This is a genomic window from Klebsiella sp. 141153, assembly GCF_032601995.1.
GTDB lineage: Bacteria > Pseudomonadota > Gammaproteobacteria > Enterobacterales > Enterobacteriaceae > Klebsiella > Klebsiella aerogenes.
The window spans coordinates 343137-398806 of the sequence record NZ_JAQIRJ010000004.1 but is presented as its reverse complement, the minus strand read 5'-3'; the positions used below and the strand labels follow the sequence as shown (position 1 = coordinate 398806).

Here is a 55670-nt window from a genome sequence, read left to right as displayed (position 1 = left end):
GCGTCGATCAGCTCGAATTTATACAGCTGGCCATTAAGCGCGCCGGGGATGAAAAGTTCCCAGATTCCGGACTCTTTACGCAGGCGCATCGGATGTCGTCGGCCATCCCAGTAGTTAAATTGCCCCACCACCGAGACCCGGCGGGCGTTTGGCGCCCAGACCGAAAAGCGCGTACCGGTGACGCCATCCATGGTGTCGGCGTGCGCGCCCAGAGTTTCGTAAGGGCGCAGGTGCGTCCCCTCGGACAACAGCCAGGCGTCAACATCCTGCAGCAGCGGGCCGAAACGGTAAGGGTCGTCAATCAGGTTTTGCTGTCCGTGCCAGGTGACGGCTAGCTGGTAGCGAAAAGCGTTTTTACGCCGCGGCAGGAGGCCGCTAAAGAATCCGCGCGAGTCGAGGCATTCGAGTTTGCCGACTTTACGCCCGGTTTTCGGTTCAATAACCCACACTTCGGTGGCATCTGGTAATAATGCGCGAACTTCCAGCCCCGCCTCGGTGCGGTGCATGCCAAGCACGGAAAAGGGATCCGCGAAATGACCTGCAATAAGCGCATTAATCACGTCTCTATCGATTCGATTCGACATGCTTTCATCCTGTTGTAAGTGTCGCCCTTTCCTGTACCCGGCGACTTTTTTTGACCTGAACGGCGCAGCACCAACGTGCATCCTCCTGCTCCGTCCCACCTTCAGGTAAGGAACTCCTTACTTAAAGCATAGCCAAGGCTGCGTTACCTCCGTGGGGAAAAATCCAACATCCGCGTTTACTCCTTGTATTACGCAAAAAAAAGGGGTGTATCCACACCCCTTATCGTTTGTCCTGCGTTTACGCCAGCTGTCGTAGCATGCGGCGCAACGGTTCGGCGGCGCCCCACAGCAGCTGGTCGCCGACGGTAAAGGCCGACAGGTACTCAGGACCCATGTTCAGTTTACGCAGGCGCCCTACCGGGGTGGTCAGGGTGCCGGTCACCGCGGCTGGGGTCAGCTCGCGCATGGTGATGTCGCGATCGTTTGGCACCACTTTGGCCCACGGGTTATGCGCGGCCAGCAGTTCCTCAACGGTCGGGATAGAAACATCTTTCTTCAGCTTGATGGTAAACGCCTGGCTGTGGCAGCGCAGCGCGCCGACGCGCACGCACAGACCATCGACCGGGATCGGCGACGCGGTGGCGAGAATTTTGTTCGTCTCCGCCTGGCCTTTCCACTCTTCGCGGCTCTGGCCGTTATCAAGCTGTTTGTCGATCCATGGGATCAGGCTGCCCGCCAGCGGCACGCCAAAGTTATCGACCGGCAGATCGCCGCTGCGGGTCAGCGACGTCACTTTGCGCTCGATATCGAGAATCGCGGACGCCGGGTTCGCCAGCTCGCTCGCCACGTGGCCATGCAGCTGGCCCATCTGGCTCAGCAGTTCGCGCATATGGCGCGCGCCGCCGCCGGAAGCCGCCTGGTAGGTCGCCACGCTGACCCACTCCACCAGGTCATGGGCAAACAGGCCGCCGAGGGACATCAGCATCAGGCTCACCGTACAGTTGCCGCCGACGAAGGTTTTAATGCCGTTATTCAGGCCAGCGGTAATCACATCCTGGTTAACCGGGTCGAGAATAATGATCGCATCGTCTTTCATGCGCAGCGAAGACGCCGCGTCAATCCAGTACCCCTGCCAGCCGCTTTCGCGCAGCTTCGGGTAAATCTCGTTGGTGTAATCGCCGCCCTGGCAGGTAACAATAATGTCCAGCGCCTTCAGCGCTTCCAGATCGAATGCATCCTGAAGCGTTTCCCCGGTACTGCCGCCGAATGACGGCGCGGGCTGACCCAGCTGAGAGGTGGAGAAGAAAACAGGGCGAATGGCGTCGAAATCACGCTCTTCCACCATGCGTTGCATGAGAACAGAGCCGACCATTCCACGCCAACCGATAAAACCAACATTTTTCATAACGTATTCCTGCGAGGTGTGTGCTGTTAGTGCCAGGCCAGTTTCCAACTGGGATGTCCTTCACATTACAAAATGCAGCTAAAGTCGCAAGTGAAATTAATCAATGATTGCGCGCCAATCAGAAAAGCAACTTATCCCGCACTCCGCCTACCGTCGCTGGTAGTCATAAAAAGCGTAAAGATTATCGGGCAAATAACCCGCGTAATGGAATATTTTCCGTCGCTATTTTATTGATCCTGATTATGGATTCAGCGCGAAAAATATCGCTTTCACGCTTGCGAAAAAAAACGGACAAAGCCTTGCGCCGCAAGGCCTGACGAGCAATACGATCATTGTCGTAGAGCTGATATTTACGGCAAAAGGAAGTGGAAAAGAGGGGAAAAAAGCGTGTTACCGAAGAGAATCCAGGGTAAGCGGTATTACCCTGGTTTTTCCCCCGGATACCGTGGTGGTGTCCGGGGAAATTATTTTTACTTAGCTCAGCAGCTGGAAAGCAATCATCCCGACAATGGCGCCGGTGGTGCCAAGGATGGTTTCCATCATCGTCCAGGTTTTCAGCGTCTGCGCTTCGCTGGCGCCGGTGAACTTACCGAACAGCCAGAAGCCGGCATCGTTGACGTGACTTACCACAATCGAACCACCCGCGATACAGATGGAGAGAGCCGCCATTTGCGCGCCGCTGTAGTTCAGTTGCTCAATGACCGGCATCACCAGGCCGACCGCCGTCAGGCACGCCACGGTCGCGGAGCCCTGAATAATACGCACGGCAGCCGCCAGCACGAAGCAGGTAATCGCAATCGGCAGACCCAGGCCAGTCAGCGCTTCGCCGAGCGCCGGGCCGACGCCGGAGTCCACCAGCACCTGCTTGAAGACGCCGCCTGCGCCAATCACCAGCAGAATAATCCCCGCCGGCTGCAGCGCCGCGCCGCAGATCTCCATCACGCGATCTTTCGCCATCCCCTGACGTACCGCCAGGCCGTAAATCGCTACCAGGCAGGCAACCAGAATCGCGGTGAATGGGTGGCCGATAAACTCGAACCATTCATAGGCGGTGGATCCCACCGGCACAAAGCGCGCGGCGATGGTTTTCAGGCCGACCAGCACCAGCGGCAGCAGGATCAGCGAGAGGCTAAAGCCGAAGGACGGCATTTTACCTTCGCCGAGATGCGGTTCGCTGATATCGTCAGGAATATGCAGCTCAACGTAGCGGCTGATGAAGTTGCCCCATAGCGGACCGGCGATAATCATCCCCGGAATAGCGGCGCAGAGGCCAATCAGAATCATCCAGCCGAAATCGGCGTGCATCTGCGAAGCCAGCAGCATCGGCGCAGGCCCCGGCAGCAGGAATGCCGCGGCGGCGGCTACGCCGGCGAACAGCGGGATCACCAGCTTCACAAGGTTAGTGCCGGTATGGCGCGCCATGGAAAACGCGACGCTAATCAGCAGCACGATCGCCACTTCGAAGAACAACGGCAGCGCGCAGATAAGGCCGGCCAGGCCAATCGCATAGTGCGCGCGGTTGTGGCCGAAGGACTTCAGCATTTTCACCGCAATCTGGTCGACCGCGCCGGTTTCATGCAAAATTTTACCGAACATCGCGCCCAGCGCGACGACTATCGCCAGGAAGCCCAGCGTGCCGCCCATCCCTTTTTCCATCGTCGCCGCGATTTTATCCAGCGGCATACCGGAAAAGAGACCTGCGCCAATAGAAACCACCATCAAAGCCACGAAGGCGTGCATACGCGCCTTCATGACTAAAAACAGCAGCAGCAATACCGAGCCGACTGCTGTCAAAACAAGCGTTAAAGTACTCACTAGTTACTGCCTTTGTTAATCACCTCAATGGTGCTGGCGACCACGCCTTCCAGTGACTGGTCGATATCGACGATAAGCACATCGCTTTCGTCGGCGCCTGGTTCCTGCAGTGTTTCAAACTGCGTCACCAACATTTGGGTTTTGAAGAAGTGCCCTTTACGCGCCTTCAGACGGCTTTCAATCACGTCGAAGTCGCCTTTCAGGTAGATAAAGGAGAGGTTCGGGTTGCCTTTGCGCAGAATGTCGCGGTAGCTTTTTTTCAGCGCCGAGCAGACGATCAGCGAAACTTTGTTGGTACGCTGCATGGCAAATGCCGCGTCATTCAACGCCTGCAGCCACGGGGTACGGTCATCGTCGTTCAGCGGCTCGCCGGAAGCCATCTTGGTGATGTTGCTGCGCGGATGCAGAAAATCGCCATCGAGAAACGCGGCTTTCAGTTGATGCGCCACTTCGCTGGCGACGGCGGATTTACCACTGCCGGAAACGCCCATCAGGACATAGACGTGGTGATCATGGTTAGTCGTGCTCAAAGCGTCCTCCCACTGGACTGGTACGCCGCGCCGGGGCTGACTGATACAGCGCGAAAGCGGCGTACTGGTTAATGATTACGGGCGAGTGTTACGGGTAACTGTTATCGGTAACATTGTCATGCCGGACCCAGGGAGAAGCAATAACCATTCGTGCCAGATGTGAATATGTGTGATCTACTTCAAACTTGTCGGTTTAAATAGATCCACCCGGTGACAATGTGAAACCTAAATCTAACATCTTAGGGGTAATCGTCTCACCGCGGATGCGCGCCAGCAGACGCTCGGCGCCGATGCGCCCCATGCGCTCACGTGGGGTCAGTACGCTGGCAAGACGCGGCTCCATCACCTGACCGATATCGTGACCGTGGAAACCGGCTATCGCCATGTCGTCCGGAATTTTCAGGCCCAGACGCTGACACTCGAACGCCGCGCCGACCGCGAGGTCATCGTTGGTACAGAAGATGCCGTCGAGCTGCGGATATTCGCGACGCGCCTGACGCATCAGCTCAATCCCCGACGAGTAGGAAGAAGATTGCTCCACCATCACGCTATAGGGCGTCATGCCGGCATCAAGCATCGCCTGCTCGTACCCCTTCTGTTTGATGATAGTACGTTCATCCAGACGCGCGCCGAGATAAGCAACGTGGCGGTGGCCGCGGGCGATAATCGCCGCCGTCATCTGCCGCGCCGCTTCGAAGTTATCGAAACCGACGGCAATGTCGAGGCACGGCGACTGGCTGTCCATCAGTTCAACCACCGGGATCCCGGCCACTTCAATCATTTTCAACGTGCGCGGCGTGTGGGTACGTTCGGTGAGGATCAGGCCGTCAATGTTCCAGGAGAGCATCGATTCGAGACGCTTCTCTTCCATCTCCGGCTTATAGCCGTAGTGCGCCAGCATGGTTTGATAACCGAAGGCGTCGGTGACGCTTTCGATGCCGCGCAGCACTTCCGAGAAGACCTGGTTGGTTAACGAGGGCAGCAGCACGCCGATGGCGCGGCTGGTGGCGTTGGAGAGAATATCAGGAGCGCGATTGGGAATATAACCCAGCTCATCGAGTGCAACGGCAATCTTGCCACGCAGGGCCTCAGAAACCTGTTCCGGGTTACGTAAATAGCGACTGACCGTCATTTTGGTCACGCCGACAAGATCGGCTACATCCTGAAGTACGGGTCTTTTCTTTTTCATCGTCCTGACTGTGATCGGCTGGGAAACATTTTCTCAGTTTATCACGGACAAAGCGCAACCTTCCCGGAGAAAAAAGGGCCAAAAGATTTATTTAGAGTTAATACGCAAAATCATTCAAGTTGCATTAAGGCGGCAACGCAACGAATCCCCGGAAGCGTACAAAGGGTACGCGACCGGGGTGAGTGAGGAGAGCCAACAAAAATGCGGCTTGAAGGATGACGCGTATCAAACCGGCGGCAGATCGAACAGCAGTATTTCGCTATCGCTGTCGGCGTGAACCGAAATCGCCTGCTCGTCCCAAATCGCCAGACCATCGCTGGTGGTGGCTTTGGTGCCGTTAATCGTCACTTCGCCTTTCACTACCTGGATCCACACGCGACGTTCCGCGGCAATCTGGTGAACCGACTGCTCATCTTTCAGCAGCGCCCAGCGATACAGCTCCATATCCTGGTACACTTTCAGCGAACCCTCGCGCGCATCTGGCGACAGCACCAGCTGTTTGCCCTGCGCGGCATCAAAGCGGCGCTGCTCGTAGCGCGGCGTAATGCCGGTTTCTTCTGGAATAATCCAGATCTGATACAAACGCAGGCGGTCGGTGCTGCTCGGGTTGTACTCAGAGTGACGCACGCCGGTACCCGCGCTCATGATCTGGAACTCGCCGGCCGGAACCTGCTCTTTGTTACCCATGCTGTCCTGGTGCTCAACCGCCCCTTCCAGCACATAAGTCAGGATTTCCATGTCTTTGTGCGGGTGGGTGCCAAACCCCTGGCCGGCGTCGATTACGTCATCGTTAATCACGCGCAGCGCGGAGAAACCCATAAAGTTCGGGTCGTAGTAGTTGGCGAAAGAGAAAGTATGCCAGGAATCCAGCCAGCCATGGTTAGCGTGGCCACGTTCGTTAGCTTTGCGTAAGTAGATCATGTTGCACCCCCGTATGTTTTCGATGGAGTAAGTGTGGACCCATTCCGCCGGCGATCATAGAGGGTGAAAATTGACTCCTCTGTTCAAAAAATATGAACAAGCGTCGAGGAGCCAGAGTTTCTTATTTCGCGAGGGTAATGGTGGCCGGAGAAGGCTGTTCAAAGCCGCGCTGCAGAATCTCCATATTGGTGAGAACTTCAGATTCCTTGACGTAATTCGGCTGGCCGTTAACGAGGGTGTCATACAGCGCGTCATACACTCGTCCGTAGTCGCCGGTTTCCAGCGGCACCTCTTCACGTACCACCACGCCCGCCTCGTTGATGTAGACCAGTTGCCCCACGCTGTCATCGGCGCCGAACCCCGCATCGCCCGGCATAATGTTGGCCTTCAGGCTGGTCTCCTGCTGGTCAATACCGTATTTCACAAACGAGCCTTTATGCCCATGAACGATAAATTTCGGGTAGTCAATCTGCACCAGGTGGCTGGTTTTGACGATCGCTTTCAGGTCGCCATAAAACAGTTGAGCTTCAAACGTGTCATCGGGATTGGCTTTATTACGTAGTGAGCGCAGATCGTAGGCAACATGATCCGGGCGACCAAACAGCGAAATGATCTGATCCATGGTATGTACGCCGAGACCGTAGAAATCGCCACTTTGCGGTCCCCCCTGGATGGTTTCCGCCACCGGTCGGTAGTTATCAAAATGACTTTCAATTTCCACCAGTTCGCCGAGCTTACCGCTTTCAATCACCTTTTTGGTGGTCAGGAAACAGGAATCGAAGCGGCGGTTCTGGTAAGGCGTCACCGTCAACCCTTTGCTTTTCGCCAGCGCGAACAGGGTCTTCGCCTCTGCAAGCGTCGGGGTGAAGGGTTTTTCAACCAGTACGTTTTTCCCGGCTTCCAGCGCCCGCTTCGCGTATTCGAAGTGGCTATCAGCATGGGTGCAGACCACTACCAGCTTGACCTGCGGGTCATTCAGCACTTCATCAAGGTCGCTGGTGAAGTGGATATGGGAATACGCCGGCGCCTGTTCTTCCGGCCTGGCGCTGCGGCGATAAATATGCGCGACGTGCCAGCGGTCTTTGCGATGCAGGACGTAAGGAAGATGGTAGCGGGTCGTGCTTTTACCAAAGCCAATAAATGCGCAGTGCAGAATCATAACGCTGTCCTTAGTTGATGTGCTGCCTTTAACCATAGCGCAAGCAGGCGGCTCACTTCATCCTCCTTTTCCTCTGAGCAGGAAAATTCACCGGCAAAATATTTCGGTTATCACTCATACGTAATTTTTAATAAGAGATTGATTAATAAGTCATTAAAACGCTATTTTTCACCAGAAAGTCTTGATTCCAATGACGAAACTGCGGATAAGTGAAGGGCAAAACCAGGACGTTGCTAAAGACTAACGGAGTAGCCAGCCGCTGCTGATGGAAAAAAAGTATCTCGCCATAAACTGCGCCATTTTTTTCTGGCTTCTCGCCCTGATCGCCTGGTTTAGCGATGAGACCGCGCTGGCGCGCCTGGCGGCCGCCTGTACCCTCTTCGCTTTCCTTACTCATACCCAACGGGAAAAAATTAACGCTATGTTTATGAAGAAAAATAAAACCGAAGCGCAGGCTGCTGAAGTCGCTGCGCCAACCGTGGCGGCAGCAGAACCGGAAACGGCAAGCGTCAAAAAACAGGAAACCACCGTGATCGCCAGCGGGGTGCATTTTGTCGGCAATATCGTCGCCTGCGGTCATGTCTATATCCATGGCCAGGTCACCGGCAACATTGAGGCCAAAGAACATCTGATTAAGGTGATGCGCGAGGGTCACGTGGAGGGCAATATCAGCTGCCGGGAGCTGATCGTCGACGGCAAGGTACACGGCCAGTGCCGTGGCGATAGCATCGCTATTGAGGAACATGGCAACCTCGACGGCACCCTTGCCTATCGCACGCTGGCGATTAAAAAGGGAGGCCTGTTTACCGGCAGCGCGGAGGTATTGGCCACCGCGGAGAGCAAAAATAAAAACAATATCGTCGGCCTGATCGCAGAAGAAGCGGTGAAATCCGCCAAATCGCAACACGCCTGAATTGACGCAAAAAAAAAGCCAGCACCCGGCTGGCTAAAGTAATACTGGAAGCAATGTGAGCAATGTCGTGCTTTCAGGCTTTCCGCACGGGTCCCCCTGAATGCAGGACAATAATAATCATTCTCATTCGCACTTGTCTACATTTTTTTTGCAAATAATGCGTGTTGACTCAAACGCCGTAGTCAGTGATGTTTAATGGGACTTTTCACCTGAATGAGGAACAAGGAATGAGTGACATCGTGATACGCCATGCTGAACCGAAAGATGTTGACGCGATTCGTCAAATTCACGCCCAGCCGGAGGTGTATCACAACACGCTACAGGTTCCTCATCCATCCGAGCATATGTGGCGGGAGCGGCTAACCGATACTCCCGGCGTGAAGCAGCTGGTGGCCTGTATCGATGGGCAAGTCGTCGGCCATTTAAGCATTGCCGTCGTCCAACGCCCCCGCCGTAACCACGTCGCCGATTTTGGTATCAGCGTAGATTCACGTTGGCATAACCGAGGCGTCGCCAGCGCGCTGATGCGCACCATGATTGATATGTGCGACAACTGGCTGCGGGTCGATCGCATCGAACTCACCGTCTTTGCCGATAACGCCCCGGCGGTCGCGGTGTATAAGAAGTACGGCTTTGAGATCGAAGGCACCGCCAAGGGTTACGCATTGCGCAACGGCGAGTATGTGGATGCGTATTATATGGCGAGAATGAAGTAGCGTGTTGCCGGGTGGCTGCTTCGCCTTACCCGGCCTACGTTCGCACAATTGTAGGCCCGGTAAGCGCAGCGCCACCGGGCAACACCTTAATACCCCGCGGTCAAATCACCGGGCGAACGCGGATCGGAAGCGCCATACAGCGTACCATCCGGCCCCACCATAATGCTCTGGGTACTGCCCATCGCCTCTTTCAGCGCGACTTTCTGCCCTTTCGCTTCCAGCAATTTCACGGTATCCGGGCTAAAACCTTTCTCCACCCGCAGCTCGTCCGGCAGCCACTGGTGGTGGAAGCGCGGCGCGTTGGTGGCTTCCGCGACGTTCATCCCGAAATCAATGGTGTTGACCACCATTTGCAGCACGGTGGTAATAATACGGCTACCGCCCGGGCTACCGGTCACCAGCCAGGTTTTCCCGTCTTTCACCACAATCGTCGGCGACATCGACGACAGAGGGCGCTTTTTCGGCCCTACCGCATTGGCGTCGCCGCCAACTAAACCATAAACGTTAGGCACGCCGGGCTTCGCCGAGAAATCATCCATCTGGTTGTTGAGTATAATTCCGGAGTCGCCGGCCACGATGCCGGTGCCAAAGGTGGTATTCAACGTATAGGTGACCGCCACCGCATTGCCGTCTTTATCGACCACCGAGAAGTGGGTGGTCTGGTTGCTTTCATACGGCGCCAGCTTGCCCGGACGGATCTGGCTGGAAGGCTTCGCCTTGTTTACGTCAATCTCGGCGGCTATCGCTTTGGCGTAAGCCTTGCTGGTCAACGCCTGCCACGGCACTTTGACGAAGTCAGGGTCGCCGAGATATTCCGAACGGTCGGCGTAGGCGTGTTTCTCCGCTTCCGCCATTACCTGCATGGCGTCGGCGCTGCCAAAGCCATATTTCTGCATATCGAAGTTTTCGAGGATATTGAGGATCTGCACGATGTGGATCCCGCCGGAGGACGGCGGCGGCATGGAGTAGACCTCATAGCCGCGATATTCACCGCTAATCGGCGTACGCTCCACGGCCTTGTAGTTGGCGAGGTCGGCTTTGGTGATAAGCCCGCCGTGTTTTTTCATCTCGCCGGCAATCTGGTCGGCGATAGCCCCTTTATAGAACGCGTCCGGGCCGTGCTCGGCAATCAGCTCCAGGCTTTTCCCCAGATTCTTTTGCACCAGCCGGTCGCCTTTTTTCAGCGGCTCGCCGTTCTTCCAGAAGATCGCTTTGCTGTTTTCATGCTGCGGGATCACTTCGCTACCATAGGTTTTTAAATCGTCAGCCAGCGCATCATTAACGATAAACCCCTCTTCCGCCAGCTTAATTGCCGGGCGGATCACTTTGTTTAGCGGCATGGTGCCGTATTTTTCCAGCGCGAGTGAGAAACCCGCGACGCTGCCTGGGGTACCGGAAGCGAGATGCGAAGTCAGCGATTTTTTACTGTCAGGATTGCCATGTTCATCGAGGAACATATCGCGGGTGGCCTGTTCCGGGGCCATCTCGCGGAAATCGATCGCCGTGGTTTTACCGTCTTTAGTTCGTAGCATCATAAACCCGCCGCCGCCGATATTACCGGCCTGCGGATGCGTCACCGCCAGCGCATAGCCAACGGCAACCGCTGCATCGACGGCGTTGCCGCCCTGACGCAGAATATCTACGCCGACGCGGGTCGCCAGCGCATCCACCGAGGCCACCATCCCCTGCTGGGCGCGCACCGGGTGAAACACATCTTCCTCAACGCCATACGAGACCGGCGGCGGGGGCGGCGGATTGGCGGCGACGGTAAAGCTGCCCCCCGCCAGTAACGCTGCGATGACCACCTGACGCCATATTGTTGTTTTTATCATTGTCTTACTCCTGAAAGGTAGGTTTTATCTCCCGGCTTAAGCCTGGTTGATAACTCCTAAAAAATCATTGTTATGGCGAATTCGAGGTACACTTAAGTGATCCCACGCACGGGAGGAGAAAACAATGAAAGCGATTTTATTCCTGGCGGCGCTGATGCCGCTCGGCGTTTTAGCACAGCCGATCAACATCGATAACAACCCTAACCAGCCGGGTTATGTGGTGCCCAGCCAGCAGCGTATGCAAAATGAGATGAAGGTGCAGCAACAGCAGCAGCAAAGCATGCTGAAGCAGAATCTGAACAACCAGACCCGCACGCAGCAGCAGCATTTGCAAAATCAGCTGCAGACCAATCAGCAGCGCGCGGCGCAGGGCGGCAATCTCAATTCGCAGCCGCAGGTACTGCCGAACAACAACGGCGGAATACTGCGGCAGACTAACCCGTAAAGATCGTCCGCCGCAAATCAGTCTTAAGGCTGGAAATTCGGCCCGATGACGTCAATAGCATCGGTGCAGATGCAATCTACGCCCCAGCGCAGCAGCTCGGCGGCGCGCTGGGGTTTATTGACCGTATACACCAGAATATGCAGGCCGGCCTGTTTCAGGCTCGCCACCCGCGCCGCATCCAGCAGCTTGTGATTGAGATGAATTGACACGCAGCCCAGCCGGGCGATCAATTCGCGCCAGTCATCGCGCCACTCATCCAGCAGCAGCCCGCGCGGCAGCTCGGGCGCGGCTTCCTGCGCCGCTTCCAGCGCATCAATTTCAAAGGATGAGAGTAGCGGCGCGGTCATATCGGCCCACAGATCGCGCGCGGCCAGCGCCACCACTTTTCCGGTCTGCGGCCCCTGCCCGGTCGTCGGCTTAATTTCGATATTCGCCATCATGCCGTGACGGCGGCAGCGCTCCGCCACCTGGGAGAGCAGCGGCAGCGGTTCGCCCTTAAACTCGCGGCTGTACCAGCTGCCGGCATCGACCTTCAGCAGATCGTCCCACGACAGCTCGCCCGCCACGCCCCAGCCGTTGCTGGTGCGTTCGAGATTATCGTCGTGCAGCAGAAAGATCTGCCCGTCCTTCGACAGCTTGGCGTCAAATTCAATCATCGTGTGCCCGTAGCGGGCGCCGACGTCGATAGCCGCCAGGGTGTTCTCCGGCGCCAGTTTACCGCCGCCGCGATGGGCGACGATGTGGGGATAAGGCCAGTTACTCATGCGCGTTGTCCTGTTTCACCATCAAAGAGGTGCAGATGTTCCAAAGGCAGATGCAGCCATAGCGTGCTGCCGCCCGCCGGGCGCTGCTGATGCGGCAATCTGACCACCAGCTTCTGCTCGCCCCAGCGCCCGTGGGCGAGGTTATCGGCACCTAAAATTTCCAGCGTATCCATCAGCAGCGGGATGCCGCCTTGCGCCTGCGAGCTTAAAATAAAATGCTCCGGGCGAATACCGAGAGTCATTTTACGCCCGGCGTAGCGCCGATGCTCGTGATTCATCGGCAGCTGTATACCGCCTCCCAGCTCAAAGCGGCCGCCGTCATCGCTCACCCGCCCCTCCAGTAGATTCATGGCCGGGCTGCCGATAAAGCTCGCCACAAAGCGGCTGGCTGGCTTTTCATACACCTCAACCGGCGTGCCAATCTGCTCGGCAATGCCTTTATTCATCACCATCACCCGCTGGGCGAGGGTCATCGCTTCGACCTGATCGTGGGTGACATACAGCGAAGTCGTTTTCAGGCGCCGATGCAGCTGCTGCAGTTCCAGACGCATCTGCACGCGCAGCTTGGCGTCGAGGTTTGACAACGGTTCGTCGAACAGGAATACCGCCGGGTCACGCACGATAGCGCGGCCCATCGCCACGCGCTGGCGCTGACCGCCGGACAGTTCCCGCGGGCGGCGCTTGAGCAGGCCATCCAGCTCAAGAATACGCGCCGCCTCCTGCACGCGCTCGGCGATCAATCCCTTACCCATGCCGCGAATCTTCAGCCCCCACGCCATGTTCTCTTCCACGCTCATATGCGGATAAAGCGCATAGTTCTGGAACACCATCGCGATGCCGCGATCCTTCGGCTCCATCTCGGTCACCCGTTTACGGTCAATCCAGATATCGCCGCTGGTCACCCGTTCAAGCCCGGCGACCATCCGCAGCAGCGTTGATTTCCCGCAGCCTGACGGGCCGACCATGACGATAAATTCTCCGTCCGCCACGTCCAGCGTCAGCGGTTGAATTACCTGGGTTTTGCCATCCCAGCTTTTGCTTACTGCCTGTAGTTTTAAACCAGCCATTTTATTTCTCACTATCGACCAGGCCGCGCACAAACGCGCGCTGCATGGCTAAAACGATGACGACCGGCGGGATCAGGGTCAGCAGCATCGCCGCCATCACCTGATTCCACTGGGTAGTACCTTCGCCGGTGGCGATCATGCCTTTAATACCGGCGACGGCGGTGCCAAGATTCACATCCTGAATAATCAGCAATGGCCACAGATACTGGTTCCAGCCGTAGATAAAGGTGATAACGAACAGCGCGGCGAGGTTGGTTTTCGACAGCGGCAGCACGATGTCGCGGAAGAAGCGCATCGGCGAAGCGCCATCGATACGCGCCGCTTCAATCAGCTCGTCCGGCAGGGTCATAAAGAACTGGCGGAACAAGAAGGTGGCGGTAGCCGAAGCCATTAACGGCAGCGTTAACCCGGCATAACTGTCGAGCATTTTGAGGTTGGCGATCACTTCCACCGTCGGAAAAATACGCACCTCGACCGGCAGCATCAGGGTGATAAAGATCATCCAGAAGAACAGGTTACGCAGCGGAAAGCGGAACCACACGATGGCGAACGCCGAAAGCATCGACACCACGATTTTGCCGACCGTAATGGCGAACGCCATGATGAAGCTGTTGAGCATCATCAGCCAGAACGGCGCGCTGTTGACGCCGACGCCGTTCACCCAGATGGTCTTCATGTTCTCCAGCAGATGCCCGCCGGGGATCAGCGTCATCGGCGTTTCAAATACCGATTTGTTATCCAGCGTCGCCGCCACGAAGGCGACGTACAGCGGGAATAAAATGACGGCAATGCCAAGAATCAGCATGGTGTGGCTGAAAATCGTCAGCCCGCGACGGTTCTCAATCATTGGTAACGCACCTTACTTTCAACGTAACGGAACTGCACCACCGTCAGGATAATGACGAGGAACATCAGCACCACCGACTGCGCGGCGGAAGCGGAAAGATCGAGCCCGGCGAAACCTTCGCGATAAATTTTGTAGATTAGGGTGGTGGTCGCCTGCACCGGGCCGCCGGCGGTGGCGGCATCGATCACCGGGAAGGTATCGAAGAAGGCGTAAACCAGGTTGACCACCAGCAGGAAGAAGCTCACCGGCGCAATCAGCGGCAGCGCCAGCTTGAAGAAGCGGCGAATCGGCCCGGCGCCGTCGATGGCGGCGGCCTCAACCAGCGAACGCGGGATCGACTGCAGCGCGGCGAAGAAGAACAGGAAGTTGTAGCTTATCTGCTTCCAGACCGAGGCGAAGACCACCAGGAACATCGCCTGGCCGCTGTTTTGCGCGTGGTTCCAGTCGTAACCCAATTCGCCAAGGAAATGCGTGATCAGCCCGCGTCCAGGATTGAAGAGGAAGATCCACAGCACCGCCGCGACAGCGGGGGCCACGGCATACGGCAGCAGCATCAGCGTTTGATAAAAACGGCTGCCGCGCACCACATAGTCGACCAGCGCGGCAAAAAACAGCGAAATAAGCAGGCCGCTGACGGTTACCAGGGTGCTGAATTTTATGGTCGTCCAGAACGAGTCCAGATAGTACGGGTCGTGGAACAGCGTGACGAAGTTATCCAGGCCGACAAACTGGCTGGAAAGGCCAAACGGATCGACGCTCTGCAGCGAGTACCACAGCGCTTCGCCCGCGGGCCAGATAAAGAAAATCAGCGTGATAATCAGCTGCGGCGCGACCAGCACATAGGGCAGCCAGCGCGAGCGGAATACCGGACGGGATGATGACATTGAGATTTGGTTCCTGAACAATGCCGGGTGGCGGCTACGCCTTACCCGGCCTACATAGGGCACATCGTAGGCCCGGTAAGCGCAGCGCCACCGGGCAAGTTACAGATTACGATTTGGTTGCTTGCTCGAAACGGCGCAGCAGTTGATTCCCGCGCTGAACGGCGGAGTCCAGCGCCTGTTGCGGGGTTTTCTTGCCGGTCCACACGCTCTCCAGCTCTTCATCGACGATGGTGCGAATTTGCGGCATGTTGCCCAGGCGCAGGCCTTTGGTGAACGGCAACGGCGGCTTATTCAGCATCTGGCGGGTGGCGATATCAGCGCCCGGGTTCTTATCATAGAAGCCCTGCTGGCGCGTCAGATCGTAGGCCGCGGTGGTAATCGGCAGATAGCCGGTTTTCTGGTGCCACTCGGCGGCGTTTTCCGGTTTGGTCAGGAAGTCGAGGAACTTCGCCACGCCGGTGTAGGTCTCTTTGTCCTTGCCCTGCATCACCCACAGGCTGGCCCCGCCGATAATGGCGTTCTGCGGCGCGCCTTTAACATCGGCGTCGTAAGGCATCATGCCGACACCGTAGTTGAATTTCGCGTACTGACGAATATCCGCCAGCGAACCAGATGACGCGGTAGTGATCGCGCAGTCGCCGTTATAGAACTTCTCGGTGGATTCATCCTTACGCCCGAAATAGCTGAAATCGCCCTTCTTGTTCATCTCTTCGAGCAGGGCGATATGTTTCACCTGCTCCGGCTTGTTGAACTCAAGCACCGCATCGGTGCCGTCAAAACCGTTATTTTTCGTGGCGACCGGCAGGCCGTGCCAGGCGCTGAAGTTTTCAATCTGGATCCAGCCCTGCCAGCCGCTGGCGTAGCCGCACTTCATCCCGGACGCTTTCAGCTTCGCGGTGTAGGCCGCCAGATCCTGCCAGGTTTTCGGCGGCTGCTCAGGGTCTAAGCCCGCTTTCTTGAAGGCGTCTTTGTTGTAGTACAGCACCGGCGTGGAGCTGTTAAACGGCTGGGAGAGCAGATGGCCGGTTTTTGAATCGGTGTAATAACCGGACACCGTCGGCACGAACTGCGATTCATCGAACTTAATACCCGCATCGCTAAAGACCTGGTATACCGGCTTAATGGCTTTTGACGCCATCATGGTGGCGGTACCAACTTCATACACCTGCAGAATCGCCGGCGCGTTGCCGGTACGGAAGGCAGCGATACCGGCGCTCAGGCTCTGTTCGTAGTTGCCTTTGTACACCGGAACAATTTTGTAATCAGGATTGGCCGCGTTGAAACGTTGCGCCAGAGAATCAACTTCTTTACCCAGCTCCCCTTCCATTGAATGCCAGAAAGGGATGGTGGTTACTGCCAGTGCCTGACCAGCAAATGCCAGGCTCAGCGCCAGTCCTAAAGCTGTATGTCGTAACGATATCATCGGTTATCTCTCTTGTTGTTCCGGATGCGCGATTTCACGCGTTTTATGTTCGCGGGGTAACATGACATGTTCGAATTACAGAAAAATAACTTTTTTATTACAAAAAAAAGATAGTAACGGGTCAGAGAGATGACAAGCCGATGAAAGGATGGGGGAAGTAAAGTGGGAGCTGAGACACGGATAATATTCGTGCCATCGGCTCCCGGGGTCGGCGCAAGCGCCTCGCCCGGGCTACAACGGCTTGGGTAGCCCGGCCAAGCGAAGCGCCGCCGGGTTGCAACGAGTTAACCGTCATTCACGCAAGCGCGCGACAATCTGTTCCAGGGTAAGTTGCCCCGCAGTCGCCTCGACGGTCATGCCGACGAAGTCTGGATTCGCCGGCAATATAATTCCATTTCGCTTTAAAAAAAGCAGGGTGATAAACAGTGCCGTACGCTTATTACCATCATTAAATATATGACCGCGAGAAATCGCCAGCAGATGCATCACAGCGAGTCGCCACACTTCTGTCACACCTTCATATTCAATTTTGTTTAGCACCCTATACATTATCGCTTCGGCACGCCCAGGATCGGGCATACCGGCAACGCCAGGCGTGACGCGGAGCAGCCTGTCGTGAAACTGTATTATCTCTTCCGCTGAGATAATCTGCAGCGTCATTTATCCGCAAGCTCCCTGATCTCATCACCATGAACCGCCATGATAGCCGCGAACTCATCATCCATTCTGGCCGCCTGGTAGCGTTCAAACTCTTCTGCACTAATGATGACTGCAGATTTATGCCCACGACGGGTAATGGTCACAGGCACACCTGTCACTGCGCTTTCCAGTACATCGGCCAGATTTTGCCGGGCTTCGCTATAGTTAACCGTTCTCATAAAAACCTCCAAAGCTGTACTCTTTTATTGTACAACATACATGTACAAAAAAAGAGCCAACAGGCTCTTTTAAATGTATTCGTGCGATCGGCTACCGGGGTCGGCGCAAGCGCCTCGCCCGGGCTACAAACCGGCGAAGCGAACAACGCCGGGTTACGATGAACTAACCGCCGAGATAGGCGCTGCGCACCGCCTCGTTGGCTAACAGCGCATCGCCGGTATCCTCAAGCACCACGTGACCGTTTTCCAGTACGTAGCCGCGATCGGCCAGCTTCAGCGCCTGGTTGGCGTTCTGCTCAACCAGGAAGATAGTCATCCCCTGTTCACGCAGCTGCTCGATGGTGTCGAAAATCTGCTGAATGATAATCGGCGCCAGCCCTAATGAAGGCTCATCAAGCAGCAGCAGGCGCGGCTGGCTCATCAGAGCGCGACCGATCGCCAGCATCTGCTGCTCGCCGCCGGACATGGTGCCGGCGCGCTGAATACGGCGTTCATGCAGACGCGGGAACAACTCATACACCCATTTGATGCGGGTATGAAACTGGTCGCGGTCGGCAAAAAAACCGCCCATCGCCAGGTTCTCTTCCACCGTCATGCGCGAAAAGACGCGTCGCCCTTCCGGCACGATCGCCACCGCTTCACGCATGATTTTCGCCGTCTGCCAGTCGGTAATATCCTTACCGTCAAAGACAATGCGCCCGCTGGAGGCCCGAGGATCGCCGCACAGCGTACCGAGCAGGGTAGTTTTCCCCGCGCCGTTAGCGCCGATAAGCGTGACGATCTCACCCTGTTTGATATGCAGGCTGACGTTGTGCAGCGCCTGAATCTTGCCGTAGTGGGCGCTGACATTGTCAAAAGTTAACATCGCTTTTTCCATCTTATGCGTCACCACCATTATGCTTCACCTAAATAGGCGCGGATCACGTCCGGGTTATTACGAATCTCTTCCGGCGTCCCGTTGGCCAGCGGCGTCCCCTGGTTCACGACGTAGATGCGATCGGAAATGCCCATCACCAGCTTCATATCATGTTCGATAAGCAGGATGGTGGTGTTGTGATGGCTACGCAGCTCGGCGATAAGCTCATCCAGCTCTTTGGTCTCTTTCGGGTTAAGCCCCGCCGCCGGTTCATCAAGCATCAGGATCTCCGGCTGCGTCACCATACAGCGGGCGATCTCCAGCCGGCGCTGGTCGCCGTAGGCCAGGTTACTGGCCTGGCGGTTGGCGTGCTCCAGCAGGCCGATACGCTCAAGCCAGGTGGCGGCCCGATCCAGCGCTTCGCTCTGCGCGCGACGGAAGGCCGGCGTTTTCAGCAGGCCGGAGAAGACGCCGGTTTTCAGCTGTTGATGCTGCGCCACCAGTAGGTTTTCAATCACCGTCATTTCGCGGAACAGACGCACGTGCTGGAAGGTTCGCACCACCCCCATTCGCGCAATCTGCTGGCCCGGCAGCCCTTCCAGGTGCTGGTCGCGCAGCATAATGGTGCCGCCGGTAGGTTTATAGAAACCGGTCAGGCAGTTAAAAACGGTGGTCTTACCCGCGCCGTTCGGGCCGATTAAGGAAACGATTTCCTGCGGACGTAGCTCAAGGGAGACGTTATTGACCGCCAGCAGGCCGCCAAAACGCATCATCAGGCCGTTCACGGATAATATTGGCTGACTCATGCCTGCTCTCCTTTCGCCTGACCGTTTTTCAGCTTCAGCTGCGGGCGCGTCATCGGCAGCAGCCCCTGCGGACGCCAGATCATCATCAGCACCATCAACCCACCGAGCATTAACATACTGTATTCGTTGAAATCACGCATCAGCTCGCGCGATACCACCAGCAGAATAGCCGCCAGGATCACCGCAAACTGCGAGCCCATCCCACCCAGCACCACGATCGCCAGCACAAAGGCCGACTCGGCGAAGGTAAAGGACTCCGGGCTCACGAAGCCCTGGCGCGCGGCGAACAGCGTGCCGGCGAAGCCGGCAAACGCGGCGCTGATAGTAAAGGCGGTCAGCTTGATGCGCGTCGGGCTCAGGCCCAGCGAACGGCAGGCGATTTCATCTTCACGCAGCGCTTCCCATGCCCGCCCGAGCGGCATCCGCAGCAGACGGTTAATAACGAACAGGCTGAGCACCACCAGCAGCAACGCTACCAGATAGAGGAAAATCACCCTATCGCTGGGATCGTACTTCAGACCGAAGAAGTTGCTGAAGGTATCCCAGCCGCCTTCACGGGCGGTACGGCTAAATTCAAGACCAAAGAAAGTCGGTTTCGGGATCTGGCTGATACCGTTCGGCCCGCCGGTGATCTCGGTATTGTTGAGCAGCAGAATGCGCACGATCTCGCCGAAGCCTAAGGTCACAATCGCCAGGTAGTCGCCGCGCAGACGCAGCACCGGGAAGCCAAGCAGGAAGCCGGCCGCCGCGGAGACCAGGCCGGCCAGCGGCAGACAGGTCCAGAAACCGAGACCGTAATAGTGGTTAAGCAGCGCAAAGGTATAGGCGCCGATGGCGTAAAACCCGCCGTAGCCCAATACCAGCAGACCGGAAAGCCCAACCACCACGTTCAACCCGAGACCAAGGATGATATAAATCATCGTCAGAGTCGCAATATCCACCGTGCCGCGCGACACCATAAACGGCCAGGCCACGGCAATCACCAGCAGGGCTATCAGGAACAGCTTCTGCTTGACCGTCGACCCGTCAATCGCCGGCATAATAAATTTCGGCCCGGAGACGTTCTTAACCGCTTTCTGGAACAGCGGGCGCAGCAGCTGGAAGAAAAAGACCACCGCAGTGCCGATGAAGATCCACTGCCAACGAATATCGGCGGCGGTGTCGACCACCAGTTTGGTGCCATTCAGCTCCAGCTGAACGCCCATAAAGACGCCCGCCAGAACAAAGAACATCGCGGCGGAAAGCAGCGCCATCGCAATTTGCATCGGTTTCATACTTTTTCTACCTCCGAGCGGCCCAGAATGCCGGTCGGCATCACTAACAGCACCAGAATCAGCAGCGCGAAGGAGACGACGTCTTTATATTCGGTGCTGAGATAGGCAGAAGAGAGCGCCTCGGCGATACCCAGAATCAGGCCGCCGATCATCGCGCCAGGGATACTACCGATACCGCCGAGCACAGCCGCGGTAAAGGCCTTCATCCCGGCCATAAAGCCGATGTAGGGGTTAATAACGCCGTAGAACTGCCCCAGCAGGACGCCAGCGACCGCCGCCATCGCCGCGCCAATGACGAAGGTCAGCGCAATAACGCGGTCGGTATTGATACCCAGCAGGCTCGCCATTTTCAGATCTTCCGCACAGGCGCGACAGGCGCGGCCCATTCGCGAATAGCGAATAAACAGCGTCAGCGCCAGCATGGCGATAAAGGTAACGACCCAGATGACCAGCTGCATGGTAGTGATAGTGGCGGAGAAATTATCGCTGTGGCCGACAATCCACTGGCCATTAAAGAGACTCGGCAGCGCGACATCGCGCGAGCCTTCGGTCAGGCTGACAAAGTTCTGCAGGAATATCGACATCCCGATGGCGGAAATCAGCGCGATCAGGCGCTTGGAGCTGCGTACCGGACGATAGGCCACGCGTTCGATACTCCAGCCGTAGGCGCTGGCGATAATGATAGCGCCAACAAAGCCTGCGGCGACCAGCAGCCAGCCGGTATCGATCCCCAGCATCATCAGGGCGGCGATAATCATGAACGAGACGTAGCTGCCGATCATGTAGACCTCGCCGTGGGCGAAGTTAATCATGCCGATAATGCCGTACACCATCGTATAGCCGATGGCGATCAGCGCATAGGTACTGCCCAGCGTGACGCCGTTAAACATCTGCTGCAGAAAATAGAGAAACTGCTCGGACATAAGGTAACCTTTTTCATGCCGCCCGCGCGGTGCGGGCGGCGGGATAACGCGTCTTACTTAGCGACGGTGGATGAACCATCCGCGTGCCACTGGAAGACACCAAATTCAAATCCCTTCAGATCGCCTTTTTCATCCCATTTCAGCGGCCCAATCACGGTCTTCGCGCCGTGAGCTTTCAAATCTTTAATTAAATCCAGCGGCTGCTGGCTGCCGGTTCTGTCCATCGCCTGCGCCAGCGACTGAACGGCGGCATAGGTGATCCAGACGTACGGGCCGCTCGGATCTTTTTTATCCGCTTTCAGCGCATCAACAATAGCGCTGTTGGCCGGATCCTGGTCATAGCGTTTTGGCATCGTCACCAGCATACCTTCCGCCGCCGCGCCGGCGATGTTGGACAGCGAGGCGTTACCGACGCCTTCCGGCCCCATAAACTGCGTTTTCAGGCCGACGGAGCGCGCCTGGCGCAGCATCTGCCCCATTTCCGGGTAGTAGCCGCCGTAGTAGACGAAGTCGATGTTCTCTTTCTTCAGGCGCGCCAGCAGCGCGGAGAAGTCTTTCTCACCGGCGGTGATGCCATCAAAGAAGACGATATTGGCGCCGGCTTTCTTCAGGTTGTCCTGCACGGAACGCGCCAGCCCTTCGCCGTACTGCTGCTTGTCATGAATAATCGCAATACGCTGCGGCTTCACGTGTTCGAGGATATATTTCGCGGCGGTCGGCCCCTGGGAAGAGTCAAGCCCGGCGGTACGCATGATGTACTGGTAGCCACGCTGGGTCAGCTCAGGGTTGGTCGCCCCGGGGGAGATCATCAGGATACCTTCGTCTTCATAGATATCCGAAGCCGGCTGGGTAGAAGAGGAACACAGGTGACCAATAACGTACTGAATGCCGTCATTGACGATTTTGTTAGCGACCGCGACCGCCTGTTTCGGGTCGCAGGCGTCGTCATACTCAACGCCAACCAGTTTGTCGCCTTTAATGCCGCCGCTGGCGTTAATGTCTTTAATCGCCTGGCGCGCGCCGTTGAATTCCATATCGCCCCACTGGGCAACCGGGCCAGACATCGCGCCGACGACGGCGACTTTAATATCCTTTGCCATCGCCGCGTGGGAAATCGCTAATGCAACGACTCCCGCGACGATCGTTTTCGCGTTCCTTTTCATGCTTCAGAACCCCGTTCGTGATGTGGTGTAAATGTTTTGTATTTTTATGGTTAAAAAGCATTCTGTGCTTTTATTAAACAACGCCATTTTTACCATGAAGTTTAATGGTTTAGCGCGGTTTTTTACCTGAATTATGATTAAAATCTCTATTTTTCAGGTGATTAAGAAAAGATAATATTCTGGTTTTAGGCGAAGATAAACAAAAAAAAGTCCAGTTTGCAGCATAAAATAACGGCATATAAGGCGGAATAAAACGCTACATATCAGGTTAAAATTCTGCTTATTTTTCGATCCATGATGTATTGCGCTACCCCCGCGCAACCAGGAAAACGAATCCCCTGATGAATGAGTTGAAAACAGCGCCCCGCCGAACGAGAAATTTGAGTACACTGGCGCATCTGTTTTGACTGGAATTGCCGCGTATGAAGCTCACCATTATCCGTTTACAGCACTTCAGCGATCAGGATCGCATTGATTTAGGCAAAATCTGGCCGTCGCAGGACCCTGCGGCGATGACGCTGGATGAAAACCATCGTATTTACGCCGCCCGCTTTAACGAACGCCTGCTCGGCGCCGTACGCGTTACCCTGCGCGGCGTTGAAGGCGAGCTCAGCGATCTGTGCGTGCGTGAAGTCACCCGCCGCCGCGGCGTTGGGCAATATTTAGTGGAAGAGACGTTAAGCGATAACCCGAATATCAATAGCTGGCGCGTTGCCGATAGCGGGGTGGAAGACCGCGGCGTGATGGCGGCATTTATGCAGGCGCTCGGTTTCAGCGCCCAGCAGAATGGTTGGGAAAAGCATTAGGCATTAGGCCGTAGCCCTAATAAACGCAGCGTGACCAAGGAAGAACCCGGCGGCGCTTCGCTTAGCCGGGCTACCTGCAAATTGTAGCCCCGGTAAGCGCAGCGCAACCGGGGTCAGACAACGCATCTGCGGCGTGAAAGGCTCCGCAGACAACGCATCCGCAGCGTGAAAGGCTCCCCCACATTTAACCCAGCATTTCGCGTTGCAGCAAGGCGTCAAGACCCGAAATCCCCGGGAGCTTACATCAGTAAGTGACCGGGGTTGAGGGCCGCAGACAACGCATCTGCGGCGTGAAAGGCGCCGGTTAAATTATTTGGCGTCGGTCGCTGTACCGTTCGCATGCCAGGTAAACACGCCAAACTCGAACCCTTTCAGGTCGCCTTTCTCATCCCACGACAGCGGCCCCATAACGGTATCCACCTTCGCCCCTTTCAGGTATTTCGCGATTTCCGCCGGATCCTCGGACTGATTTAATCCCGCCTGCAGCGACTGCAGCGCCGCATAGGTGGTCCACACGAAGGCGCCGCTCGGATCCTGTTTCTTCGCTTTGATGGCATCCACAATCGGTTTGTTCGCCGGAACCTGATCGTAGTTCTTCGGTTTGGTGACCAGCAGGCCTTCTGCCGACTCGCCGGCGATGTTAGACAGGGAAACGTTAGCCACGCCTTCCGGACCCATAAACTGGGTTTTCAGGCCGGCAGCCCGCGCCTGGCGCAGGATCTGCCCCATTTCCGGGTGATAACCGCCGTAGTAGACGAAGTCGATATTTTCTTTCTTAAGGCGCGCCACCAGGGTAGAGAAATCTTTCTCACCGGCGGTGATTCCGTCAAAGAACACCACGTTGGCGCCGCCTTTCTTCAGGTTTTCCTGAACCGAGCGCGCCAGCCCTTCGCCATATTGCTGTTTGTCATGAACGACGGCAATGCGCTGCGGCTTCACCGTGCCGAGAATATATTTCGCCGCCGTCGGCCCCTGATCGGAATCGAGACCGGTGGTGCGCAGAATCAGCTTATAGCCGCGCGCCGTCAGTTCCGGCGCGGTTGCCGCCGGGGTAATCATCAGGATGCCTTCATCTTCATAAATGTCAGACGCCGGCTGAGTGGATGAGGAACACAGGTGACCGATAACGTATTTAATGCCGTCATTCACCACTTTGTTCGCAACAGCCACCGCTTGTTTCGGGTCGCAGGCATCGTCATATTTTACGATCTGCAATTTATTGCCTTTGATACCGCCCTTGGCGTTGATATCCGCTACCGCCTGCTCCGCGCCGGTAAATTCCTGGTCGCCATACTGGGCAACCGGGCCGGACATCGCTCCCACGACGGCAATTTTAATGTCTTCCGCCAGCGCGGAACCGCTCATAATTAAAGCAATACATCCTGCCAGTAACGCTTTACCCTTCATATTCATCCTGAGGCTCCCCATTATTATGGTTTTTGCATTTGTTGTGATGTTGTTTGTTAGCGCATTATTCTGATTTTTAGTCCATACCAAGAATAGTATGACTGTATTTGGGTCTGCCGCCTGCGCTTTTGCAGCACACTATGCCAAAACATACCCCATTTTTCAGAATTTGAAACAACAATTTGCAGGAGATGTAAAAGTTATGTGACTGAAGTAAAACGTCGCGGCAATTCGCGCCGGGAGAGAAAACGGGTATGACGGGGATATAAACAAAAAGCCCCCGCTGAAACAGCAGAGGCTCAATTCACTACGGCGCTGAAAGACGAAGATTAGGCTTCGATAGCGGCGCGCAGTTTTTTCATCGCGTTCTTTTCCAGCTGACGAACACGTTCAGCCGAGACGCCATAACGATCCGCCAGCTCTTGCAGCGTGGACTTGTTGTCCTCGTCCAGCCAGCGAGCGCGGATGATGTCCTGGCTACGCTCGTCCAGGCCCTGCATCGCGTCAGTCAGTTTATTAGCAGCCTGCTCTTCCCAGTTATCGTCTTCGATGCCGTCGGCAAAGTTAGACGTTTTGTCCTGCAGATAGAGCACCGGCGCCATCGGCTGGCTGTCGGATTCGTCATCGGACGACATATCAAAGGTCATGTCCTGCGCTGCCATACGTGATTCCATCTCACGCACGTCTTTGCTCGACACACCCAGCTCGCGGGCAACCATCTCTACTTCGTCCTGGTTAAACCAGCCCAGACGCTGCTTGGTTTTACGCAGGTTGAAGAACAGCTTACGCTGCGCTTTGGTGGTTGCGACTTTAACGATACGCCAGTTACGCAGCACGTATTCGTGGATTTCCGCTTTAATCCAGTGCACGGCGAAGGAAACCAGTCGCACACCCACTTCCGGGTTGAAACGACGTACGGCTTTCATCAAACCGATGTTGCCTTCCTGAATCAGGTCCGCCTGCGGCAGGCCATAGCCCGAGTAGTTACGAGCAATATGAACAACAAAGCGCAGGTGAGACAGAATCAGCTTTTTCGCTGCTTCCAGATCGCCCTGGTAATGCAGCTTTTCAGCAAGCTCCCGCTCTTCATCAGCCGATAACATCGGCCAAGTGTTAGCGGCCCGGATGTACGATTCCAGGTTACCAACGGGGGCTAAAGCTAAAGTTTGCATTTCTTTGGTCATTCAAATCCTCTCAATCGATAGTGTCTGCCATGATCTTGTCCCCATCAGGCAACAAACATGCCAGCATTTATGAGCAACGAGAATATCACCCACAGTAGTATCAGACAGTGATTTTATCCACAAGTTCCATGCAACGTTGTGAGTAAATTACGCACAAAATGTGACATGGAGATGAAAGATTAGGGAAGAGGCGAACAGGGACTCTTTCCCTGCAGAGAGATATTCAGTGCAGGGAAAGATTATACCAGAAAATTTTTAGTCGGGGGTAAAGTGACGTAAATGTTGCACCGTCGCCAGCCAGGCTGCGACCCAGCCAATCATCGAGCAGACGATTAGCATCAGCAGACACTCATCGAAGCCTAAGCCGCTGAGTTCGAATTTGGTGCCGAACACTTTCGCCACTTCGGTCACCGCCGAGGAGAGGCGCATCACCAGAATCTCCGACAGGATCAGCGACAAAAACGCCCCGGCGAAACCCAGCAGCGCGCCGCCGTAGAGGAACGGACGCAGGATGAAACCGTCGGTAGCGCCGATCAGCTTCTGGACGTTAATGGTATCGCGACGGGCGAAGATGCTCAGGCGCACGCTGTTGCCAATCACCAGGAACACCGCGGCAATCATCAGCACGCCGATCATCGCCGACACCCGGCCAACCAGACCGGTCAGCGACGCCAGGCGCGCAAACCAGCTATCGTCCATACGCACTTCGTCGACCCCCTGAATACGGGAGACGCGATCGCGCAGGGTGTTAAGCGAATCGGTATTCTGGAAATCGAGCTTCGGCACCACAATCGCTACCGCCGGCAGCGGGTTCTCTTCCAGCATATCCAGCGCGCCGCCGAACCCGGACCAGTTGCGGAACTCGCCCAGCGCCTCATCGCGCGACAGATAATTTACCTTCTCAACGCCCTGCTCCGCCTGCAGCTGGCCAACCACCCGCGCCGCCGCATCGTCATCCAGCGTTTTTTCCAGGTAGACGGTGATCTGCGGTGACGGATAATACTGCGACGCCGCGCTATTGACGTTTTTGTAGACCATATAGCAGACGCTCGGCAGCGTCAGCGAAATGGCGATTACCATGATGGTGAGGAAGGTCGCCAGCGGCGTGCTTTTTAAATCCTGTAACGCGCCGTGCCAGGCGTAGCGCACCTGCTCGTTAAAGACGTTACTCTTCCGCGATGCCGGGTTCGGCGCCGCTTTTGGCCGTTTTGGCGCATTGCGTCCGCCGTTGCCGCCGCCCGTGGCGTTACGAAGACGATCGAACTTGCTGCCGAACTGGCGAATCTGGTTCACTGCGTCGCGCTTATTCACCCCGATGGCCTCCATGCATATGACCGTCGCTCAGCGTCAGGACGCGGTACGGACGGCTGGAAATAAGCCCCAGGTCGTGCGTCGCCATCAGTACCGTTACACCTACGCGGTTAAACTCTTCAAACAGACGTAAAATCCCTTCCGAGAGCGCCTCATCGAGGTTACCGGTCGGTTCATCCGCCAGCAGCACCGCCGGCTTGTTGACCACCGCGCGGGCAATGCCCACGCGCTGTTGCTCACCGCCGGAGAGTTGGATGGGGAAATTTTTCGCTTTGTCCAGCAGCCCGACTTTATCCAGCGCTGCGGATACGCGACGGCGAATATCATCGCCGCTGGCGCCGGCGATAATCAGCGGGATCGCCACATTATCGAACACGGTGCGATCCATCAGCAGGTGGTGGTCCTGGAAAATCATGCCGATTTGGCGGCGCAGGAACGGCACCTCGCGGCTCTTCAGGCGGCTGATATCATGGCCGCTGAACAGAATTTTCCCGGCGCTCGGCCGTTCGATACCACAGATAAGCTTCAGCAAGGTACTTTTCCCCGCGCCGGAATGGCCGGTCAGGAACGCCATCTCGCCCTGCTGCAGGTGGAACGTCACCCCCTGCAGCGCTTGTCTCCCACCGAGATAGGCTTTGCTGACTTGTTCAAAGCGAATCATTCTTAATCCTCTCGGGCAAAAAGTGCCTCAATAAAGTCGCCCGCATTAAACGGACGCAGATCTTCAATACGTTCGCCGACGCCAATATAGCGAATCGGAATACTGAACTGGTCAGCCACTGAGAAGATAACCCCGCCCTTCGCGGTTCCGTCAAGCTTAGTCAACGTAATGCCGGTCAGCCCCACCGCTTCGTGGAACAGTTTGGCCTGGCTTATCGCGTTCTGCCCGGTGCTGGCGTCGATGGTCAGCATGACTTCATGCGGCGCGTCGACATCCAGTTTCTTCATTACGCGGACAATCTTCTTCAGTTCTTCCATCAGGTGCGATTTATTCTGCAGACGACCCGCGGTATCGGCAATCAGCACATCAATATTGCGCGCTTTCGCCGCCTGAATGGCGTCAAAAATAACCGAGGCCGAATCAGCGCCGGTATGCTGGGCAATCACCGGGATCTCGTTACGCTGGCCCCAGACCTGCAGCTGTTCCACCGCCGCCGCGCGGAAGGTATCCCCCGCCGCCAGCATCACAGATTTACCCTGCTGCTCGAACTGACGCGCCAGCTTACCGATGGTGGTGGTTTTACCCACACCGTTAACGCCGACCATCAGAATAACAAATGGCGTTTTCCCTTCAACATTCAGCGGTTCCTCAACTTTCGTCAGGATCTCGCTCATCTCTTCTTTCAGCAGGCCGTATAACGCCTCGGCGTCGCGCAGCTGCTTACGGCTGGCCCCCTCGGTAAGATTGGTAATAATCTTACGCGTGGTTTCCACCCCAACGTCGGCAATCAGCAGCTGTTCTTCCAGCTCTTCAAACAGATCGTCGTCGATTTTTTTACCGCGGAACAGGCTGATAAACCCGGAACCCAGATTCTGTTTGGTTTTCACCAGGCTGCGTTTTAAGCGGGCGAAGAAACCTTCTTTAGTCGGTTTTTCCTGCTCCTGCTGCGGCGCTTCCTGAGTTTCCGCGTCTTCTTCCGCCAGCTCTTCCGGCGCCTCTTCGACGTCTTGCGCCGCCAGCGCCTGCGCTTCAAGCTCTTCATCGCTTAATTCGGCTTCAGACTCTTCCGGGAGGACCTCATCTTCGATGACTTCAGGCTCCGCGACGATAACCTCTTCCGGCGTCTGTTCCGCAACCGCTTCGGCGATAACCGGCTCGGCAATCACCTCTTCAACCAGCGGTTCAGCGACTTTTTCTTCTACCGCAGGAACAACCGGCTCTTCTTCAACTGCGGTCTCTGGGACAGAAATTTCTTCCGCCACTGGCGATTCAGCCACGTTTTCTTGCGAAACGGCTTCGGTCGCCACCGGATGCGGCAGTTCGCTCTCAACAACTTGTTCGGTAACTTCTACGACCTCGGCAGCAAAGGCCTCCGGGTCTTCTTTTACCGTTTCCGCCGCGGGTACGGTTTCCGCAGGCGTTTCCGCCGCCGGAGTCTGTTCCGCAACCTCTTGTTGTTCTTCTACTTTTTGTTCTGTTTCGCTTTCCTGAGCCTGTTCTTTTTGCCCAAAGCCCAGCCAGGAAAAGAAGCCACGTTTTTTCTCTTTTGCCATTTGCGACCACACTCCTCGCTGTTTATTCATGGCGCAGCTTCGATACAACCGATTCAGAAGCTGAAAAAATGATGAAATTAGTTGGATAGTCTATCACTTAACTTAACTCGCATCACCGCCCCCGGATTAAGGTTTCGTCAATGGTCTTCGATCGTTAGAATAGCAGGCTGGAAGTTGAGACTTGAGCAAAGAGATGAAGAAACCAAATCACGCAGGCAGCGGCCAGATCCGCATTATCGGCGGACAGTGGCGGGGCCGTAAATTACCGGTGCCGGAGAGCCCGGGTCTGCGCCCGACCACCGACCGGGTTCGGGAAACGCTTTTTAACTGGCTGGCGCCGTCGATGGTCGACGCCCACTGCCTTGACTGCTTCGCCGGCAGCGGCGCGCTGGGGCTGGAAGCGCTATCACGCTATGCCGCCAGCACCACGCTACTGGAAATGGAGCGCGGCGTCGCGCAGCAGCTACAAAAAAATCTCGCGACGCTGAAAGCCAGCAACGGCAAGGTGGTCAACACCAACACGCTGGCGTTTCTCAGCCAGCCGGGCACGCCGCACCACATTGTCTTCGTCGATCCCCCCTTCCGCAAAGGGCTGCTGGAAGAAACGCTCAGCCTGCTGGAAAAAAACCACTGGCTCGCTGATGAAGCGCTGATTTATGTCGAGAGCGAAGTAGAAAACGGACTACCGCCGGTTCCGGCAAACTGGCAGCTGTATCGCGAAAAAGTCGCCGGACAGGTCGCCTACCGCCTGTATCAACGCGAGGCACAAGGAGAAAACCATGCTGATTAATTTAGGCCGCCTGCTGATGCTATGCGTTTGGGCGTTTTTGCTGTTGAACCTGTTTCAACCTTTCCCAAAACCGCTGAATATCTTCGTTAACGTGGCGCTGATTTTTATGATTCTGATGCATGGCCTGCAGCTGACGCTGTTGAAAGCGACGCAAACGAAAGATGCGCCGCCGCTGAGCCGTTTTGAGCAGATTCGTATTTTCATCTTCGGCGTATTTGAACTGGTGGCCTGGCAGAAAAAGCTGAAGGCCACGCTGAAGAAGAAGTAACGGTTAATCGAGGGCTCAGTTATCGGCAACAAAGTCGACGAATTTAGAGCCCTTATAGCTCAGCATTCCCCGGTCGCCAACGCTCAGCGCGTGGTATTGCGGCGCATCAAGGCGGAACACCACTTCCAGTCCGCCATTTTCCGGGCGGAAGCTCGCTTCATAACGCATCTCGCTTCCGGCTGGCGTCACCGTCTGCTGGCGCGAGCGACGATCGTTAATCACCTTTTCCCGCTTATTGCTGACCACCACCCGCTTCTGCAGCAGCGGTGCGGCGTCGTTATCCATTTTCTCCCGGCGCTGCTGCACGTAGCGAAACGAGGCCGCCACCACAATCACCGCGACCACCAGCACAAAAAATAGCGGAACTTTACTCATTTGCGTACCCATAAGAATTATCAGGAATAAGGATAACGCGCATTGAATAACGTTGTCATCTTCTGGCCCAAACCACTACACTGAGATCCGGTACCGTAAGCGTAATCGCTTATTTAATGATAACAGATACAGGGACTTACTATGCTTTGGTCGTTTATTGCTGTCTGTTTCTCCGCATGGCTGTACGTCGATGCGTCCTATCGTGGGCCGGCCTGGCAGCGCTGGGTCTTTAAACCGGTCACCCTGCTTCTGTTGCTGCTGTTAGCCTGGCAGGCGCCGATGTTCAACGCCATTAGCTACCTGGTGCTGGCGGGCCTGTGCGCTTCGCTGCTCGGCGATGCGTTAACCCTGCTGCCGCGCCAGCGGGTGATGTACGCGGTCGGCGCATTCTTCCTCTCTCATCTGCTGTATACGATCTGGTTCGCCAGCCAGATGACGCTATCGTTCTTCTGGCCGCTGCCGCTGGTCTTGTTGGTGCTCGGCGCGCTGCTGCTGGCGATTATCTGGACGCGTCTGGAAGAGATGCGCATGCCGGTATTAACCTTTATCGGTATGACTCTGGTGATGGTGTGGCTGGCGGGCGAACTGTGGTTCGTGCGGCCGACCGATACCGCGCTCTCCGGCTTCCTTGGCGCCGCTTCGCTGCTGTTGGGTAACGCCGTCTGGCTGATTAGCCACTATCGCCGTCGCTTCCGCGCCGATAACGCCATTTCCGCGGCCTTCTACTTTGCCGGGCACTTCCTGATCGTTCGCGCGCTATATCTGTAATTTACTGCTTGACTCTGGAGTCGACTCCAGAGTGTATCCTGCGGGTAATGAGAAAATTATCATTACCCGGAGGGTGCCATGTCGACACCAGAATCTCAGGACAAAAAAGTCCCCCAGTTCTCGTCATTCAAATTTACCCCGGCGACAGAGCCCGCTGAAAGCTGCTGTACCGATCGCGCCTGCGCCGGGGAACCCGCCGCCGCTGAACAGCCGCTCAACGGCGCCCGTTATAGCTGGCAGGTAGATGGTATGGACTGCGCGGCCTGCGCCCGCAAGGTGGAAACCGCCGTGCGCCAAATCGACGGCGTCAGCCAGGTGCAGGTGCTGTTCGCCACCGAGAAGCTGCTGGTCAATGCCGAAAGCGATATCCGTTCGCAGGTCGAAAACGCGGTACGCGCCGCGGGTTATACCCTGCGCGATGCTGACGCGCCGCAGGAAGAGAAACCGCAACGTTCATGGCTGCAGGAAAACCTGGCGTTATTGAGTCTGGTAGTGATGATGGCGCTCAGCTGGGGGCTTGAGCAGTTTAACCATCCGTTCGGCAAGCTGGCGTTTGTCACCACTACCCTCGTCGGCCTGTGGCCGGTTGCCCGCCAGGCGCTGCGGTTGATTAAAAGCGGCAGCTGGTTTGCCATTGAAACGCTGATGAGCGTTGCCGCTATCGGCGCGTTGTTTATCGGCGCCACCGCCGAAGCGGCAATGGTGCTGCTGCTGTTTCTGATCGGCGAACGGCTTGAAGGCTGGGCCGCCAGCCGCGCGCGCCAGGGGGTGAGCGCCCTGATGGCGCTCAAACCTGATACCGCCGTTCGCCTGCGCAACGGCGAGCGCGAGACCGTCGCCCAACGTGACCTTCGCCCCGGCGATGTGATTGAGGTCGCCGCCGGCGGGCGTCTGCCGGCCGATGGCGAGCTGCTAACGCCGTTTGCCAGTTTTGACGAAAGCGCGCTGACCGGCGAATCGGTACCGGTGGAGCGTAAAGCCGGCGAGCGCGTAGCCGCCGGCGCCACCAGCGTCGATCGCCTGGTACAGTTGACCGTTATCTCCGAACCGGGCGATAGCGCCATTGACCGGATCCTCAAACTGATTGAAGAAGCCGAGGAGCGCCGGGCGCCGATTGAGCGCTTCATCGATCGCTTCAGCCGGATCTACACCCCGGCCATTATGGTGGTCGCCCTGCTGGTTGCCATCGTACCGCCGCTGTTCTTCGCCAGCGCCTGGCTGCCGTGGATTTATAAAGGCTTAACGCTGCTGTTAATCGGCTGCCCTTGCGCGCTGGTCATCTCTACCCCGGCGGCGATTACCTCCGGTCTGGCGGTCGCCGCGCGGCGCGGGGCGCTGATTAAAGGCGGCGCGGCGCTGGAACAATTGGGCCAGGTGCGCCAGGTGGCGTTCGATAAAACCGGTACTCTGACCATCGGCCAACCGCAGGTCACCCGCGTTATCGCCGCCGCCGACGTTGATGAAAACGGCCTGCTGGCGCTGGCGGCAGCGGTTGAACAAGGCTCCAGCCACCCGCTGGCGCAGGCTATCGTCCGCGAAGCGCAGCAGCGTAAGCTGACGATTCCCGTTGCGCACAACCAGCGGGCGCTGGCCGGTTCCGGGATAGAGGCCGAGGTCAACGGCAGCCGCATCTTAATCTGCGCGGCCAGTAAGGCTGCACCTGCTGAGCATGAGGCGCAGATCCAGCAACTGGAGAGCGCCGGACAGACGGTAGTGCTGGTGCTGCGCGATGATACCTTGCTCGGCATTCTGGCGCTGCGCGATACCTTGCGCGACGATGCGCGTCAGGCGGTAGATGAGCTGCATCAATTGGGTGTGCAAGGAGTGATTCTCACCGGGGATAACCCGCGCGCTGCGGCGGCTATCGCCAATGAACTGGGTCTGGAGTTCCGCGCCGGATTGCTGCCGGCAGACAAAGTGAATGCGGTGATGGCGCTTAACGCCAATGCGCCGCTGGCTATGGTCGGCGACGGTATCAACGATGCCCCGGCGATGAAAGCGGCGACCATCGGTATTGCGATGGGCAGCGGCACCGATGTGGCGCTGGAGACCGCCGACGCGGCGCTGACCCATAACCGTCTCACCGGCCTGGCGCAGATGATTTCGCTGGCGCGCGCCACCCATGCCAATATTCGCCAGAATATCGCCATCGCTTTAGGGTTGAAGGGGATTTTCCTCGTCACGACCCTTCTCGGCCTGACGGGGTTGTGGCTGGCGGTGCTGGCGGATACCGGCGCGACGGTGCTGGTAACGGCTAACGCTCTGCGGTTATTGCGTAAAAAGTAATGTCGAAGCGATATTCCCTGCTCGCGCTGCGCTTAGCAGGGCTACGGCTCCAGACCGTTGGGTAGCCCGGATAAGGCGCAACGCGCCGCCATCCGGGGGGATTCCCTGCTCGCGCTGCGCTTAGCAGGGCTACGATTCCAGGCCTTTGGGTAGCCCGGATAAGGCGCAACGCGCCGCCATCCGGGGGGATTCCCTGCTCGCGCTGCGCTTAGCAGGGCTACGGTTCCAGACCGTCGGGTAGCCCGGATAAGGCGCAACGCGCCGCCATCCGGGGGTATTCCCTGCTCGCGCTGCGCTTAGCAGGGCTACGATTCCAGGCCTTTGGGTAGCCCGGATAAGGCGCAACGCGCCGCCATCCGGGGATATTCCCTGCTCGCGCTGCGCTTGAGAGGGCTACGGTTCCAGGCCTTTGGGTAGCCCGGATAAGGCGCAACGCGCCGCCATCCGGGGATATTCCCTGCTTGCGCTACGCTTAACAGGGTTACGGTTCCGGATCGTTGGGTAGCCCGGATAAGGCGCTACGCGCCGCTATCCGGGGATATTCCCTGCTCGCGCTGCGCTTAGCAGGGCTACGGTTCCAGACCATTGAGTAGCCCGGATAAGGCGCAACACGCCGCCATCCGGGGGTATTCCCTGCTCGCGCTGCGCTTAGCAGGGCTACGGTTCCGGAGCGTTGGGTAGCCCAGATAAGGCGCAAGGCGCCGCTATCCGGGATGGGCTCAGTGGCTTTTACGGATCAGATAACGGTACGGCAGGGCTTCGGTTTCCTGCGCCACCAGTTCATGCTCCATAAAGAGGCAAAAACCGGGGATATCGCGGGTGGTGGCCGGGTCGTCGGCAATAATCAGCAGGGTCTCGCCCACCGGCATGGTGCGTACGGTTTTACGCACCATCATCACCGGCTCCGGGCAGCGGAGCCCCAGGGCGTCCAGCGTATGGTCAGGACTGGAGAAAAGTTCGCTCATTTTTATCTCACTTCAACAAAACGGCCCTAGTTTACCCCCACTTCGCCAGTACGCAAGCCAGGTTAACGTTTGCGCGAAAAACAACCATTGCATTACGCTCGCAACGCAGTATCATGCAGCCGTTTTTAATTGGGTTCCCTCACCCCAACGTTCCGCTCCCGATTCCTTCATTGATATGAAGCATGACGGGCATAAAAAGGTCACAATATGAATCCCTTTACTACCGTACAGCGTAAGAAAGCGCTCGTCTGGCTTTCGCTATTTCATCTGCTGGTGATTACCTCCAGCAACTATCTGGTCCAGCTGCCGATCTCCATTTTTGGTTTCCATACCACCTGGGGCGCGTTCAGTTTTCCCTTTATTTTTCTCGCCACCGATCTGACGGTACGCATTTTCGGCGCCCCGCTGGCGCGACGCATCATCTTCGCGGTGATGATCCCGGCGCTGATTATTTCCTATGGCATTTCGGCGCTGTTTTATATGGGCGAGTGGCAGGGCTTTGCCGCGCTGGGCACCTTTAACCTGTTCGTTGCCCGTATCGCCGCCGCCAGCTTTATGGCCTATGCGCTGGGGCAAATTCTCGATGTCCACGTCTTCAACCGCCTGCGTCAGAATCGCCGCTGGTGGCTGGCACCGACCGCGTCGACCCTGTTTGGCAACGTCAGCGATACCCTGGCTTTCTTCTTCATCGCCTTCTGGCGCAGCCCGGATCCGTTTATGGCCGCCCACTGGGGGGAAATCGCCACCGTCGACTACTGCTTTAAAGTGCTCATCAGCATCGTCTTCTTCCTGCCGATGTACGGCGTGCTGTTGAATATGCTGTTGAAAAGACTGGCGGATAAATCTGATTTGTCGGCATTGCAGCCAGGTTAAAGGTACTCGCTAACGGTTGTGATAAGATAACCGGATGAGCCGTTAATGGCCGTTTATCGAAAGGAAGATGTCAATGCGCAATTTGGTTAAATATGTCGGTATTGGCCTGCTGGTTATGGGGCTTGCGGCCTGTGATAACAGCGATTCAAAAGCGCCGACCGTCGGGGCAGCAGCAGAGAGCAACACCAGCGGCCAGGCGATTAGCCTGCTGGATGGTAAACTGAGCTTCACCCTGCCTGCGGGTATGGCAGATCAGAGCGGTAAGCTCGGTACCCAGGCCAACAATATGCACGTCTATTCCGACGCCACCGGCCAGAAAGCGGTGATCGTGATTGTTGGCGACAGCACTAATGAAGATCTGGCGGTGCTGTCCAAACGTCTGGAAGATCAGCAGCGCAGCCGCGACCCGCAGCTGCAGGTTGTGTCTAACAAATCTATTGAGATTAAAGGCCACACCTTACAGCAACTGGACAGCATCATCTCCGCCAAGGGGCAGACCGCATGGTCTTCCGTGCTGCTCGGTAAGGTCGATGACAAACTGCTGACCCTGCAGGTCACACTGCCAGCGGACAACCAGCAGCAGGCGCAAACCGAAGCGGAAAGCATCGTCAACACGCTGGTCATTAACTAATTTTATTGCCCTGATGCAGCGGCCTCCGGTTCAACCACCGGGGGCCGTTTTTTTAACCGCCAGCCCAGCAGTAGCGCGGCCATCACCAGCCCTGCCGCCGCCAGATAAATCGTCGGTATCCCGGTCCACGCCATCAAAAGCCCGGCCAGCGGCCCGGTTATCCCCAACGACAAATCCATAAAGACGGTATAGGTCGCCAGCGCCGAGCCCTGATTGTGCTGCGGCACGGCTTTTACCGCCACCACACCCAGCGCCGGGAAGACCAGCGAGAACCCCGCGCCGGTGAGGAAAGTCCCGACTTTCGCCATCAGCGGCGTCTGTGCAAAGCCCACCAGCAGCAGGCCAATAACCTCCACGCTAAAACAGAGCATCGCCACGTTCAGGCCGCCTAAGCGGTTAATGCCGTTGGGAAAAAACAGCCGCGTGCCGACAAACGCGCAGCTGAACAGCGTTAACGCAAAGGCCGCGCCATCCCAGCCTTTCGCGTCATAAAACAGGGTAATAAAGGTCGCGATAACCCCAAAGCCGGCAGAAGCCAACGCCAGCGCCATGCCGTAAGGCCAAACCCGGCCGAGCACCGCACGAAATGACATCGTTTTCCCTTTCGTTGCCTTCACCGCCGTTCGCGGTAGCGCGCAAATGATAGCCACCAGAGCAACCGCCATAATGACCATCGCCAGGCCGCTGAGGCCAATGTATGAATAGCACAGCACGCCCAGCGGCGCGCCCATCGCCATCGCGCCGTAGGTCACAATGCCGTTCCACGAAATCACCCGCCCGATATGCAGCGAGCCGACAACGCCTACGCCCCATAGCGTCGACCCCGTGCCGGCAAAGCTCTGGCCAATGCCGAGGATCGCTCGTCCCAGACATAACAGCAGCAGACTCAGCAGCGGCCAACCGCTACTCCAGGCTGCCAGCAGGTAGCTCAAGCCGCTCAGAAAACAGCCGCACAGGCCGAAAACGACAATTTTTTTCGGCCCTAGCAGGTCGGCATAGCGCCCGGCGTGCGGTCGGCTCAGTAGCGTGGCGAAATACTGCAGGCTAATCACCAGCCCGGCCCAGAAGGCGCTAAATCCCATCACATCGTGAACGTAGCCCGGCAAAACCGCCAACGGCAGGCCGATAGTGAGATAGCTGGCAAAGTTGAAAATAACGACGGAGACAATCCGCAGATTGAGGCGCAATCCACTGAGCACGGGTTCGGCGACGGGTTCAGGCATCGGGGTCCACCAAATTGATACGACACGCTTCACTATTATCACGGCGTGTACAAAAAAGCAGCCCTTTATCTGCAATATTACCCTGCCAATAATTAAACGGCGATTTGCAATTTAAAAGTCGTAAAATTACGACATAACTTACCGATGATATTCATTGATTAAGCAGAGTTAATTTACTTATACTTCGCCCCGCAGCGTACCTGCGCCGTCGTTTTATCCTAAAATCAGCATTCCTATAACATTAGGATATTTATCTGTCACATTTTTAAAGTAAAGCAAATTTAATAAACAACCTGAATAAAAAACACGACATCACGACGACATTATTATTTTTGCCATTGACCTAAGTATTTTCTCAACCAATATATTAATAGGGAGTATTCATGAAAAAGGTTATTCACTGGATTGTTGCCGCCACGGTTGTCGGCGCGCTGGCGGGTTGCGCGCGCACCGCGCCGATCGAACAGGTCCAAACTACGGTTAGCGCGGGTCATACTGAAGCTCAGGTCAAAAGCGCTATTCTCCAGGCTGGTGTCCAGCGTGAATGGATTATGTCCGATGCAGGCCCTGGCGTTATCAAAGGACATTTACAAAACCGGGCCCACTCCGCGGATATTAAAATTAACTACTCTGCAACAGGTTATTCTATTAATTACGTGAGTAGCCTTAACCTGATGGCTTCCGGCGGAAAGATTCATAGAAACTATAATCGCTGGGTGCATAATCTCGATAAAGATATTCAGGTCGCCCTCGCCGCTAATACGGCGTTGCAGAAGTAAACTCCCCAACGGGCCAGTATTGGCCCGTTCCCCTCACATTGATATAAAAGGTTGTGCCGAACGTGTATCAACAGGACTCTCTTAGCGCGCTGGATGCCATCACGGAAGCGCAACGCATCGCTTTCGCCCCCATGCTCTTTCAAACCGCGTTATGTCTGCGTAACTCAGGTATCCTCGGTTATCTCGATCGGCAAGGTAAACGCGGCGCGACCCTTGAAGCAATTAGCGAAAATTGTGAGGGAAATGAATATGCTGTAGGCGTTTTGTTGGATATGGGATTAAGCGGTCGTATTGTTACCTATAAAGAAGAACGCTATTACCTCGCTAAAGTGGGACATTTCTTACTCCATGATACGATGACCCGTGTAAATATGGATTTTACTCAGGACGTTTGTTATCAGGGATTATTCTTTCTGGAAAATGCGTTACAGGAAGGTAAACCATCTGGTTTAAAAGTTTTTGGTGAGTGGCCAACAATTTACCCGGCATTATCGCAACTTCCGCAAGCGGCGCGTAAAAGCTGGTTTGCTTTCGATCATTACTATTCCGACGGTGCGTTCAGCGCCGCGCTGCCACATGTATTCGCCAGTCGGCCCGCAACCCTGTACGATGTCGGCGGAAATACCGGTAAGTGGGCGCTGCGCTGCTGTGAGTATGATGAAAATATCGCGATTACGTTATTAGATTTGCCACAACAAATTGCGCTGGCCCGCGAAAATATAGAAAATGCGGGCCTTACCCATCGCATTGACTGTCATGCTGTGGATATGCTGAGTGACGCCCCCTTACCAGGAGAGGCGGATATCTGGTGGATGAGCCAGTTCCTTGACTGTTTTTCCCCGGAACAAATTATCACCCTACTCAGTAACGTCGCGCAGGTCATGAAACCCGGCGCGCGCCTGTGTATTCTGGAGCTGTTCTGGGATGCGCAGAAGTTTGAAGCAGCATCATTTAGTCTGAATGCGTCTTCGCTCTACTTTACCTGTATGGCCAACGGCAACAGTCGTTTCTACAGCGTAGAGAAGTTTTATCGCTATCTGGAAATGGCGGGTTTCCGGGTAGAACAACGCCACGATAATTTAGGCGTTGGGCATACCTTGTTGATATGTCAGAAGAATAATTGATTTTTCGCGGACGCGTGTAGATGACATTTGCATTTAACATAGTTGATTGGCAGGCCTTCGCGCCTGGAGTCAGTGGCACCGAGCAGTGGCAACGGTGGTCACAGCATTTGCACGCCATCGATCCAACCGCGGCGCCGGCCAAACTTAGCGAATTACCGATGATGACCGCCCGTCGACTCAGTTCAGGCAGCAGGCTGGCCGTGGAGTGCGGGCTGGCGATGCTGCGCCGCCATGAGATCGACGCCGTTCTCTATACCAGCCGTCACGGCGAACTCGAGCGCAACTATCGCATCCTGCACGCTCTGGCGCTGGAGCAGGCGCTCTCGCCTACCGATTTCGCCCTATCGGTACATAACTCCGCCGTCGGCAATCTGACGATTGCAGCGAAAAAACCCATTGCATCGTCATCGCTTTCCGCTGGACGCGATACTTTCCAACAGGGTTTATATGAAGTGATGGCTCTACTACAGGCGGGCTATCAGCGCGTCTTGATGGTGGATTTCGATGGTTTTCTGCCTGAATTTTATCACTCGCAGCTACCACCGGCGATGCCAACCTGGCCCTACGCGGTGGCGTGGGTCATTGAAGCGGGAAGCCAATGGCGCTGCAAAGCGCAACGTCATGACGCAGTCGAAGAGAGCACGCTGCCGCAAAGCCTGTTGTTTTTACAGTATTATTTGCAGAATGCGCGCGCATTCACGCTGCCCGGCGAACGCGTGCAATGGCAGTGGAGCCGTTCATGAACACTCTTCTGTGTCGCCTTAATCGGCTCTGGCGCGCGGCGATGACCGGTTTTTGTTTCGCGCTGTTTGGCCTTGGCGGGCTGCTGCTCTCTGTTGTTTGGTTCAATCTATTGCTGATTCTGTTGCGCGATAAGGCCCGCCGTCGCCGCATCGCACGGCGCAGTATTTCGCTCAGTTTCCGCTGTTTTCTCAGCGTGGTGAAAGGCGTCGGCGTACTCGATTACCAGATTAAAGGGCGCGATATTTTACGTCAGGAACGCGGTTGCCTGGTGGTCGCCAACCATCCCAGCCTTATCGACTACGTTATGCTGGCCTCGGTGATGCCGGAGACCGACTGCCTGGTGAAAAGCGCGTTGCTGAAAAACCCATTTGTCAGCGGTGTGATCCGCGCGGCGGATTATTTGATTAACGATCGCGCCGATGCCCTGCTCCCGGCCAGCCGGCAGCGCTTACAGCAGGGCGATACCATTTTGATTTTCCCGGAAGGAACCCGAACGGTGCCGGGAGAAAAAATGCAGCTACAGCGCGGCGCGGCCAATATCGCCGTGCGCTGCGGCAGCGACTTGCGCGTCGTCATCATCCGCTGCACCGAGCATATGCTGGGTAAACAGAGCAAATGGTACGACGCGCCGCGAACGAAGCCGTTATTTACCGTCGAAGTCGGAGAACGGCTGCGAATAGACCAGTTTTACGAGGCAAATAAACAAGAACCGGCGCTGGCCGCACGGCAGTTAAACCGGCATATTTTGCTTAAATTAGAATCAGGCACTACACCTGAAACAGGAATTAATGATGCAAGCGCTTTATCTTGAAATTAAGAATCTGATAATCAGTACATTGAACCTGGACGAGTTGTCCGCTGATGATATCGACACCGATGCCGCCCTGTTTGGCGATGGCCTGGGTCTGGACTCCATCGATGCGCTGGAGCTGGGCCTGGCGGTGAAAAATCAGTACGGCGTGGTGCTGTCGGCTGAGAGCGAAGAGATGCGTCAGCACTTCTTCTCCGTCGCCACGCTGGCATCATTTATTCAAGCGCAGCGTGCCTGAGGAGAACCGTCATGACCGAACAACAAGCCATTTACGAAGAAGTCTCCTCGCTGCTGGTGAAGGTATTTGAAATCGATCCGCAGGATATTAAACCTGAGGCCCGCCTGTACGAAGATCTCGAACTGGACAGCATCGACGCCATCGACATGATCGTCCATCTGCAAAAGAAAATCGGCAAGAAAATCAAGCCAGAAGAGTTTAAAACCGTACGTACCGTGCAGGATGTCGTCGATGCGGTAGAACACTTACTGAAAGAAGCGTAATTCACCGTGTCGGGCATACGCTCGCTGCCGGTCGTTCCGTTAATGACAGGGGTATTGCTGCTGGCCTGGCCGTTCTTAGTCTGGTTTGGCCTCGCGCATAACAGTCTGCAATGGCTACTACCGTTAATGGCGCTGCTGCTGTTTTTACGCTTTCGCCAGACCCGGCGACAGGCGGGGCCACTGAGCGTGGTTACTCAGGTCGTAGCGGCAGCCGGCATGACGCTGTGCATTGCCAGCTATCTGCTAAAAACCCATCAGCTGCTGCTGTTTTATCCGGTAGTAGTAAATAGCGTCATGCTGGCAGTGTTTGGCGGTTCGCTGTGGTCAAGCATGCCGATAGTCGAGCGCCTGGCGCGGCTGCGGGAACCGGTTCTTCCCGAGCGCGCCGTGCGTTACACCCGCCGGGTTACCCAAATCTGGTGCGCCTTTTTCATCCTCAACGGCGGCGTTGCGCTGTTTACTGCGCTATACGGCGATATGTCCCTGTGGACGGCGTGGAACGGCATGATTTCCTATCTTCTGATGGGAACTCTGATGGCCGGCGAGTGGCTGACCCGCCAGCAGATGATTAAACGAGATAAACCATGAAGCAGCCCCTTATGCTGGCCCAGTGGCTCAGCACAGCGCGTCCGGCGGACACGCTGATTGCGTGGCAGGAAGAACACCGCTGGACGCTGGCGCATCTGCGCTACGATGTCGCCCTGCTGCTTGCCTGTTTGCAGCAACAGCAAGGCGAACGCTGGGCGCTCTGTTTTGATAACAGCTACCTGTTTCTGGTCGCCCTGCTGGCCACGCTGCATGCGGGAAAAACGCCTGTGCTTCCCGGCCACAGTCGCGCGTCGTTATTAAACGAACAGCGGGCGCTTTTCGACGGCACATTGAGCGATAAGGCGCTGGCGTGGCGCGGGCCGCTACAGGTTGTGCATTCCGCCATGACGACCGCCCCCCACGAATACGCATTCCCGGCAATCGACGATGACGCCGATATTGAGCTTTTTACCTCCGGTTCTACCGGTGAACCGAAGCGAATTAGTAAGCCCGTCAAGAGTCTCGACCGCGAGGCGGCGCTGTTAGCCGCGCACTATGCCGGACGCCTGGCAGACTGCCGGGTAGTGGCATCAGTCGCGCCACAGCATTTATATGGCCTGACGTTCCGCCTGTTCCTGCCCATGGCGCTAGGTTTGCCGCTCCACGCGGCGATGATTGAGTACGCCGAGCAGTTAACGGCATTGAACCCTGACCATCGCTATCTTTTTATCAGCAGTCCGGCTTTCCTCAAACGTCTCGATCGCCAGTTGCCCCCGCCACCGGTCGCGATGATTTTGTCCGCCGGTGGCAAGCTTCTGTGGCAGGATGCGGTGCAAACCGCCAGTTGGTTTGCTGTCTGGCCGGATGAAATTTACGGCAGCACGGAAAGCGGAGTTATCGCCTGCCGCCAGCGCCTGCAGGATGATACGCCGTGGCAGCCGTTCCCCGGCATTCGCTTTCAGCCGCAGGGCAACACAATTCGTCTATTTTCGCCGCTTATCGCCGACGATAACGGCCTGGTTATCGATGATATTTTGCATTTCAATGAAAGCGGTCAATTCCAGCTGGCAGGTCGTCGCGACCGGGTGGTGAAAATTGAAGAGAAACGCATTTCACTAAGCGAAGTGGAACATCGATTACTGGAACTGGATGGCATTCTTGATGCCGCCGCCCTGCCTATTACCCGCGGCAGTCGCCAGAGCGTTGGCGCGTTGTTAGTTCTGCACCCAGACGCCCGTCGCCGCTGGGGAAAAAGTCAGGAATTACAGTGGCGAAAAGCGCTGCGCGCCTTGCTGGAACCTGTGGCCATCCCTCGCTACTGGCGGGTGATTGACGAGATCCCCGTTAACAGCATGAACAAGCGTGTCTACGCGCAATTACAGGAGTTATTTCATGAAGCCCCATGAAATTGAGCGCCGTCAGCCGCAAGCCGATCGGGTTGAAATCGTACTCTCTCTCGACCCGGCGCTATTCTGGTTTCGCGGCCATTTTGCCGTGCAGCCGCTGCTCCCCGGCGTCGCGCAGATGGACTGGGCGATGCATTACGCCACCATGCTGCTGGCCCCCGGCTGGCGTTTTCACAGCGTTCAGAATGTGAAGTTCCAGTCGCCGCTATTGCCGGACACGACCGTTACGCTCGCCCTCAACTGGCAGGAGGCGCGCCAGACTCTGACGTTTAGCTATCTGCGCCACGACGGCGAAGCGCGACACACCGCCAGCAGCGGGAAAATTCGCTTATGCCGCTAGATTTCTCTCCCTGCGTTCTGATCCCCTGCTATAACCACGGCGCAATGATGCCGCGGGTGCTGGCGCGCCTGCAGCCCTTTGGCCTGCCGTGCATCGTGGTGGACGACGGCAGCGATACCAGTACGCGGCAGCAGCTGGAGCGGCTGGCGGCGGAAACCGCCAGCCTGACCCTAATCCGCTTACCACAGAACGCGGGCAAAGGCGCAGCGGTGATCCGTGGGCTACAGGCCGCGGCGGAAGCCGGGTTCAGCCATGCGGTGCAGGTCGATGCCGATGGTCAGCACGCCATCGAAGATATTCCGCAACTGCTGGCGCTGGCGCAGACGCATCCTGAAGCGCTGATTTCCGGGCAGCCGATTTACGACGACTCTATCCCGCGTTCGCGCCTGTACGGGCGCTGGATAACCCACGTCTGGGTATGGATTGAAACGCTGTCGCTGCAGTTGAAAGACAGCATGTGCGGCTTTCGCGTCTATCCGATAACGCCAACGCTACGGCTGGCGCAGCGCGTGACGCTCGGCCAGCGTATGGATTTCGATACCGAAGTGATGGTGCGCCTCTACTGGCAGGGGAATACCAGCTACTTTGTTCCGACCCGCGTGACCTATCCACCGGACGGTTTGTCGCATTTTGATGCCTTCAAAGATAACTGCCGCATCTCGCTGATGCACACGCGTCTGTTCCTCGGCATGCTGCCGCGGATGCCGTCGCTGCTGTTTCGCCGCGCCTCGCCGCACTGGGCGCGCCAGCAGGAGGTAAAAGGATTATGGGGAATGCGCCTGATGCTGCTGGTGTGGCGGCTGCTGGGGCGCAAGGCGTTCACGCTGCTGCTTTATCCGGTAGTCGGCGTGTACTGGCTGACGGCCGCGACGGCGCGCCGCGCGTCGCAACAATGGATCACCCGCGCGCGCGAACAGCTCGCCGCGCGCCAGATGCCGATACCGCCAACCCTGACCAGCTACCGGCACTTCCTGCGCTTTGGCGAGGCGATGCTGGATAAAATCGCCAGCTGGCGCGGCGAGCTACAGTTTGGTCGCGACGTGGTCTTTGCCGCAGGCGCCGAGGAGACGCTGAATATCAGCGATCCGCGAGGAAAACTACTGCTGGCCTCGCATCTCGGCGATGTCGAGGCCTGCCGCGCGCTGGCGCAACTGCAGGGCAGCAAAACCATCAACGCCCTGGTATTCAGCGAAAACGCGCAACGTTTTAAACAAATTATGGCGGAGATGGCGCCTCAGGCCGGACTCAACCTGATGCCGGTGACCGATATCGGCCCGGAAACCGCCATGCTGTTGCAAGAAAAGCTGGATCGCGGCGAATGGATCGCTATTGTCGGCGACCGTATTGCGGTTAACCCGCAGCGCGGCGGCGAATGGCGCGTCTGCTGGAGCCGTTTTATGGGACAAGACGCCCCCTTCCCGCAGGGGCCGTTCATTCTCGCGGCTATTTTGCGCTGCCCGGTGAATTTGATTTTCGCTCTCCGCCAGCAGGACAAACTGCGCATTTACTGCGAGCCGTTCGCCGATCCGCTGCTGCTGCCGCGCGCCGATCGCCAACAGGCGCTCCAGCAATGCATCGACCGCTACGCCGAACGGCTGGAACACTACGCGCTGCAGTCGCCGCTCGACTGGTTTAACTTTTTCGATTTCTGGCGTTTGCCGGATCCCAAAGATAAGGAGTAAAGGGTGCTTAACGATCCCCGTTTTACTGCTGAAGTAGAGCTGACTATCCCGTTTCATGACATCGATATGATGGGCGTCGTGTGGCATGGCAACTATTTTCGCTACTTCGAAATTGCCCGTGAGGCGCTGCTTAACCAGTTCAACTACGGCTACCGGCAGATGAAAGATTCTGGTTATTTGTGGCCGGTGGTGGATACCCGCGTGAAATACCGCGACGTCATTACCTTCGAACAGCGTATTCGCGTACGTGCGCGGATAGAAGAGTTTGAGAACCGCTTGCGCATCGGCTACGAAATTTTTGATGCCGTCAGCGGCAAGCGCACCACCACCGGATACACCATCCAGGTCGCGGTAGATGAAAATAGCCGCGAGATGTGTTTCGTCAGCCCGGATATCCTGTTTGAACGCATGGGGGTAACGCCATGAGATTACTGCTGCTGTTAGGGCTGTTTATCAGCCCGCTGGTCAGCGCCCTGACGCTTGATACCCTACAACAACGGTTCACCGAACAGCCGGTGGTACGCGCCCATTTCGATCAAGTTCGCACTATTAAGGATCTACCGCAGCCGCTGCGATCCCAGGGGAAGATGTTGATCGCCCGCGATAAGGGTTTACTGTGGGATCAAACCTCGCCGTTCCCAATGCAGCTGTTGCTGGATGACAAACGGATGGTGCAGGCGATTAACGGCCAGCCGCCGCAGACCATCACCGCCGAAAACAACCCGCAGATGTTCCAGTTCAACCATTTACTGCGCGCGCTGTTCCAGGCGGATCGTAAAGTCCTGGAAGAAAACTTCCGCGTGGAATTTGCCGATAAAGGCAACGGCCAGTGGACGCTGCGCCTGACGCCCATCACTACGCCGCTGGATAAGATTTTTGCCCGCATCGATTTAGCCGGAAAAACCTATCTGGAGCATATTCAGCTCAACGACAAACAGGGCGATCGCACCGATATTACGCTTTCCCAACATCAACTAACGCCAGCGCAACTGACCGATGACGAACGCCAACGCTTTGCCGCCCAATAAACGCCCTGCACTGTTATGGGCCGTCGTCTGCCTGATCTTCGCGGGCGCGCTGCTGTCGCTGCTGCCGCAGGCCAGGCTTAACAGTAGCGTACTGGCTATGCTGCCGAAACAGACGCTTGGCGCGATCCCGCCCGCCCTGAACGACGGTTTTATGCAGCGGCTGGACCGCCAACTGGTGTGGCTGGTCAGCCCCGGTAAACAGGCCGATCCGCAGGCGGCCCGCGACTGGCTGCAGCGGCTGCAACAATCGCAGGCGTTGGCCGAGGTAAAAGGCCCAATGGATGCCGATAGCCAGCAGGCATGGGGCGCGTTTTTCTGGCAACATCGTAACGGTTTAATTGACCCCGCTACCCGCGCGCGCCTGCAAAACGGCGGCGAAGCGCAGGCGCAATGGATCCTCTCGCAGCTCTATTCGGCATTTTCCGGCGTCAGCGGCAAAGAACTGCAAAACGATCCGCTGATGCTGATGCGCGGTTCGCAGCTGGCGATGGCGAAAGGCGGCCAGCGGATGCAGCTGCAGAACGGCTGGCTGGTGACCAAAGACGCCCAGGGCAACCTCTGGTATCTGTTGCATGGCGAACTGGCGGGATCGTCATTCGATATGCAGCAGACGCACCGGCTGGTCACGACCCTCGGCGAGCTGGAGAAGGAATGGAAAACGCGGTATCCGCAGGCGCAGCTATTGTCACGCGGCACCGTGTTCTATAGCGATTACGCCAGCCAGCAGGCGAAGCACGATATTTCTACGCTCGGCGCGGCGACGCTGTTCGGCGTGATCCTGCTGATCGTCGCGACGTTTCGCTCGCTCCGCCCGCTGTTGCTATGTCTGCTCTCTATCACGATCGGCGCGCTGGCCGGCACCGTCGTCACGCTGCTGCTATTTGGCGAGCTGCATCTGATGACCCTGGTGATGAGCATGAGCATCATCGGCATCTCCGCCGACTATACGCTCTATTATCTGACCGAACGGATGGTGCATGGCGCGGAATTAACCCCGTGGCAGAGTCTCGCCAAAGTGCGTCATGCGCTGCTGCTGGCGCTGCTCACCACCGTCGTGGCGTATCTGATTATGATGCTGGCCCCCTTCCCGGCGGTTCGCCAGATGGCGCTCTTCGCGGCGGTCGGCCTGAGCGCCTCATGCCTGACGGTGATTTTCTGGCATCCATGGCTGTGCCGCGGGCTCCCCGTGCGCCCGGTACCGGCAATGCTGCTACTGTTACGCTGGCTCGCCGCCTGGCGGCGCAATAAAAAGCTGTCCATCGGCTTCCCCGTTGCGCTAGCGCTGTTGTCGCTGGCGGGGCTAGCGACGCTGCGGGTGGATGATGATATTTCGCAGCTCCAGGCGCTGCCGCAGGATATTCTGGCTCAGGAAAAAGCGATTACCGCGCTCACCGGACAAAGCGTCGACCAGAAGTGGTTTGTGGTGTACGGCGAATCCGCCCAGCAAACGCTGGAACGCCTGGAAGCATTTATACCCGCGCTGGCTAAGGCGCAAACCGACGGTATACTCGACGGATATCGCGCCATTCCGCTGAATTCGCTCGCCCGACAGCAGCAGGATCTTACCCTGCTGCAACGCGCCGCGCCCGTCGTCGGCCAGGCGCTAAGTCACGCCGGGGTGGCAAAAGTTAATCCCGATCTCAACCCGATGCCGGTAACGGTCGACGACTGGCTTGCCAGCCCGGCCAGCGAAGGCTGGCGGCTGCTATGGCTGACGTTGCCGGATGGCGAAAGCGGCGTACTGGTCCCGGTGAGCGGCGTGAAAGACAGCGCGGCGCTAAAGGCGCTCAGCGCAAAGCAGGCTGGCGTTGCGTGGGTCGATCGTAAAAGCGATTTCGACCAGCTTTTCGCGCTCTACCGCCATATTTTAACCGGACTGTTGTGCGTTGCGCTGGCGGTGATTGCCTGCGGCGCCGTTCTCCGCCTTGGCTGGCGCAAAGGGCTAATAAGCCTGGTGCCATCGGTACTGTCGCTGGGCTGCGGGCTGGCGGCGCTGGCGCTTAGCGGCCACCCGGTTAACCTGTTCTCCTTGCTGGCGCTGGTGCTGGTACTGGGCATCGGCATTAACTACACGCTGTTTTTCAGCAACCCGCGCGGCACGCCGCTGACATCACTGCTGGCGGTCACGCTGGCGATGATGACCACCTTATTAACGCTTGGCATGCTGGTCTTTAGCGCCACTCAGGCCATTAGCAGTTTTGGCATTGTTCTGGTGAGCGGCATTTTCACCGCTTTCCTGCTTTCGCCGCTGGCGATGCCGACCAAAAAAGAGAAAAAAAGACGATGATAAGACCATCATTCTGGCGCGCCTTCGCGCTACTCGCCGCCTTAGTACTGGCCGGCTGCAGTCATTCGCAGCCGGAGCCGCAAGGCCGCCCGCAGGCATGGCTTGAGCCGGGTACGCGCATCACGTTGCCGCCGCCTGGCATCTCGCCGGCTATCAGCTCGCAACAGTTGCTCACCGGCAGCTTCAACGGCAAAACCCAGTCGCTGCTGGTCATGCTCAATGCCGATGATAAAAAGCTCACGCTGGCGGGCCTGTCGTCCGTCGGTATCCGTCTGTTTCTTGTGACCTACGATGAAAAAGGGCTGCGCGCTGAACAGTCAATCGTGGTTCCGCAACTGCCGCCAGCCAGCCAGGTGCTGGCCGATGTCATGCTCAGCCATTGGCCGGTTAGCGCATGGCTGCCGCAGTTGCCGAAAGGCTGGACGCTAACCGACCGCGGCGACAAACGCGAACTGCGTAACGCGCGCGGGAAGCTGGTCACGGAAATCACCTATATCAACCGCAAAGGCAAGCGCGTGCCGATTAGCATCGAACAGCACGTCTTTAAATACCACATCACCATTCAATACCTGGGTGACTGAGATGATCTACATTTCTGCCATCGGCATGATTAACGCGCTGGGTCGCGATAATGATGAAGTCGCCGCCAATCTGGCTCGCGGTATCGCGCCCGGCATGCGCCCGCGCGAGGGGTGGCTACAGGGACATCCGCAGGCGGTTTTCGCGGGCGTGGACGGCGAATTACCCGCCATTCCCGATACCTTTAGCGCCCATCGTTCGCGCAATAATCAACTGCTGCTGGCGGCGCTGGCGCAAATTCAGCCGCAGGTGGATGACGCCATCGCCCAATACGGGCGTGAACGCGTTGCCGTAGTGCTTGGCACCAGCACCTCGGGGCTCGACGAAGGTGACGCGCACGTCACTTTGACCCTTAGCGGCGCGGAAAGCGCGGCCTGGCAATATCCGCAGCAGGAGCTGGGAGACCCGTCGCGTTTTCTCAGCCACTGGCTGGCGCTGGATGGCCCGGCATTTACGCTGTCAACCGCCTGCTCATCCAGCGCCAGAGCCATTATCAGCGGACGCCGACTGATTGAAGCCGGGCTGGCGGATGTGGCGATTGTCGGCGGCGCGGATACCCTCAGCCGAATGCCGATCAACGGCTTTCACAGCCTGGAGTCGCTCTCCACGACTCAGTGCCAGCCGTTTGGCCGCGATCGCTGCGGCATCACTATCGGCGAAGGGGCGGCGCTGATGCTGCTGACCCGCGAGCCGCAGCCTATCGCGCTGCTGGGTATCGGCGAGTCCAGCGACGCCTGGCATATTTCCGCCCCGCATCCTGAGGGAGAAGGGGCAATTCGCGCTATCCAGCAGGCGCTGGACGATGCGGGCATCGCCCCTGAACAGGTGGGCTATATCAACCTGCACGGCACCGCCACGCCGCTGAACGATCGGATAGAGTCTCACGTCGTCAACGCGCTATTTGGCGAGCAGGTGCCATGCAGCTCCACCAAACATCTGACCGGGCATACGCTGGGCGCGGCGGGGATCACCGAAGCCGCCATCGGCATGCTGATCCTGCAACGCAATCTGCTGCTGCCGGCGCAGGACTTCAGCCAGTCGCCGCGCGACGCGACCCTTCCGCCGTGCGGGATTATCGAACGTCCCCTACCGTTGCCGCGGCCGATTATCCTGTCGAACTCGTTTGCCTTTGGCGGTAATAACGCCAGCATTCTGCTCGGGAGCATTTAATGAGCCACTACTTACCGCCCGGCGCTTATCTACCGCACAAGCCGCCAATGCTGCTGCTGGAAGAGGTCGTCAATGTCACCGACGAAACCGCTACCTGCCGGGTCACGGTCTCGACCCATGGCGTCCTGGCGCCGTTTATTGATGCCGAGGGCAATCTCCCCGGCTGGTTCGCCCTGGAACTCATGGCGCAAACCGTTGGCGTCTGGTCCGGATGGCACCGCCAACAACAGGGGCAAACGTCCATCTCACTAGGCATGGTGCTTGGCGCGCGCGAGTTAGTCTGCGCGGCAGGATACCTGCCGGGCGGCAAGGCGCTGTTCATCACCGTAAAGCTGTTAATGCAGGACGAGCGTTTCGGCAGCTTCGAATGTGCCATTACGGCAGACGATGAAGAACTGGCAAGCGGACGGGTCAATACTTTCCAGCCGACGCCAACAGAACTTAACACCCTATTTCAACAAGGAGCGTCAGAATGAGTCGTTCAGTTTTGGTCACCGGCGCCAGTAAAGGCATCGGTCGCGCTATCGCCCGTCAGCTGGCGGCGGATGGCTTTGTGGTCGGCATCCACTATCATCGCGATGCGTCGGGCGCACAGCAAACGCTGGAGGCGATTACCGCCGCTGGCGGCTCGGGTCGTCTGCTGAGCTTTGATGTCGCCAACCGCGCGCAGTGTCGCGACGTGCTTGAGCAGGATATGGCCGAACACGGCGCATGGTACGGCATTATCAGCAACGCCGGCATCGCCCGCGACGCCGCTTTCCCGGCGCTCGGCGAAGAGGACTGGGACGCGGTGATCCACACCAACCTCGACAGTTTCTATAACGTCATTCATCCCTGCATCATGCCGATGATTAGCGCGCGCCAGGGCGGGCGTATCATCACGCTCTCGTCCGTATCCGGCGTCATGGGCAACCGGGGTCAGGTCAACTATAGCGCCGCTAAGGCGGGGATCATCGGCGCCACCAAAGCGCTGGCCATTGAACTGGCGAAGCGCAAAATCACCGTCAACTGCATCGCCCCGGGGCTTATCGACACCGGGATGATCGAAATGGAAGAGACTGCGCTAAAAGAGGCGATGTCGATGATCCCGATGAAACGCATGGGACAGGCGGACGAGGTGGCAGGGCTTGCCAGTTATTTAATGTCGGATATTGCGGGATATGTCACCCGACAGGTCATTTCAATCAATGGAGGGATGTTATGACACGTCGTGTGGTCATTACCGGGATGGGCGGCGTCACCGCCTTTGGCGACAACTGGCAGGATGTTTCGGCGGGGCTGCAGCGTTATAAAAACGCCGTGCGCGCCATGCCGGAGTGGCGTATTTACGAGGGTCTGCATACGCTACTGGGCGCGCCAATCGATGATTTCACCCTACCGGCCCACTATACCCGTAAGCGTATTCGCGCGATGGGCCGCGTGTCGCTACTTTCTACCCGCGCCACTGAACTGGCGCTCGAGCAGGCCGGGCTTATCGATGATGCCGTGCTGAGCAACGGCGAAACCGGCATCGCTTACGGCTCGTCAACCGGCAGTACCGGCCCGGTGAGCGAGTTCGCCACTATGTTGACGGAAAAGCACACCAACAATATTACCGGCACCACCTACGTGCAGATGATGCCCCACACCACCGCCGTTAATACCGGGCTGTTTTTCGGTCTGCGCGGCCGCGTTATTCCAACGTCAAGCGCCTGTACCTCCGGTAGCCAGGCGATTGGTTACGCCTGGGAAGCGATTCGTCACGGCTATCAAACGGTGATGGTCGCCGGCGGCGCGGAAGAGCTATGCCCGTCGGAAGCCGCGGTATTCGACACCCTGTTCGCCACCAGCCAGCGTAATGAACAGCCCGACCTCACCCCCGCCCCGTTCGATGAACAGCGCGATGGGCTGGTGATCGGCGAAGGCGCCGGTACTCTCATACTGGAAGAGCTGGAGCACGCCAAAGCGCGCGGCGCGACTATCTACGGTGAAATCATCGGCTTCGCCACCAACTGCGATGCCGCGCATATCACCCAACCGCAGCGTGAAACCATGCAGATCTGCATGGAACAATCGTTAAAAATGGCAGGCTTAAGCGCCCGGGATATTGGCTACATTTCGGCCCACGGCACCGCAACCGATCGCGGCGATGTCGCCGAAAGCCAGGCGACGGCGGCGATTTACGGCGACGGCGTGCCGATCTCCTCGCTGAAAAGCTATTTCGGCCATACCCTTGGCGCCTGCGGGGCGCTGGAGGCGTGGATGAGTCTGCAGATGATGCGCGAGGGCTGGTTCGCGCCTACGCTGAATCTGCATAATCCAGATGCTAACTGCGGCAACCTTGACTACATCATGGGCGAATCGCGCAAGATTGATTGTGAATTCCTGCAGAGCAACAACTTCGCCTTCGGCGGCATTAACACCTCAATCATTATTCAGCGCTGGCCGTAAGATGTATCAGCTTATCCTCGGCCACATCTCAACCCTTAGCGCCCTGCCGCTGCCGCCTGTGCTGATGGCGCAGGCGCCGGACGGCCCGCGGCGGGCCAGCTGGCTTGCCGGGCGCGCGCTGCTGGCGCATGCGACTACCCCGCTAATGGATATTCAGTATGGCGAACAGGGTAAACCGGCATTCCCGCCCGGTAGCGGGCGGTGGTTTAACCTTAGCCACAGCGGCGACCATATTGCCCTACTGCTGAGCGATGAAGGCGAGGTTGGCTGCGACATAGAAGTGATTCGCCCGCGCAACGGCTGGCAGCGGCTGGCTAACGCCCTGTTCAGCGAGGGCGAGCACCAGGAACTGGAGCGTGAACCGCCGGAGCGGCGGTTAGTCGCCTTCTGGCGTATCTGGACGCGCAAAGAGGCCCTGGTGAAACAGCGCGGCGGCAGCGCCTGGCAGATGGCCTCTGTTGACAGCGCCTTTCACGGCGCGCTGTCATTAAGCCAGATTCAGTATGAAGGGTTAAGTATTGCGGTCTGTACGCCAACGCCGTTTAAGCTGACGGCGGCGCACATTCAATGTTTTAACGGCGCGGCTTAACCGGCCAGAAGATAGTCAGCACGCCGGCGATAATAATCAGCACGCCCAGCAGCGATTGCCAATAAAACGGTTCATGCCAGCCGGGCAGCCAGATGGCGGCGGCCCACACCAGAATGTAGCTCAGGCTTAGCAGCGCGTAAGCTTTGGCCAGCGGTAAGCGGTGTAGCGCGAAATACCAGCAGACCATCGACAGCAGATAGCCAACCAGGCCGAAACCCAGGCTGAAGGTACCGGTGCGAAAATGCAGCAGATGATTGAGGAAGGTCAGGATATCGGTCAACGGCGGCAGTTCGACCATCGCGCTGCGCAACAGCAGCTGTGCGCCGCTGACCAGGCCAACGCTCAATAACGCCCAGATTAAGCCCATCAGACGCTACTCCCCAGAACGGCGATACCGACGACGATAAGCCCGACGCCAAGCCAGTGGCGGCGCGCCACCGGCTCGCGCCAGATGCCCCATGCCGCCAGCGTCACCCAGACAAAATTGAGGCTCAGCATCGGATAGGCAATACCGACCGGGATTGCCTGCAGTACCCCCAGCCACAGCAGCATACCGCCGCCGAGCGCCAGCAGGGCTAATCCCAACCAGACCAGGATATGCCGCCCGCGCCGTCCGCTACGGGACGGCCGGGTTGCCTGCTTCTGGCACAACTGACCGGCGCAGCTAAGCAGGCTGGCGAGTACCAGACAGAACCAGACACTCATTGCGGCAGATACTGAATAAATACCACGCGCCCCAGCACGTAGGAGTTATCAGGTTTCGGTAACGCCAGTTCGTTCATCGTTTCACCTTTATCCATCAGCAGCACCAGTGAGATGGGTCCCTGCTGGCGGTGCGCCGCCAGCCAATCAGCAAATTCGTGAGTCGCCAGGAATTTGCTCTGCGCATCCGGCCAGCCGAGGCCATATTTTAGCTCCCCCTGCTTGTCATACAGGATGATGTCGTCACGCTTGAGCTCCCACGCCAGCCCCGCGCCGATACCGACACTGTTGGTCAGTACATAGCGGCTTGGCGCCAACGATTCACTCACGATATCCACCAGGAACTGCGGCTGTTTACTGTCAATAACCCGATCCGGAATAGCGAAGCCCACCAGCAGCGCCAGCCCCAGCGGGCAGATGGCGGCCAGCGTCCAGCGACGACCGTTGTCCTTGATTGCCAACCAGCCCATTAGCGCCCATACGGCAAAGGCGATCGCCGCCAGCAGACATTTATACAGCTCGATCTTCGTCCACACCGGTTTATGCATGACACCCCACGGTGAGACCACCAGCACCGCGACCAGGCCGAGCAGACCAAAACCGAGGTTGATCATGCCGTTGATGCGCAGCGCTTTCGCCCCCGCCTTCGCGGCATCCAGCGCGTAGCGGGCCATCAAAATCGACAGCGGCATAAAGCACGGCAGAATGTAGGTCGGCAGTTTTCCCTTGGCGATGCTGAAGAACAGGAACGGCATCGCCACCCAGCCTAGCAGATACAGCGCGCCGCGGGCATCATCGCGTTCGCTCCAGCCGCGCTTGAGCGCGCCCGGCAGCAGCGCCAGCCACGGCAGGCTGCCGGCTATCAGGAACGGAATGTAGTACCAGAAGGGCGCTTTATGCTGGGCGTCTTTCTCGGCGAAACGCTGAATATGTTCGACCCAGAAGAAATAGCGCCAGAAATCCGGTTCGCGATTAGCGATAGCCAATCCCCACGGCAGCACCACCAACGTACAGACCACCACCGCCAGCCAACCGTAGGTTAGCACTTCGCGCCAGCGTTTACGCGCAATCACCCACGGCAGCACGCCAACTACCGGTACCGCCAGCGCCAGGAAGCCCTTGGTCATCACCCCCATCCCGCAGGCGAAGCCCAGTACGATATAACCCAACAACTTCCCGCCGCGGCTCTGCGCCTGGGAGGCTCCCCAGAAGCTGCACATCGCCAGCGCCAGCCACATGGTGATCATCGGATCCAGCACCGCATAGGTGCCAATCGCGTAGACCAGCATCGCGGTGAGGAAGATAACCGGCGACAGGATCGCCACGCGTTTATCGCGGAAAATACGCCACGCCAGCCACGCCACCAGCAACGCGCTGACGGTAATGGCGAAAACCGCACCGAAACGCACGCCGAAGTTATTATGGCCGAATAGCCACTGGCCAATACTGTTAATCCAGTAACCGGCAATCGGCTTTTCAAAGTAACGCAGGCCCAGCAGATGCGGCACCACCCAGTCGCCGGAGGCCAGCATTTC

General features: G+C 57.3%; 60 protein-coding genes (2 of these 60 cut by a window edge). 29 read left to right on the top strand and 31 right to left on the bottom strand.

Translation table 11 applies throughout. From position 1 onward, the window contains the following. The 7 genes from glgB to PGS10_RS10395 form a co-directional block, all read right to left on the bottom strand. Positions 1-584, bottom strand: the 5' end (the start) of a protein-coding gene (glgB, locus tag PGS10_RS10425) for a 1,4-alpha-glucan branching enzyme (RefSeq protein ID WP_032706494.1). The gene continues 1600 nt to the left of window position 1, outside the view; the window shows 584 of its 2184 coding nt (coding positions 1-584); the start codon lies at positions 582-584; the stop codon falls past the left edge of the window. 238 nt (positions 585-822) lie between these two features. Continuing rightward, positions 823-1929, bottom strand: coding sequence for an aspartate-semialdehyde dehydrogenase (gene asd / locus PGS10_RS10420; protein WP_316422841.1), 1107 nt, complete (start codon positions 1927-1929; stop codon positions 823-825). Between the two features lie 474 nt (positions 1930-2403). Continuing rightward, positions 2404-3744: a gluconate transporter gene (gene gntU, locus PGS10_RS10415; protein WP_015369340.1), complete on the bottom strand. Its 1341-nt coding sequence runs from the start codon at positions 3742-3744 to the stop codon at positions 2404-2406. Continuing rightward, positions 3744-4274, bottom strand: coding sequence for a gluconokinase (gene gntK, locus PGS10_RS10410; protein WP_015369339.1), 531 nt, complete (start codon positions 4272-4274; stop codon positions 3744-3746). The genes gntU and gntK overlap by 1 nt, the downstream gene beginning before the upstream one ends. 193 nt (positions 4275-4467) lie before the next feature. Further along, positions 4468-5463: a gluconate operon transcriptional repressor GntR gene (gntR, locus tag PGS10_RS10405; RefSeq protein WP_015369338.1), complete on the bottom strand. Its 996-nt coding sequence runs from the start codon at positions 5461-5463 to the stop codon at positions 4468-4470. A 225-nt stretch (positions 5464-5688) separates the two neighbouring features. Next, entirely contained in the window at positions 5689-6384 is a 696-nt protein-coding gene (locus PGS10_RS10400) for a pirin family protein (RefSeq protein ID WP_045394827.1), read from the bottom strand. 121 nt (positions 6385-6505) lie between these two features. After that, positions 6506-7543: an oxidoreductase gene (locus PGS10_RS10395; RefSeq protein ID WP_063415116.1), complete on the bottom strand. Its 1038-nt coding sequence runs from the start codon at positions 7541-7543 to the stop codon at positions 6506-6508. A gap of 265 nt (positions 7544-7808) precedes the next feature. On the opposite strand from PGS10_RS10395, the gene PGS10_RS10390 reads away from it, so the two are divergent. After that, positions 7809-8456 (top strand): bactofilin family protein, encoded by a 648-nt coding sequence (locus PGS10_RS10390; protein WP_063415107.1) that lies wholly within the window; start codon positions 7809-7811, stop codon positions 8454-8456. Between the two features lie 227 nt (positions 8457-8683). Then, positions 8684-9172 carry an N-acetyltransferase gene (gene yhhY, locus PGS10_RS10385; protein ID WP_063415109.1) on the top strand — a complete coding sequence of 163 codons (489 nt, stop codon included), beginning with the start codon at positions 8684-8686 and terminating at the stop codon, positions 9170-9172. An 86-nt stretch (positions 9173-9258) separates the two neighbouring features. On the opposite strand, the gene ggt is transcribed toward yhhY, so the two are convergent. Beyond that, on the bottom strand, positions 9259-11004 hold the full coding sequence (gene ggt / locus PGS10_RS10380) for a gamma-glutamyltransferase (RefSeq protein WP_032713162.1): 1746 nt from the start codon (positions 11002-11004) through the stop codon (positions 9259-9261). Positions 11005-11128: 124 nt separating this feature from the next. Here ggt and PGS10_RS10375 point away from each other — a divergent pair, with 124 nt between their 5' ends. Beyond that, complete coding sequence (locus PGS10_RS10375) at positions 11129-11449, top strand: DUF2756 family protein (RefSeq protein WP_316422838.1); 321 nt, start codon at positions 11129-11131, stop codon at positions 11447-11449. A 23-nt stretch (positions 11450-11472) separates the two neighbouring features. Here PGS10_RS10375 and ugpQ read toward each other — a convergent pair whose 3' ends face one another. The 12 genes from ugpQ to livK form a co-directional block, all read right to left on the bottom strand. Further along, entirely contained in the window at positions 11473-12213 is a 741-nt protein-coding gene (gene ugpQ, locus PGS10_RS10370; protein ID WP_316422837.1) for a glycerophosphodiester phosphodiesterase, read from the bottom strand. Beyond that, positions 12210-13280: a sn-glycerol-3-phosphate import ATP-binding protein UgpC gene (locus tag PGS10_RS10365; protein ID WP_020077770.1), complete on the bottom strand. Its 1071-nt coding sequence runs from the start codon at positions 13278-13280 to the stop codon at positions 12210-12212. Before PGS10_RS10365 ends, ugpQ begins: the two co-directional genes overlap by 4 nt. A gap of 1 nt (position 13281) precedes the next feature. After that, positions 13282-14127 (bottom strand): sn-glycerol-3-phosphate ABC transporter permease UgpE, encoded by an 846-nt coding sequence (ugpE, locus tag PGS10_RS10360; protein ID WP_015369329.1) that lies wholly within the window; start codon positions 14125-14127, stop codon positions 13282-13284. Then, positions 14124-15011: a sn-glycerol-3-phosphate ABC transporter permease UgpA gene (gene ugpA, locus PGS10_RS10355; RefSeq protein ID WP_015369328.1), complete on the bottom strand. Its 888-nt coding sequence runs from the start codon at positions 15009-15011 to the stop codon at positions 14124-14126. The genes ugpE and ugpA overlap by 4 nt, the downstream gene beginning before the upstream one ends. A gap of 106 nt (positions 15012-15117) precedes the next feature. After that, on the bottom strand, positions 15118-16434 hold the full coding sequence (gene ugpB, locus PGS10_RS10350) for a sn-glycerol-3-phosphate ABC transporter substrate-binding protein UgpB (RefSeq protein ID WP_045394824.1): 1317 nt from the start codon (positions 16432-16434) through the stop codon (positions 15118-15120). Between the two features lie 291 nt (positions 16435-16725). Further along, complete coding sequence (locus PGS10_RS10345; protein WP_047047927.1) at positions 16726-17094, bottom strand: type II toxin-antitoxin system death-on-curing family toxin; 369 nt, start codon at positions 17092-17094, stop codon at positions 16726-16728. Beyond that, positions 17091-17312 (bottom strand): type II toxin-antitoxin system Phd/YefM family antitoxin, encoded by a 222-nt coding sequence (locus PGS10_RS10340; RefSeq protein ID WP_004174006.1) that lies wholly within the window; start codon positions 17310-17312, stop codon positions 17091-17093. The genes PGS10_RS10345 and PGS10_RS10340 overlap by 4 nt, the downstream gene beginning before the upstream one ends. 163 nt (positions 17313-17475) lie before the next feature. After that, on the bottom strand, positions 17476-18189 hold the full coding sequence (gene livF / locus PGS10_RS10335; RefSeq protein ID WP_086538103.1) for a high-affinity branched-chain amino acid ABC transporter ATP-binding protein LivF: 714 nt from the start codon (positions 18187-18189) through the stop codon (positions 17476-17478). Between the two features lie 17 nt (positions 18190-18206). Beyond that, positions 18207-18974 carry a high-affinity branched-chain amino acid ABC transporter ATP-binding protein LivG gene (gene livG, locus PGS10_RS10330; protein ID WP_015369325.1) on the bottom strand — a complete coding sequence of 256 codons (768 nt, stop codon included), beginning with the start codon at positions 18972-18974 and terminating at the stop codon, positions 18207-18209. Further along, a complete protein-coding gene (gene livM, locus PGS10_RS10325) occupies positions 18971-20248 on the bottom strand; it encodes a branched chain amino acid ABC transporter permease LivM (RefSeq protein WP_015369324.1) in 1278 nt (425 codons plus the stop codon). The genes livG and livM overlap by 4 nt, the downstream gene beginning before the upstream one ends. After that, a complete protein-coding gene (gene livH / locus PGS10_RS10320) occupies positions 20245-21171 on the bottom strand; it encodes a high-affinity branched-chain amino acid ABC transporter permease LivH (protein ID WP_316422836.1) in 927 nt (308 codons plus the stop codon). Before livH ends, livM begins: the two co-directional genes overlap by 4 nt. Before the next feature lie 53 nt (positions 21172-21224). Next, the gene (gene livK / locus PGS10_RS10315; protein ID WP_045394819.1) at positions 21225-22334 is read right to left on the bottom strand and encodes a high-affinity branched-chain amino acid ABC transporter substrate-binding protein LivK; all 1110 of its coding nucleotides are present in this window, start codon (positions 22332-22334) and stop codon (positions 21225-21227) included. Between the two features lie 422 nt (positions 22335-22756). Here livK and panM point away from each other — a divergent pair, with 422 nt between their 5' ends. After that, on the top strand, positions 22757-23140 hold the full coding sequence (gene panM, locus PGS10_RS10310) for an aspartate 1-decarboxylase autocleavage activator PanM (RefSeq protein ID WP_047047920.1): 384 nt from the start codon (positions 22757-22759) through the stop codon (positions 23138-23140). A gap of 309 nt (positions 23141-23449) precedes the next feature. Here the strand turns inward: panM and livJ are convergent, their stop codons facing one another. The 5 genes from livJ to ftsY all read right to left on the bottom strand — a co-directional run bounded on the left by livJ (position 23450) and on the right by ftsY (position 29256). Continuing rightward, positions 23450-24553 carry a branched chain amino acid ABC transporter substrate-binding protein LivJ gene (gene livJ, locus PGS10_RS10305; RefSeq protein WP_015369319.1) on the bottom strand — a complete coding sequence of 368 codons (1104 nt, stop codon included), beginning with the start codon at positions 24551-24553 and terminating at the stop codon, positions 23450-23452. Positions 24554-24876: 323 nt separating this feature from the next. Further along, positions 24877-25731: an RNA polymerase sigma factor RpoH gene (gene rpoH / locus PGS10_RS10300; RefSeq protein ID WP_002920815.1), complete on the bottom strand. Its 855-nt coding sequence runs from the start codon at positions 25729-25731 to the stop codon at positions 24877-24879. A 255-nt stretch (positions 25732-25986) separates the two neighbouring features. Beyond that, on the bottom strand, positions 25987-27042 hold the full coding sequence (gene ftsX, locus PGS10_RS10295; RefSeq protein ID WP_015369318.1) for a permease-like cell division protein FtsX: 1056 nt from the start codon (positions 27040-27042) through the stop codon (positions 25987-25989). Then, a complete protein-coding gene (ftsE, locus tag PGS10_RS10290; RefSeq protein WP_015369317.1) occupies positions 27035-27703 on the bottom strand; it encodes a cell division ATP-binding protein FtsE in 669 nt (222 codons plus the stop codon). The genes ftsX and ftsE overlap by 8 nt, the downstream gene beginning before the upstream one ends. Before the next feature lie 2 nt (positions 27704-27705). After that, positions 27706-29256: a signal recognition particle-docking protein FtsY gene (gene ftsY, locus PGS10_RS10285; protein ID WP_049060312.1), complete on the bottom strand. Its 1551-nt coding sequence runs from the start codon at positions 29254-29256 to the stop codon at positions 27706-27708. A 193-nt stretch (positions 29257-29449) separates the two neighbouring features. Between ftsY and rsmD the strand changes: the two genes are divergently transcribed. Together rsmD and PGS10_RS10275 are read left to right on the top strand one after the other, a co-directional pair. Beyond that, the gene (gene rsmD / locus PGS10_RS10280) at positions 29450-30046 is read left to right on the top strand and encodes a 16S rRNA (guanine(966)-N(2))-methyltransferase (protein ID WP_015703709.1); all 597 of its coding nucleotides are present in this window, start codon (positions 29450-29452) and stop codon (positions 30044-30046) included. Then, a complete protein-coding gene (locus tag PGS10_RS10275) occupies positions 30036-30314 on the top strand; it encodes a DUF1145 family protein (RefSeq protein WP_015369314.1) in 279 nt (92 codons plus the stop codon). The genes rsmD and PGS10_RS10275 overlap by 11 nt, the downstream gene beginning before the upstream one ends. A 15-nt stretch (positions 30315-30329) precedes the next feature. Here PGS10_RS10275 and PGS10_RS10270 read toward each other — a convergent pair whose 3' ends face one another. Then, the gene (locus PGS10_RS10270) at positions 30330-30689 is read right to left on the bottom strand and encodes a DUF2500 domain-containing protein (RefSeq protein WP_020077761.1); all 360 of its coding nucleotides are present in this window, start codon (positions 30687-30689) and stop codon (positions 30330-30332) included. A 141-nt stretch (positions 30690-30830) separates the two neighbouring features. Between PGS10_RS10270 and PGS10_RS10265 the strand changes: the two genes are divergently transcribed. Beyond that, a complete protein-coding gene (locus PGS10_RS10265; RefSeq protein ID WP_015369312.1) occupies positions 30831-31457 on the top strand; it encodes a lysoplasmalogenase in 627 nt (208 codons plus the stop codon). Positions 31458-31535: 78 nt separating this feature from the next. Next, complete coding sequence (zntA, locus tag PGS10_RS10260) at positions 31536-33743, top strand: Zn(II)/Cd(II)/Pb(II) translocating P-type ATPase ZntA (RefSeq protein ID WP_063415113.1); 2208 nt, start codon at positions 31536-31538, stop codon at positions 33741-33743. A gap of 719 nt (positions 33744-34462) precedes the next feature. Here the strand turns inward: zntA and tusA are convergent. After that, complete coding sequence (gene tusA, locus PGS10_RS10255; protein WP_015703711.1) at positions 34463-34708, bottom strand: sulfurtransferase TusA; 246 nt, start codon at positions 34706-34708, stop codon at positions 34463-34465. Between the two features lie 207 nt (positions 34709-34915). Between tusA and PGS10_RS10250 the strand changes: the two genes are divergently transcribed. Beyond that, the gene (locus tag PGS10_RS10250; RefSeq protein WP_045375765.1) at positions 34916-35581 is read left to right on the top strand and encodes a 7-cyano-7-deazaguanine/7-aminomethyl-7-deazaguanine transporter; all 666 of its coding nucleotides are present in this window, start codon (positions 34916-34918) and stop codon (positions 35579-35581) included. 73 nt (positions 35582-35654) lie between these two features. Continuing rightward, positions 35655-36212 (top strand): DcrB family lipoprotein, encoded by a 558-nt coding sequence (locus PGS10_RS10245; RefSeq protein WP_045397026.1) that lies wholly within the window; start codon positions 35655-35657, stop codon positions 36210-36212. 2 nt (positions 36213-36214) lie between these two features. On the opposite strand, the gene PGS10_RS10240 is transcribed toward PGS10_RS10245, so the two are convergent. Continuing rightward, a complete protein-coding gene (locus PGS10_RS10240) occupies positions 36215-37435 on the bottom strand; it encodes an MFS transporter (RefSeq protein ID WP_063415702.1) in 1221 nt (406 codons plus the stop codon). Positions 37436-37818: 383 nt separating this feature from the next. Here PGS10_RS10240 and PGS10_RS10235 point away from each other — a divergent pair, with 383 nt between their 5' ends. The 19 genes from PGS10_RS10235 (at position 37819) to acpT (ending at position 53433) form a co-directional block, all read left to right on the top strand. Next, positions 37819-38214 carry a lipoprotein gene (locus PGS10_RS10235; RefSeq protein ID WP_045397034.1) on the top strand — a complete coding sequence of 132 codons (396 nt, stop codon included), beginning with the start codon at positions 37819-37821 and terminating at the stop codon, positions 38212-38214. Positions 38215-38276: 62 nt separating this feature from the next. Beyond that, positions 38277-39338, top strand: a complete 1062-nt coding sequence (locus tag PGS10_RS10230) for a methyltransferase (RefSeq protein ID WP_045397037.1) — start codon at positions 38277-38279, stop codon at positions 39336-39338. A gap of 20 nt (positions 39339-39358) precedes the next feature. Beyond that, entirely contained in the window at positions 39359-40081 is a 723-nt protein-coding gene (locus PGS10_RS10225; protein ID WP_047065888.1) for a beta-ketoacyl synthase chain length factor, read from the top strand. After that, on the top strand, positions 40078-40893 hold the full coding sequence (locus tag PGS10_RS10220; protein ID WP_063415704.1) for a lysophospholipid acyltransferase family protein: 816 nt from the start codon (positions 40078-40080) through the stop codon (positions 40891-40893). The genes PGS10_RS10225 and PGS10_RS10220 overlap by 4 nt, the downstream gene beginning before the upstream one ends. Beyond that, positions 40874-41131: a phosphopantetheine-binding protein gene (locus PGS10_RS10215; RefSeq protein WP_045397051.1), complete on the top strand. Its 258-nt coding sequence runs from the start codon at positions 40874-40876 to the stop codon at positions 41129-41131. The genes PGS10_RS10220 and PGS10_RS10215 overlap by 20 nt, the downstream gene beginning before the upstream one ends. An 11-nt stretch (positions 41132-41142) precedes the next feature. After that, entirely contained in the window at positions 41143-41394 is a 252-nt protein-coding gene (locus PGS10_RS10210; RefSeq protein ID WP_047047899.1) for an acyl carrier protein, read from the top strand. Between the two features lie 6 nt (positions 41395-41400). Then, positions 41401-41982, top strand: a complete 582-nt coding sequence (locus PGS10_RS10205; protein WP_045397056.1) for a hypothetical protein — start codon at positions 41401-41403, stop codon at positions 41980-41982. Continuing rightward, on the top strand, positions 41979-43328 hold the full coding sequence (locus PGS10_RS10200) for an AMP-binding protein (protein WP_316422833.1): 1350 nt from the start codon (positions 41979-41981) through the stop codon (positions 43326-43328). The genes PGS10_RS10205 and PGS10_RS10200 overlap by 4 nt, the downstream gene beginning before the upstream one ends. After that, on the top strand, positions 43315-43668 hold the full coding sequence (locus tag PGS10_RS10195; RefSeq protein ID WP_045397064.1) for a hydroxymyristoyl-ACP dehydratase: 354 nt from the start codon (positions 43315-43317) through the stop codon (positions 43666-43668). Before PGS10_RS10200 ends, PGS10_RS10195 begins: the two co-directional genes overlap by 14 nt. Continuing rightward, the gene (locus PGS10_RS10190; RefSeq protein ID WP_047047889.1) at positions 43659-45350 is read left to right on the top strand and encodes a glycosyltransferase family 2 protein; all 1692 of its coding nucleotides are present in this window, start codon (positions 43659-43661) and stop codon (positions 45348-45350) included. Before PGS10_RS10195 ends, PGS10_RS10190 begins: the two co-directional genes overlap by 10 nt. 3 nt (positions 45351-45353) lie before the next feature. Then, positions 45354-45776 carry an acyl-CoA thioesterase gene (locus PGS10_RS10185; protein WP_122533695.1) on the top strand — a complete coding sequence of 141 codons (423 nt, stop codon included), beginning with the start codon at positions 45354-45356 and terminating at the stop codon, positions 45774-45776. After that, on the top strand, positions 45773-46378 hold the full coding sequence (locus PGS10_RS10180) for an outer membrane lipoprotein carrier protein LolA (protein WP_045397076.1): 606 nt from the start codon (positions 45773-45775) through the stop codon (positions 46376-46378). The genes PGS10_RS10185 and PGS10_RS10180 overlap by 4 nt, the downstream gene beginning before the upstream one ends. Continuing rightward, positions 46347-48665: an MMPL family transporter gene (locus tag PGS10_RS10175; RefSeq protein WP_316422831.1), complete on the top strand. Its 2319-nt coding sequence runs from the start codon at positions 46347-46349 to the stop codon at positions 48663-48665. The genes PGS10_RS10180 and PGS10_RS10175 overlap by 32 nt, the downstream gene beginning before the upstream one ends. Continuing rightward, entirely contained in the window at positions 48662-49246 is a 585-nt protein-coding gene (locus PGS10_RS10170; RefSeq protein WP_316422830.1) for a DUF3261 domain-containing protein, read from the top strand. Before PGS10_RS10175 ends, PGS10_RS10170 begins: the two co-directional genes overlap by 4 nt. A 1-nt stretch (position 49247) precedes the next feature. After that, the gene (locus PGS10_RS10165) at positions 49248-50414 is read left to right on the top strand and encodes a beta-ketoacyl-[acyl-carrier-protein] synthase family protein (RefSeq protein ID WP_316422828.1); all 1167 of its coding nucleotides are present in this window, start codon (positions 49248-49250) and stop codon (positions 50412-50414) included. Then, on the top strand, positions 50414-50890 hold the full coding sequence (locus PGS10_RS10160; protein ID WP_316422827.1) for a 3-hydroxy-fatty acyl-ACP dehydratase: 477 nt from the start codon (positions 50414-50416) through the stop codon (positions 50888-50890). Before PGS10_RS10165 ends, PGS10_RS10160 begins: the two co-directional genes overlap by 1 nt. Then, the gene (locus tag PGS10_RS10155; protein WP_315711760.1) at positions 50887-51618 is read left to right on the top strand and encodes a 3-ketoacyl-ACP reductase FabG2; all 732 of its coding nucleotides are present in this window, start codon (positions 50887-50889) and stop codon (positions 51616-51618) included. Before PGS10_RS10160 ends, PGS10_RS10155 begins: the two co-directional genes overlap by 4 nt. Further along, positions 51615-52844 carry a beta-ketoacyl-ACP synthase gene (locus PGS10_RS10150; protein WP_047078861.1) on the top strand — a complete coding sequence of 410 codons (1230 nt, stop codon included), beginning with the start codon at positions 51615-51617 and terminating at the stop codon, positions 52842-52844. The genes PGS10_RS10155 and PGS10_RS10150 overlap by 4 nt, the downstream gene beginning before the upstream one ends. A gap of 1 nt (position 52845) precedes the next feature. Continuing rightward, a complete protein-coding gene (acpT, locus tag PGS10_RS10145) occupies positions 52846-53433 on the top strand; it encodes a 4'-phosphopantetheinyl transferase AcpT (RefSeq protein WP_213797598.1) in 588 nt (195 codons plus the stop codon). On the opposite strand, the gene arnF is transcribed toward acpT, so the two are convergent. The 3 genes in view from arnF to arnT are tightly spaced (each overlapping or abutting the next) and all read right to left on the bottom strand, a layout consistent with a single transcriptional unit that may run on beyond the window. After that, complete coding sequence (arnF, locus tag PGS10_RS10140) at positions 53417-53800, bottom strand: 4-amino-4-deoxy-L-arabinose-phosphoundecaprenol flippase subunit ArnF (RefSeq protein WP_045397099.1); 384 nt, start codon at positions 53798-53800, stop codon at positions 53417-53419. The two genes, acpT and arnF, sit on opposite strands and share 17 nt — an antisense overlap. Next, complete coding sequence (gene arnE, locus PGS10_RS10135) at positions 53800-54138, bottom strand: 4-amino-4-deoxy-L-arabinose-phosphoundecaprenol flippase subunit ArnE (protein ID WP_045397101.1); 339 nt, start codon at positions 54136-54138, stop codon at positions 53800-53802. Before arnE ends, arnF begins: the two co-directional genes overlap by 1 nt. Next, positions 54135-55670, bottom strand: the 3' portion of a protein-coding gene (gene arnT, locus PGS10_RS10130; protein ID WP_289577753.1) for a lipid IV(A) 4-amino-4-deoxy-L-arabinosyltransferase. The gene runs 120 nt beyond the window's last position; the window shows 1536 of its 1656 coding nt (coding positions 121-1656); the start codon falls outside the window, past its right edge; the stop codon is at positions 54135-54137. Before arnT ends, arnE begins: the two co-directional genes overlap by 4 nt.

What these genes read in the sequence shown, in the direction of transcription:
- PGS10_RS10240 (WP_063415702.1), bottom strand. Translation starts at nt 37,435, where the DNA reads ATGCCTGAACCCGTCGCCGAACCCGTGCTCAGTGGATTGCGCCTCAAT.
- ugpQ (WP_316422837.1), bottom strand. Translation starts at nt 12,213, where the DNA reads ATGAGTAACTGGCCTTATCCCCACATCGTCGCCCATCGCGGCGGCGGT.
- PGS10_RS10250 (WP_045375765.1), top strand. Translation starts at nt 34,916, where the DNA reads ATGAATCCCTTTACTACCGTACAGCGTAAGAAAGCGCTCGTCTGGCTT.
- livG (WP_015369325.1), bottom strand. Translation starts at nt 18,974, where the DNA reads ATGAGTCAGCCAATATTATCCGTGAACGGCCTGATGATGCGTTTTGGC.
- PGS10_RS10365 (WP_020077770.1), bottom strand. Translation starts at nt 13,280, where the DNA reads ATGGCTGGTTTAAAACTACAGGCAGTAAGCAAAAGCTGGGATGGCAAA.
- PGS10_RS10220 (WP_063415704.1), top strand. Translation starts at nt 40,078, where the DNA reads ATGAACACTCTTCTGTGTCGCCTTAATCGGCTCTGGCGCGCGGCGATG.
- PGS10_RS10165 (WP_316422828.1), top strand. Translation starts at nt 49,248, where the DNA reads ATGATCTACATTTCTGCCATCGGCATGATTAACGCGCTGGGTCGCGAT.
- PGS10_RS10150 (WP_047078861.1), top strand. Translation starts at nt 51,615, where the DNA reads ATGACACGTCGTGTGGTCATTACCGGGATGGGCGGCGTCACCGCCTTT.
- PGS10_RS10235 (WP_045397034.1), top strand. Translation starts at nt 37,819, where the DNA reads ATGAAAAAGGTTATTCACTGGATTGTTGCCGCCACGGTTGTCGGCGCG.
- PGS10_RS10245 (WP_045397026.1), top strand. Translation starts at nt 35,655, where the DNA reads ATGCGCAATTTGGTTAAATATGTCGGTATTGGCCTGCTGGTTATGGGG.
- PGS10_RS10400 (WP_045394827.1), bottom strand. Translation starts at nt 6,384, where the DNA reads ATGATCTACTTACGCAAAGCTAACGAACGTGGCCACGCTAACCATGGC.
- PGS10_RS10175 (WP_316422831.1), top strand. Translation starts at nt 46,347, where the DNA reads ATGACGAACGCCAACGCTTTGCCGCCCAATAAACGCCCTGCACTGTTA.
- gntR (WP_015369338.1), bottom strand. Translation starts at nt 5,463, where the DNA reads ATGAAAAAGAAAAGACCCGTACTTCAGGATGTAGCCGATCTTGTCGGC.
- PGS10_RS10210 (WP_047047899.1), top strand. Translation starts at nt 41,143, where the DNA reads ATGACCGAACAACAAGCCATTTACGAAGAAGTCTCCTCGCTGCTGGTG.
- PGS10_RS10340 (WP_004174006.1), bottom strand. Translation starts at nt 17,312, where the DNA reads ATGAGAACGGTTAACTATAGCGAAGCCCGGCAAAATCTGGCCGATGTA.
- PGS10_RS10375 (WP_316422838.1), top strand. Translation starts at nt 11,129, where the DNA reads ATGAAAGCGATTTTATTCCTGGCGGCGCTGATGCCGCTCGGCGTTTTA.
- PGS10_RS10200 (WP_316422833.1), top strand. Translation starts at nt 41,979, where the DNA reads ATGAAGCAGCCCCTTATGCTGGCCCAGTGGCTCAGCACAGCGCGTCCG.
- ftsY (WP_049060312.1), bottom strand. Translation starts at nt 29,256, where the DNA reads ATGGCAAAAGAGAAAAAACGTGGCTTCTTTTCCTGGCTGGGCTTTGGG.
- asd (WP_316422841.1), bottom strand. Translation starts at nt 1,929, where the DNA reads ATGAAAAATGTTGGTTTTATCGGTTGGCGTGGAATGGTCGGCTCTGTT.
- ugpB (WP_045394824.1), bottom strand. Translation starts at nt 16,434, where the DNA reads ATGATATCGTTACGACATACAGCTTTAGGACTGGCGCTGAGCCTGGCA.
- PGS10_RS10270 (WP_020077761.1), bottom strand. Translation starts at nt 30,689, where the DNA reads ATGAGTAAAGTTCCGCTATTTTTTGTGCTGGTGGTCGCGGTGATTGTG.
- ftsE (WP_015369317.1), bottom strand. Translation starts at nt 27,703, where the DNA reads ATGATTCGCTTTGAACAAGTCAGCAAAGCCTATCTCGGTGGGAGACAA.
- PGS10_RS10180 (WP_045397076.1), top strand. Translation starts at nt 45,773, where the DNA reads ATGAGATTACTGCTGCTGTTAGGGCTGTTTATCAGCCCGCTGGTCAGC.
- ugpA (WP_015369328.1), bottom strand. Translation starts at nt 15,011, where the DNA reads ATGTCATCATCCCGTCCGGTATTCCGCTCGCGCTGGCTGCCCTATGTG.
- acpT (WP_213797598.1), top strand. Translation starts at nt 52,846, where the DNA reads ATGTATCAGCTTATCCTCGGCCACATCTCAACCCTTAGCGCCCTGCCG.
- rsmD (WP_015703709.1), top strand. Translation starts at nt 29,450, where the DNA reads ATGAAGAAACCAAATCACGCAGGCAGCGGCCAGATCCGCATTATCGGC.
- PGS10_RS10160 (WP_316422827.1), top strand. Translation starts at nt 50,414, where the DNA reads ATGAGCCACTACTTACCGCCCGGCGCTTATCTACCGCACAAGCCGCCA.
- PGS10_RS10170 (WP_316422830.1), top strand. Translation starts at nt 48,662, where the DNA reads ATGATAAGACCATCATTCTGGCGCGCCTTCGCGCTACTCGCCGCCTTA.
- livM (WP_015369324.1), bottom strand. Translation starts at nt 20,248, where the DNA reads ATGAAACCGATGCAAATTGCGATGGCGCTGCTTTCCGCCGCGATGTTC.
- PGS10_RS10215 (WP_045397051.1), top strand. Translation starts at nt 40,874, where the DNA reads ATGCAAGCGCTTTATCTTGAAATTAAGAATCTGATAATCAGTACATTG.
- PGS10_RS10345 (WP_047047927.1), bottom strand. Translation starts at nt 17,094, where the DNA reads ATGACGCTGCAGATTATCTCAGCGGAAGAGATAATACAGTTTCACGAC.
- arnF (WP_045397099.1), bottom strand. Translation starts at nt 53,800, where the DNA reads ATGGGCTTAATCTGGGCGTTATTGAGCGTTGGCCTGGTCAGCGGCGCA.
- livK (WP_045394819.1), bottom strand. Translation starts at nt 22,334, where the DNA reads ATGAAAAGGAACGCGAAAACGATCGTCGCGGGAGTCGTTGCATTAGCG.
- panM (WP_047047920.1), top strand. Translation starts at nt 22,757, where the DNA reads ATGAAGCTCACCATTATCCGTTTACAGCACTTCAGCGATCAGGATCGC.
- livF (WP_086538103.1), bottom strand. Translation starts at nt 18,189, where the DNA reads ATGGAAAAAGCGATGTTAACTTTTGACAATGTCAGCGCCCACTACGGC.
- livJ (WP_015369319.1), bottom strand. Translation starts at nt 24,553, where the DNA reads ATGAATATGAAGGGTAAAGCGTTACTGGCAGGATGTATTGCTTTAATT.
- ggt (WP_032713162.1), bottom strand. Translation starts at nt 11,004, where the DNA reads ATGATAAAAACAACAATATGGCGTCAGGTGGTCATCGCAGCGTTACTG.
- PGS10_RS10275 (WP_015369314.1), top strand. Translation starts at nt 30,036, where the DNA reads ATGCTGATTAATTTAGGCCGCCTGCTGATGCTATGCGTTTGGGCGTTT.
- ugpE (WP_015369329.1), bottom strand. Translation starts at nt 14,127, where the DNA reads ATGATTGAGAACCGTCGCGGGCTGACGATTTTCAGCCACACCATGCTG.
- tusA (WP_015703711.1), bottom strand. Translation starts at nt 34,708, where the DNA reads ATGAGCGAACTTTTCTCCAGTCCTGACCATACGCTGGACGCCCTGGGG.
- PGS10_RS10155 (WP_315711760.1), top strand. Translation starts at nt 50,887, where the DNA reads ATGAGTCGTTCAGTTTTGGTCACCGGCGCCAGTAAAGGCATCGGTCGC.
- PGS10_RS10190 (WP_047047889.1), top strand. Translation starts at nt 43,659, where the DNA reads ATGCCGCTAGATTTCTCTCCCTGCGTTCTGATCCCCTGCTATAACCAC.
- PGS10_RS10195 (WP_045397064.1), top strand. Translation starts at nt 43,315, where the DNA reads ATGAAGCCCCATGAAATTGAGCGCCGTCAGCCGCAAGCCGATCGGGTT.
- PGS10_RS10390 (WP_063415107.1), top strand. Translation starts at nt 7,809, where the DNA reads ATGGAAAAAAAGTATCTCGCCATAAACTGCGCCATTTTTTTCTGGCTT.
- zntA (WP_063415113.1), top strand. Translation starts at nt 31,536, where the DNA reads ATGTCGACACCAGAATCTCAGGACAAAAAAGTCCCCCAGTTCTCGTCA.
- yhhY (WP_063415109.1), top strand. Translation starts at nt 8,684, where the DNA reads ATGAGTGACATCGTGATACGCCATGCTGAACCGAAAGATGTTGACGCG.
- PGS10_RS10225 (WP_047065888.1), top strand. Translation starts at nt 39,359, where the DNA reads ATGACATTTGCATTTAACATAGTTGATTGGCAGGCCTTCGCGCCTGGA.
- rpoH (WP_002920815.1), bottom strand. Translation starts at nt 25,731, where the DNA reads ATGACCAAAGAAATGCAAACTTTAGCTTTAGCCCCCGTTGGTAACCTG.
- livH (WP_316422836.1), bottom strand. Translation starts at nt 21,171, where the DNA reads ATGTCCGAGCAGTTTCTCTATTTTCTGCAGCAGATGTTTAACGGCGTC.
- arnE (WP_045397101.1), bottom strand. Translation starts at nt 54,138, where the DNA reads ATGAGTGTCTGGTTCTGTCTGGTACTCGCCAGCCTGCTTAGCTGCGCC.
- PGS10_RS10395 (WP_063415116.1), bottom strand. Translation starts at nt 7,543, where the DNA reads ATGATTCTGCACTGCGCATTTATTGGCTTTGGTAAAAGCACGACCCGC.
- PGS10_RS10265 (WP_015369312.1), top strand. Translation starts at nt 30,831, where the DNA reads ATGCTTTGGTCGTTTATTGCTGTCTGTTTCTCCGCATGGCTGTACGTC.